At 43.0% G+C, this 57,671-nt stretch carries 61 protein-coding genes, 4 tRNA genes and 1 pseudogene (2 of these 66 running past the window's edge); 42 read left to right on the top strand and 24 right to left on the bottom strand.

The window, feature by feature from the left end:
- The 5 genes from noc to MHI30_RS21655 form a co-directional block, all read left to right on the top strand.
- Positions 1-746, top strand: partial view of a nucleoid occlusion protein gene (noc, locus tag MHI30_RS21675; RefSeq protein ID WP_075751810.1) — the 3' portion only. Its footprint begins 106 nt before the window's first position; 746 of the gene's 852 nt are visible here — the last part of the coding sequence; its start codon lies beyond the left edge, outside the window; its stop codon occupies positions 744-746.
- 55 nt (positions 747-801) lie between these two features.
- Entirely contained in the window at positions 802-1,659 is an 858-nt protein-coding gene (locus MHI30_RS21670) for an RNA polymerase sigma-70 factor (protein WP_075751809.1), read from the top strand.
- A 66-nt stretch (positions 1,660-1,725) separates the two neighbouring features.
- On the top strand, positions 1,726-2,169 hold the full coding sequence (locus MHI30_RS21665; protein WP_075751808.1) for a carboxymuconolactone decarboxylase family protein: 444 nt from the start codon (positions 1,726-1,728) through the stop codon (positions 2,167-2,169).
- Between the two features lie 242 nt (positions 2,170-2,411).
- Positions 2,412-3,173: a sporulation initiation inhibitor protein Soj gene (gene soj / locus MHI30_RS21660; RefSeq protein WP_020453647.1), complete on the top strand. Its 762-nt coding sequence runs from the start codon at positions 2,412-2,414 to the stop codon at positions 3,171-3,173.
- On the top strand, positions 3,166-4,014 hold the full coding sequence (locus MHI30_RS21655) for a ParB/RepB/Spo0J family partition protein (protein ID WP_075751807.1): 849 nt from the start codon (positions 3,166-3,168) through the stop codon (positions 4,012-4,014). Before soj ends, MHI30_RS21655 begins: the two co-directional genes overlap by 8 nt.
- 36 nt (positions 4,015-4,050) lie before the next feature.
- Here the strand turns inward: MHI30_RS21655 and yyaC are convergent, their stop codons facing one another.
- The gene (yyaC, locus tag MHI30_RS21650; protein ID WP_075751806.1) at positions 4,051-4,668 is read right to left on the bottom strand and encodes a spore protease YyaC; all 618 of its coding nucleotides are present in this window, start codon (positions 4,666-4,668) and stop codon (positions 4,051-4,053) included.
- Positions 4,669-4,970: 302 nt separating this feature from the next.
- Between yyaC and MHI30_RS21645 the strand changes: the two genes are divergently transcribed.
- From MHI30_RS21645 to rpsR, 6 genes are all read left to right on the top strand, one after another.
- Positions 4,971-5,984, top strand: a complete 1,014-nt coding sequence (locus tag MHI30_RS21645; RefSeq protein ID WP_075751805.1) for a GerAB/ArcD/ProY family transporter — start codon at positions 4,971-4,973, stop codon at positions 5,982-5,984.
- An 87-nt stretch (positions 5,985-6,071) separates the two neighbouring features.
- On the top strand, positions 6,072-6,278 hold the full coding sequence (locus MHI30_RS21640; protein ID WP_011201785.1) for a DUF951 domain-containing protein: 207 nt from the start codon (positions 6,072-6,074) through the stop codon (positions 6,276-6,278).
- 178 nt (positions 6,279-6,456) lie between these two features.
- The gene (gene ychF, locus MHI30_RS21635; protein WP_075751803.1) at positions 6,457-7,557 is read left to right on the top strand and encodes a redox-regulated ATPase YchF; all 1,101 of its coding nucleotides are present in this window, start codon (positions 6,457-6,459) and stop codon (positions 7,555-7,557) included.
- Between the two features lie 113 nt (positions 7,558-7,670).
- Positions 7,671-7,958 (top strand): 30S ribosomal protein S6, encoded by a 288-nt coding sequence (rpsF, locus tag MHI30_RS21630; RefSeq protein WP_003178026.1) that lies wholly within the window; start codon positions 7,671-7,673, stop codon positions 7,956-7,958.
- A gap of 46 nt (positions 7,959-8,004) precedes the next feature.
- Positions 8,005-8,517, top strand: coding sequence for a single-stranded DNA-binding protein SsbA (ssbA, locus tag MHI30_RS21625; RefSeq protein WP_003178024.1), 513 nt, complete (start codon positions 8,005-8,007; stop codon positions 8,515-8,517).
- Positions 8,518-8,568: 51 nt separating this feature from the next.
- Complete coding sequence (rpsR, locus tag MHI30_RS21620; protein ID WP_003178022.1) at positions 8,569-8,808, top strand: 30S ribosomal protein S18; 240 nt, start codon at positions 8,569-8,571, stop codon at positions 8,806-8,808.
- Positions 8,809-8,885: 77 nt separating this feature from the next.
- On the opposite strand, the gene MHI30_RS21615 is transcribed toward rpsR, so the two are convergent.
- Complete coding sequence (locus MHI30_RS21615; RefSeq protein ID WP_145651832.1) at positions 8,886-10,187, bottom strand: MFS transporter; 1,302 nt, start codon at positions 10,185-10,187, stop codon at positions 8,886-8,888.
- A 213-nt stretch (positions 10,188-10,400) separates the two neighbouring features.
- Here MHI30_RS21615 and MHI30_RS21610 point away from each other — a divergent pair, with 213 nt between their 5' ends.
- Both MHI30_RS21610 and MHI30_RS21605 read left to right on the top strand, forming a co-directional pair.
- Positions 10,401-11,867, top strand: a complete 1,467-nt coding sequence (locus tag MHI30_RS21610; protein WP_075751802.1) for a SulP family inorganic anion transporter — start codon at positions 10,401-10,403, stop codon at positions 11,865-11,867.
- Positions 11,868-11,885: 18 nt separating this feature from the next.
- Positions 11,886-12,305 carry a universal stress protein gene (locus MHI30_RS21605; RefSeq protein WP_075751801.1) on the top strand — a complete coding sequence of 140 codons (420 nt, stop codon included), beginning with the start codon at positions 11,886-11,888 and terminating at the stop codon, positions 12,303-12,305.
- A gap of 42 nt (positions 12,306-12,347) precedes the next feature.
- On the opposite strand, the gene MHI30_RS21600 is transcribed toward MHI30_RS21605, so the two are convergent.
- Positions 12,348-12,824, bottom strand: a complete 477-nt coding sequence (locus tag MHI30_RS21600) for a spore coat protein (RefSeq protein ID WP_075751800.1) — start codon at positions 12,822-12,824, stop codon at positions 12,348-12,350.
- Between the two features lie 159 nt (positions 12,825-12,983).
- Between MHI30_RS21600 and MHI30_RS21595 the strand changes: the two genes are divergently transcribed.
- From MHI30_RS21595 to rplI, 4 genes are all read left to right on the top strand, one after another.
- Positions 12,984-13,124, top strand: coding sequence for a hypothetical protein (locus tag MHI30_RS21595; protein ID WP_020453636.1), 141 nt, complete (start codon positions 12,984-12,986; stop codon positions 13,122-13,124).
- 216 nt (positions 13,125-13,340) lie between these two features.
- The gene (locus tag MHI30_RS21590) at positions 13,341-14,270 is read left to right on the top strand and encodes a YybS family protein (RefSeq protein WP_009330028.1); all 930 of its coding nucleotides are present in this window, start codon (positions 13,341-13,343) and stop codon (positions 14,268-14,270) included.
- A gap of 35 nt (positions 14,271-14,305) precedes the next feature.
- Positions 14,306-16,288 (top strand): DHH family phosphoesterase, encoded by a 1,983-nt coding sequence (locus tag MHI30_RS21585; protein WP_009330027.1) that lies wholly within the window; start codon positions 14,306-14,308, stop codon positions 16,286-16,288.
- A complete protein-coding gene (rplI, locus tag MHI30_RS21580) occupies positions 16,285-16,734 on the top strand; it encodes a 50S ribosomal protein L9 (protein ID WP_075751799.1) in 450 nt (149 codons plus the stop codon). Before MHI30_RS21585 ends, rplI begins: the two co-directional genes overlap by 4 nt.
- A 42-nt stretch (positions 16,735-16,776) precedes the next feature.
- On the opposite strand, the gene nagE is transcribed toward rplI, so the two are convergent.
- From nagE to MHI30_RS21545, 7 genes are all read right to left on the bottom strand, one after another.
- Complete coding sequence (nagE, locus tag MHI30_RS21575) at positions 16,777-18,150, bottom strand: N-acetylglucosamine-specific PTS transporter subunit IIBC (RefSeq protein ID WP_075751798.1); 1,374 nt, start codon at positions 18,148-18,150, stop codon at positions 16,777-16,779.
- Between the two features lie 2 nt (positions 18,151-18,152).
- Positions 18,153-19,049, bottom strand: coding sequence for an N-acetylmuramic acid 6-phosphate etherase (murQ, locus tag MHI30_RS21570; RefSeq protein ID WP_075751797.1), 897 nt, complete (start codon positions 19,047-19,049; stop codon positions 18,153-18,155).
- Complete coding sequence (locus MHI30_RS21565) at positions 19,046-19,777, bottom strand: GntR family transcriptional regulator (RefSeq protein ID WP_075751796.1); 732 nt, start codon at positions 19,775-19,777, stop codon at positions 19,046-19,048. Before MHI30_RS21565 ends, murQ begins: the two co-directional genes overlap by 4 nt.
- Positions 19,774-20,520: a glucosamine-6-phosphate deaminase gene (gene nagB, locus MHI30_RS21560; RefSeq protein WP_075751795.1), complete on the bottom strand. Its 747-nt coding sequence runs from the start codon at positions 20,518-20,520 to the stop codon at positions 19,774-19,776. The genes MHI30_RS21565 and nagB overlap by 4 nt, the downstream gene beginning before the upstream one ends.
- Positions 20,517-21,767, bottom strand: coding sequence for an N-acetylglucosamine-6-phosphate deacetylase (gene nagA, locus MHI30_RS21555; protein ID WP_081379877.1), 1,251 nt, complete (start codon positions 21,765-21,767; stop codon positions 20,517-20,519). Before nagA ends, nagB begins: the two co-directional genes overlap by 4 nt.
- 132 nt (positions 21,768-21,899) lie before the next feature.
- Positions 21,900-23,105 carry an MFS transporter gene (locus MHI30_RS21550; RefSeq protein WP_075751794.1) on the bottom strand — a complete coding sequence of 402 codons (1,206 nt, stop codon included), beginning with the start codon at positions 23,103-23,105 and terminating at the stop codon, positions 21,900-21,902.
- A 57-nt stretch (positions 23,106-23,162) separates the two neighbouring features.
- Positions 23,163-23,315, bottom strand: coding sequence for a YycC family protein (locus MHI30_RS21545; RefSeq protein WP_020453626.1), 153 nt, complete (start codon positions 23,313-23,315; stop codon positions 23,163-23,165).
- A gap of 142 nt (positions 23,316-23,457) precedes the next feature.
- Here MHI30_RS21545 and MHI30_RS21540 point away from each other — a divergent pair, with 142 nt between their 5' ends.
- Entirely contained in the window at positions 23,458-23,676 is a 219-nt protein-coding gene (locus MHI30_RS21540; protein WP_075751851.1) for a hypothetical protein, read from the top strand.
- Between the two features lie 35 nt (positions 23,677-23,711).
- Here MHI30_RS21540 and MHI30_RS21535 read toward each other — a convergent pair whose 3' ends face one another.
- The gene (locus tag MHI30_RS21535; protein ID WP_075751793.1) at positions 23,712-23,909 is read right to left on the bottom strand and encodes a DUF2188 domain-containing protein; all 198 of its coding nucleotides are present in this window, start codon (positions 23,907-23,909) and stop codon (positions 23,712-23,714) included.
- Between the two features lie 183 nt (positions 23,910-24,092).
- Here MHI30_RS21535 and dnaB point away from each other — a divergent pair, with 183 nt between their 5' ends.
- Positions 24,093-25,457, top strand: coding sequence for a replicative DNA helicase (dnaB, locus tag MHI30_RS21530; protein WP_020453623.1), 1,365 nt, complete (start codon positions 24,093-24,095; stop codon positions 25,455-25,457).
- 17 nt (positions 25,458-25,474) lie between these two features.
- Here dnaB and MHI30_RS21525 read toward each other — a convergent pair whose 3' ends face one another.
- Positions 25,475-25,741: a holin gene (locus MHI30_RS21525; RefSeq protein WP_003177977.1), complete on the bottom strand. Its 267-nt coding sequence runs from the start codon at positions 25,739-25,741 to the stop codon at positions 25,475-25,477.
- A 263-nt stretch (positions 25,742-26,004) separates the two neighbouring features.
- On the opposite strand from MHI30_RS21525, the gene MHI30_RS21520 reads away from it, so the two are divergent.
- The 20 genes from MHI30_RS21520 to MHI30_RS21425 all read left to right on the top strand — a co-directional run bounded on the left by MHI30_RS21520 (position 26,005) and on the right by MHI30_RS21425 (position 44,351).
- A complete protein-coding gene (locus MHI30_RS21520) occupies positions 26,005-27,297 on the top strand; it encodes an adenylosuccinate synthase (protein WP_075751792.1) in 1,293 nt (430 codons plus the stop codon).
- 63 nt (positions 27,298-27,360) lie between these two features.
- The gene (locus tag MHI30_RS21515) at positions 27,361-27,774 is read left to right on the top strand and encodes an NUDIX hydrolase (protein WP_075751791.1); all 414 of its coding nucleotides are present in this window, start codon (positions 27,361-27,363) and stop codon (positions 27,772-27,774) included.
- A 226-nt stretch (positions 27,775-28,000) separates the two neighbouring features.
- Positions 28,001-28,076: transfer RNA gene (locus MHI30_RS21510), tRNA-Lys, on the top strand.
- 7 nt (positions 28,077-28,083) lie between these two features.
- Positions 28,084-28,155, top strand: a tRNA-Glu gene (locus MHI30_RS21505).
- Positions 28,156-28,243: 88 nt separating this feature from the next.
- Positions 28,244-28,320, top strand: a tRNA-Asp gene (locus MHI30_RS21500).
- Positions 28,321-28,341: 21 nt separating this feature from the next.
- Positions 28,342-28,414 (top strand) — tRNA-Phe (locus MHI30_RS21495).
- A 415-nt stretch (positions 28,415-28,829) separates the two neighbouring features.
- Positions 28,830-29,537: a cell wall metabolism DNA-binding response regulator WalR gene (gene walR, locus MHI30_RS21490; RefSeq protein WP_003177967.1), complete on the top strand. Its 708-nt coding sequence runs from the start codon at positions 28,830-28,832 to the stop codon at positions 29,535-29,537.
- Positions 29,538-29,544: 7 nt separating this feature from the next.
- Positions 29,545-31,389: a cell wall metabolism sensor histidine kinase WalK gene (gene walK, locus MHI30_RS21485; protein ID WP_020453619.1), complete on the top strand. Its 1,845-nt coding sequence runs from the start codon at positions 29,545-29,547 to the stop codon at positions 31,387-31,389.
- Entirely contained in the window at positions 31,379-32,743 is a 1,365-nt protein-coding gene (gene yycH / locus MHI30_RS21480; RefSeq protein WP_075751790.1) for a two-component system activity regulator YycH, read from the top strand. The genes walK and yycH overlap by 11 nt, the downstream gene beginning before the upstream one ends.
- The gene (gene yycI, locus MHI30_RS21475) at positions 32,730-33,578 is read left to right on the top strand and encodes a two-component system regulatory protein YycI (protein WP_075751789.1); all 849 of its coding nucleotides are present in this window, start codon (positions 32,730-32,732) and stop codon (positions 33,576-33,578) included. The genes yycH and yycI overlap by 14 nt, the downstream gene beginning before the upstream one ends.
- A gap of 14 nt (positions 33,579-33,592) precedes the next feature.
- The gene (locus MHI30_RS21470) at positions 33,593-34,387 is read left to right on the top strand and encodes an MBL fold metallo-hydrolase (RefSeq protein WP_003177960.1); all 795 of its coding nucleotides are present in this window, start codon (positions 33,593-33,595) and stop codon (positions 34,385-34,387) included.
- 82 nt (positions 34,388-34,469) lie between these two features.
- Positions 34,470-35,681 (top strand): trypsin-like peptidase domain-containing protein, encoded by a 1,212-nt coding sequence (locus tag MHI30_RS21465; protein ID WP_075751788.1) that lies wholly within the window; start codon positions 34,470-34,472, stop codon positions 35,679-35,681.
- A gap of 288 nt (positions 35,682-35,969) precedes the next feature.
- Positions 35,970-36,821, top strand: coding sequence for an S-adenosyl-l-methionine hydroxide adenosyltransferase family protein (locus tag MHI30_RS21460; protein WP_075751787.1), 852 nt, complete (start codon positions 35,970-35,972; stop codon positions 36,819-36,821).
- A 252-nt stretch (positions 36,822-37,073) separates the two neighbouring features.
- Entirely contained in the window at positions 37,074-37,544 is a 471-nt protein-coding gene (locus MHI30_RS21455) for a hypothetical protein (protein WP_075751786.1), read from the top strand.
- A gap of 30 nt (positions 37,545-37,574) precedes the next feature.
- Complete coding sequence (locus tag MHI30_RS21450; RefSeq protein ID WP_075751850.1) at positions 37,575-38,093, top strand: GNAT family N-acetyltransferase; 519 nt, start codon at positions 37,575-37,577, stop codon at positions 38,091-38,093.
- Positions 38,094-38,522: 429 nt separating this feature from the next.
- Entirely contained in the window at positions 38,523-39,005 is a 483-nt protein-coding gene (locus tag MHI30_RS21445) for a DUF4234 domain-containing protein (protein WP_075751785.1), read from the top strand.
- A 198-nt stretch (positions 39,006-39,203) separates the two neighbouring features.
- Positions 39,204-39,362 carry a CxxH/CxxC protein gene (locus tag MHI30_RS21440; RefSeq protein ID WP_003177948.1) on the top strand — a complete coding sequence of 53 codons (159 nt, stop codon included), beginning with the start codon at positions 39,204-39,206 and terminating at the stop codon, positions 39,360-39,362.
- 80 nt (positions 39,363-39,442) lie between these two features.
- Positions 39,443-39,922 (top strand): 23S rRNA (pseudouridine(1915)-N(3))-methyltransferase RlmH, encoded by a 480-nt coding sequence (gene rlmH, locus MHI30_RS21435; protein ID WP_003177946.1) that lies wholly within the window; start codon positions 39,443-39,445, stop codon positions 39,920-39,922.
- Between the two features lie 271 nt (positions 39,923-40,193).
- Positions 40,194-41,486, top strand: a complete 1,293-nt coding sequence (locus tag MHI30_RS21430) for a hypothetical protein (RefSeq protein WP_075751784.1) — start codon at positions 40,194-40,196, stop codon at positions 41,484-41,486.
- A gap of 162 nt (positions 41,487-41,648) precedes the next feature.
- Positions 41,649-44,351, top strand: a complete 2,703-nt coding sequence (locus MHI30_RS21425) for an AAA family ATPase (RefSeq protein WP_075751783.1) — start codon at positions 41,649-41,651, stop codon at positions 44,349-44,351.
- Positions 44,352-44,561: 210 nt separating this feature from the next.
- Here the strand turns inward: MHI30_RS21425 and MHI30_RS21420 are convergent, their stop codons facing one another.
- The 6 genes from MHI30_RS21420 to MHI30_RS21395 form a co-directional block, all read right to left on the bottom strand.
- Entirely contained in the window at positions 44,562-45,164 is a 603-nt protein-coding gene (locus tag MHI30_RS21420) for a response regulator transcription factor (RefSeq protein WP_075751782.1), read from the bottom strand.
- Positions 45,161-46,300, bottom strand: coding sequence for a sensor histidine kinase (locus MHI30_RS21415; RefSeq protein ID WP_075751781.1), 1,140 nt, complete (start codon positions 46,298-46,300; stop codon positions 45,161-45,163). The genes MHI30_RS21420 and MHI30_RS21415 overlap by 4 nt, the downstream gene beginning before the upstream one ends.
- Before the next feature lie 6 nt (positions 46,301-46,306).
- Positions 46,307-47,044, bottom strand: a complete 738-nt coding sequence (locus tag MHI30_RS21410) for an ABC transporter permease (RefSeq protein ID WP_075751780.1) — start codon at positions 47,042-47,044, stop codon at positions 46,307-46,309.
- Positions 47,041-47,943, bottom strand: a complete 903-nt coding sequence (locus MHI30_RS21405) for an ABC transporter ATP-binding protein (protein ID WP_075751779.1) — start codon at positions 47,941-47,943, stop codon at positions 47,041-47,043. Before MHI30_RS21405 ends, MHI30_RS21410 begins: the two co-directional genes overlap by 4 nt.
- 263 nt (positions 47,944-48,206) lie before the next feature.
- Complete coding sequence (locus MHI30_RS21400) at positions 48,207-48,518, bottom strand: nucleotide pyrophosphohydrolase (protein ID WP_075751778.1); 312 nt, start codon at positions 48,516-48,518, stop codon at positions 48,207-48,209.
- Complete coding sequence (locus tag MHI30_RS21395) at positions 48,515-50,158, bottom strand: DUF2075 domain-containing protein (protein ID WP_075751777.1); 1,644 nt, start codon at positions 50,156-50,158, stop codon at positions 48,515-48,517. The genes MHI30_RS21400 and MHI30_RS21395 overlap by 4 nt, the downstream gene beginning before the upstream one ends.
- 388 nt (positions 50,159-50,546) lie before the next feature.
- Between MHI30_RS21395 and MHI30_RS21390 the strand changes: the two genes are divergently transcribed.
- Entirely contained in the window at positions 50,547-51,560 is a 1,014-nt protein-coding gene (locus tag MHI30_RS21390) for a hypothetical protein (protein WP_075751776.1), read from the top strand.
- A 560-nt stretch (positions 51,561-52,120) separates the two neighbouring features.
- On the opposite strand, the gene MHI30_RS21385 is transcribed toward MHI30_RS21390, so the two are convergent.
- The 4 genes from MHI30_RS21385 to MHI30_RS21370 form a co-directional block, all read right to left on the bottom strand.
- Positions 52,121-53,125: an iron ABC transporter permease gene (locus MHI30_RS21385; protein ID WP_075751775.1), complete on the bottom strand. Its 1,005-nt coding sequence runs from the start codon at positions 53,123-53,125 to the stop codon at positions 52,121-52,123.
- Positions 53,122-54,132 carry an iron ABC transporter permease gene (locus MHI30_RS21380; RefSeq protein WP_075751849.1) on the bottom strand — a complete coding sequence of 337 codons (1,011 nt, stop codon included), beginning with the start codon at positions 54,130-54,132 and terminating at the stop codon, positions 53,122-53,124. Before MHI30_RS21380 ends, MHI30_RS21385 begins: the two co-directional genes overlap by 4 nt.
- An 84-nt stretch (positions 54,133-54,216) precedes the next feature.
- Positions 54,217-55,137, bottom strand: a complete 921-nt coding sequence (locus MHI30_RS21375; RefSeq protein WP_075751848.1) for an iron-hydroxamate ABC transporter substrate-binding protein — start codon at positions 55,135-55,137, stop codon at positions 54,217-54,219.
- A gap of 15 nt (positions 55,138-55,152) precedes the next feature.
- Positions 55,153-55,542, bottom strand: coding sequence for a hypothetical protein (locus tag MHI30_RS21370; protein ID WP_075751774.1), 390 nt, complete (start codon positions 55,540-55,542; stop codon positions 55,153-55,155).
- 377 nt (positions 55,543-55,919) lie between these two features.
- On the opposite strand from MHI30_RS21370, the pseudogene MHI30_RS21365 reads away from it, so the two are divergent.
- Positions 55,920-56,162, top strand: a pseudogene (locus MHI30_RS21365) (flavodoxin family protein); the annotation flags it as partial.
- Positions 56,163-56,178: 16 nt separating this feature from the next.
- On the opposite strand, the gene MHI30_RS21360 reads toward MHI30_RS21365, so the two are convergent.
- Together MHI30_RS21360 and MHI30_RS21355 are read right to left on the bottom strand one after the other, a co-directional pair.
- Positions 56,179-56,793: a DUF2306 domain-containing protein gene (locus MHI30_RS21360; RefSeq protein WP_075751773.1), complete on the bottom strand. Its 615-nt coding sequence runs from the start codon at positions 56,791-56,793 to the stop codon at positions 56,179-56,181.
- A gap of 54 nt (positions 56,794-56,847) precedes the next feature.
- The gene (locus tag MHI30_RS21355) at positions 56,848-57,486 is read right to left on the bottom strand and encodes a DJ-1/PfpI family protein (protein WP_075751772.1); all 639 of its coding nucleotides are present in this window, start codon (positions 57,484-57,486) and stop codon (positions 56,848-56,850) included.
- A 184-nt stretch (positions 57,487-57,670) separates the two neighbouring features.
- Here MHI30_RS21355 and MHI30_RS21350 point away from each other — a divergent pair, with 184 nt between their 5' ends.
- Position 57,671, top strand: a 1-nt sliver of a protein-coding gene (locus MHI30_RS21350; RefSeq protein ID WP_142238579.1) for a response regulator transcription factor. Its footprint extends 686 nt past the window's final position; a 1-nt sliver of its 687-nt coding sequence is all that appears in the window; its start codon straddles the right edge of the window (only 1 of its three bases is visible, at position 57,671); the stop codon falls past the right edge of the window.

Below are 57,671 nucleotides of genomic sequence, written 5' to 3'. Positions count from 1 at the left end.
GCGATATAATTCCTAACCGTTTTCAGCCGCGCACCATTTTCTCAGAAGAAAAAATTAAAGAATTAGCTGCAACCATTCATACACACGGCATTATCCAGCCGATTGTCGTCAGAAAAACAGAGCGGGAAGGCCAATATGAACTCATAGCCGGAGAGCGGCGCTGGCGGGCGGTTCAAACGCTCGATTGGGAGAAGGTTCCCGCTATTATTAAGGATTTTTCAGATACGGAGGCCGCTTCCGTCGCTCTTATCGAAAACCTTCAGAGGGAAGAATTATCTTCGATTGAAGAGGCGCATGCTTATGCAAGGCTTTTAGAGCTTCACGATTTGACGCAGGAAGCCCTTGCACAAAGGCTTGGAAAGGGCCAGTCAACAATCGCCAATAAGCTCAGACTGTTGAAGCTTCCGGAAGAGGTGCAGGAAGCGATCTTGAAAAAAGAAATTTCAGAGCGCCACGCAAGAGCGCTCATACCGTTGAAACAGCCCGACCTTCAGGTCAAGCTGTTACATGAAGTCATTGAAAAGAATTTAAATGTAAAGCAAACCGAAGACCGTGTCGTCAAAATGCTTGAGCAGGATAAACGCAAGCCGAAACCGAAGAGAAAAGCGTACAGCAGGGACGCGAGAATTGCGATGAATACGATTCGCCAGTCCTTATCAATGGTGGAAGACAGCGGCGTCAAACTGAATACGGAAGAAGAGGAATTTGAAGAATATATTCAGTTTACGATCCGGATACCGAAATAAAAGCTCCCTCTAGAGCTTTTATTTTTTTAGGCAAAATATTAATAGGGGAGCATCTATGGAATATTATCGACAATATCATTCTTTGCTTTTTTCAATTGCTTACCGTATGCTCGGGTCTTTGCAAGATGCAGAGGACATCGTCCAGGAATTGTTCGCAGACCTCCAGGAAAAAGATATCAGTCAAATTGACCATATTCAAGCATATTTGAAGAAATCTATCACCAACCGCTGCATAAATGAACTCCAGTCTGCCCGCAAGAAACGGGAGGTGTATATCGGGGAATGGCTTCCGGAACCACAGGTAGCGCTTTCAGCTCAAAGTCCGGCGGAATACGTTGAAGAAAAAGAAAAGGTTTCCTATGCATTTCTGGTAGTTATGAGCCGGTTAAATCCTGTGGAAAGAGCCGTTTTGATGTTTAGGGAAGTATTTGGATATCACTATAAGGAAATATCGTCCATAATCGGGAAGTCGGAAGCGAACTGCCGTAAAATCCACAGCCGGCTGAGACAGAAGCTAAATGGGGATATTTCGGTATTATCACAGCCGGTCGAAGAACAGCAACTGGCCCGGCTGTTTATCGAATCAGCGAGAACCGGTGATTTTGAGGAGTTTTCCAAGAAATTGATTGAAGATGCCGTCTTGTATACAGATGGCGGCGGAAAAGTACGCAGCGCTTTGAGACCGATCTATGGAAAGAGCCGCATTTATGCTTTTTTTACGGGAGTTGTTTCAAAGGGAAGCTTTTCCGGCCGCTTTATGCCTGTCGATATCAACGGCCAAAAGGGCGTTTTGATCATGAAAAACAACCGCCCGGCTTACGCCGTTTGCTTTGCTTGGAACCCGGAAGGCGATTCCGTCAAAAATGTGTTTATCGTATCAAATCCCGATAAACTGAAGCATATTAAAATATAACGTTTTCTGTCACAAACGCCGTTCCTCACTTGTTATATAAGTGAAACACTTAAAGGAGGAATAGACATGGAAACGAGATTTCTAATGGAAAAAGTAAACCCTGAGGGCTACAGAGGAATGCTGGAGCTTGAAAAAGCGCAGGCTTCTTCAGGCATTGACCCCATTTTAAAGGAACTGATCAAAATCCGGGCTTCACAGCTGAACGGATGTGCTTTCTGCTTAAATATGCATACAAAGGATGCAAGGCAGAACGGTGAGACGGAACAGCGGATATATGCGCTTAATGCGTGGCGGGAAGCGCCTTTTTTCACGGAAAAAGAGCGGGCAGTATTGGCGCTGACTGAAGCCGTTACGCGAATCGGCGAGCACGGGCTGCCGGATGAAGTATACAACGAAGTCAGGACCCATTTTACAGAAGCTGAAACAGCCGAACTGATCATGTCAGCCGTCACAATAAATGCCTGGAACAGAATTGCCATCGCCACCCGGAAAATGCCCGCAGCAGATTGATTGAAATCCCCCTAAGACAGGGGGATTTTTTTATATTAATATAATAATGAAACTATCTTTCATTTCACTTGAACATCTCTTCTCTTTTTTCTGAGATAAAAAAATGGTTTCTTTATGTCGAAAAATAGAAAAAACGGATCTCTTTGAAAAAACAAAAATTCAAAAAAAGCAAACGGCCGATTCTTTTTTTGTTAAAATAGAGAAATGAGAGAAACTTGTTCAATGTGAAAGTAGGTGACATTGTGGGGAAAATTATTGCGATCACAAACCAAAAAGGTGGCGTTGGTAAAACGACAACCTCTGTTAACCTGGGAGCTTGTTTAGCTTACATCGGGAAAAGGGTTTTGTTAGTCGACATAGACCCGCAAGGAAACGCAACAAGCGGTATCGGCGTTGAAAAGGCTGATGTTGATCAATGTGTGTACGATATATTAGTAGATGATGCAGATGTGAAAGATGTCATCAAAACAACATCCGTAGAAAATTTGGATGTCATTCCTGCAACGATTCAGCTTGCGGGGGCGGAAATTGAACTCGTTCCGACCATTTCCCGCGAAGTCCGGCTGAAAAGAGCTTTGGAATCAGTCAAACAAAACTATGATTTTATGATTATTGACTGTCCACCGTCATTAGGGCTGCTTACAATCAATGCGCTTACGGCTTCCGATTCCGTCGTGATTCCGGTCCAGTGCGAATATTATGCGCTGGAAGGGCTGAGCCAGCTGCTCAACTCGGTCCGGCTCGTGCAAAAACATTTAAATACGGATCTGATGATCGACGGTGTATTGCTGACAATGCTTGATGCAAGAACGAATTTAGGCATACAGGTCATCGAAGAAGTGAAAAAGTACTTCCGCGATAAAGTATACCAAACCGTTATCCCACGGAATGTCCGGCTCAGTGAAGCGCCGAGCCATGGAAAGCCGATCATTTTATATGATCCTCGTTCCAGAGGAGCGGAAGTCTATTTAGAATTAGCAAAGGAAGTGGCTGCGAATGCCTAAAGGTCTCGGAAAAGGGATTAATGCATTGTTTTCAAATGTTGATTTATCCGAAGAAACGGTTGAGGAAATCAAGCTGCAAGACTTGCGGCCCAACCCTTATCAGCCAAGAAAAACGTTTGATGACCAATCGTTAAAAGATTTGAAGGAGTCCATTTTGCAACACGGTGTTTTGCAGCCCATCATCGTCAGAAAGTCAATTAAAGGCTATGACATTGTAGCCGGAGAACGCCGCTACCGGGCTGCTGAAAAAGCCGGATTGGATACCATTCCTGCGATTGTGCGCGAGCTGTCGGAATCCCTGATGATGGAGATTGCCCTATTGGAAAATCTTCAACGAGAAGACCTGTCTCCGCTTGAAGAAGCAAAAGCCTATGAATCTTTGCTCAAACATCTCGATATGACCCAGGAACAGCTGGCAAAAAGGCTTGGAAAAAGCAGGCCTCACATCGCCAACCACTTGCGGCTGCTGACACTACCTGAAGACGTTCAAAAGTTAATCGACAACGGCACGTTATCGATGGGCCATGGCCGAACATTGCTTGGATTGAAAAACAAGAAAAAGCTTGAGCCGCTTATTCAAAAGGTCGTGTCCGAACAGCTGAACGTCCGCCAGCTTGAAAAGTTAATTCAACAGTTGAATGCTGATGTTCCACGTGAAACAAAGAAGCCGAAACAAGTAAAAGATGCAGTGATCAAAGAACGAGAGTCGTATTTGCGAAACTATTTTGGAACACCGGTGACCATTAAAAAGCAAAAGAAAAAAGGCAGAATTGAAATCGAATTTTACTCAAATGAAGACTTGGAGCGTATTCTCGAATTGCTGGCTCAAGAAGACGCATAAGCTTAAAAACCATCTGATCATGTGCAGATGGTTTTTTTATGACATCCTTCCGGTCATTCTTTGAATTGGTGACACATGGCGCCGCTGCCACCCGGCTTTCTCCAGATGCGACAACCCGTCAGCAAGCACATCTGCCATGCTCATGACAAGGTTGAGCCTTGTATTTTGCAGGACAAAATACTCCATAAAGCCGCTGACATTGACAATTCCGTTAATATGCACGTGGCCGACTTCAGGCAAGCTTTTCTGAACGCCTGCTCCCGGCTTCAAAGGTCCTTTGCCGATTTGAAAAGATCCCACGCTTTTGGTTCGTCCAAGACAGGCATCGATCGCGATCATAAATGGATTTTGATGCTGATGATGAATATGATCAATCTTTTCATTTAAGTTTACGGCGTGAACCGGGTCGGCAAGCGTTCCATAGACATGAAAACGTGTCAGCTGTTTTGCGGAGAGTTTCATTCCTACGAGGGGACCGAGCGAATCTCCGGTGGAGCGGTCTGTACCGATGCAAACGATCACGATGGGCCGGTCTTCGGCTTCCTTTAAATAGACGGAAAGAACTTTCTCTATTTGTTTCACAGCTAGCGGATCCGAATGAGAAATATATTCATTTATTGGTTCTTGAGAAAAAATTCCGCCTTTTCGATTCATAGGCTTCACATCCTTGTCATCATGGTAACAGCAGTGCCTTGGTGTGTTTTTCGAGTATGAATGGTTGTTTACAGTATATCCAGCTGTCTCTTTTTTTATGCTTTGGATGAAACGATTTGGTCAGCCGAAAAAATACTTTACTAAAAGAAGATATGATAATTCACTTTATTATATTGATATAATTTATTCGTTTGAATGAAAAAAGTCGAAAGGGGTTTCATGAATTTTTATAGAGGACCGGCAATATAGTGTCATGAGCGGAGAAACAAGCTTAAAAACTATATTGCTGGGGTGAGCAAATCGTGTGGAGAGCCGGGATGAAGTGGATGCTTCTTATTTTAGGAAGCTTAATAGGTGCGGGATATGCGTCCGGCCAGGAAATATGGCAGTTTTTTGGTGATGAAAGCGGACTGGCTATCCTGTTGTTTACGATCATGTTCAGCCTGTCAACCTATATTGTGATGAAGATCAGCTACGAACAAAAATCAGAGCATTTTCTGCCTGTGCTCGAAACATTAATCGGTCCGCTGCTGGCTAAAGTATACGATGTGCTGATCATCCTGTATTTGTTTACGACGACGATTGTGATGATTGCAGGAGGCGGGGTAACGCTGCAAATCTTCCATATCCCGTTTTGGACGGGCGTCATCTTATTTTGTTTATGCACAGGGTTGTTGTTTTTCTGGGGGCTTAATGGCATATTGTCCGTTAACAGCTACTTAATCCCGATTTTGGTGGCTGGGCTGCTGTATGCGCTGATTTCTTTTCAAACCGCTCATCATCAGCCGTGGCTGCTCAATTTGACTCATCAATACAACTGGCCTGCCGGCATCGCATTCACTTCGCTGAACATATTATCTGTTGTCGCTGTATTGTCTGCGGTCGGCAAAGAGATGAAGGGAGTCGGAGAAGCGAAGATTGCCAGCATATTAAGCGGCCTGGTGTTTGGCGCTATTTCATACATGTACAATGAGACCCTTGTAGAGCTTGCCGGTGAACTGGCCCATTATGAAATTCCTTTATTCGCGGTTTTGGAGGGCGCGCCTTTTCCGATTTTTATTTTTATGACGGCTGTTCTTTGCGTCGCGATCTACACAACGACGATCTCGAGCATTCTCGGGCTGTCCAGCCGTTTTCTGTCACTTGTGAACTGGCCGAGATGGGTAATCGTCTTCCTGCTCCTGTTGATCATGGTGCCTTTTACATCAATCGGCTTTTCAAATTTAATCGCTTTTTTATATCCAATTTACGGGTTATTAAATTTGTATTTGTTGGTAAATATTTTACTTTACCCGATTTTGAGTAAATGGAAATAAATATATTTATGGTTATGAAGAATTGCTCTTTCGCTGTGGTTTTTTGTACAATAAGATCACAACAAGGAAGCAAAGAGGTGAACGATGTTGGCCGATAAAGAATTTGGCCTGAATGACGTGGTCGAAATGAAAAAGCCGCATCCCTGCGGGACGAACCGCTGGAAGATCATTCGGATGGGAATGGATATCCGGATCAAGTGCGAGGGCTGTTCACACAGTGTCATGATCCCGCGTAAAGAGTTTCAAAGAAAGCTGAAAAAGATATTAGTTAAGCATGAGGAGTCCGAATCTTAATCTTTGCGGACCCCCTCATGCTTTTTTTCGATCTCAACGAAAAATGAATTTTCACCTAGTTTGTATGATTGAAAAGCAAGTTTTGTCAGCTTGTCTTTTACTGTAATCATCCTTATAATTGTTGCAGGTTTAACATTTACGACTACACATGGATGTTCATTATAGAGGAGATGAAACAATGGCTTTAACAGCTGGGATTGTTGGTTTGCCTAACGTTGGGAAATCAACCTTATTTAATGCAATTACTCAGGCCGGGGCAGAATCGGCCAACTACCCGTTTTGTACGATTGATCCAAACGTCGGAATCGTAGAGGTTCCTGATGAGCGTCTGCAAAAGCTGACAGAACTCGTCAATCCGAAGAAGACGGTCCCTACCGCATTTGAATTCACCGATATCGCCGGCATTGTAAAAGGAGCATCAAAAGGAGAAGGGCTCGGAAACAAGTTCCTGTCCCACATCCGCCAAGTAGACGCGATCTGCCATGTTGTCCGCTGTTTTGCCGACGACAATATCACGCACGTGTCCGGGAAAGTAGATCCGATTTCGGATATCGAGACGATCAACCTTGAGCTGATACTGGCTGACCTTGAAACCGTTGAGAAGCGGATCGGCCGGGTCGGAAAGATGGCCAAGCAAAAAGACAAAGAAGCCGTGTTTGAATTTGAGATTTTGACAAAGTTAAAAGAGGCCTTTGAACAGGAAAAGCCGGCCCGTTCTGTCGAGTTCTCGGAAGAGCAGCAAAAGGTGTTGAAGCAGCTTCATCTGCTGACGACAAAACCTGTCTTATATGTAGCGAATGTCAGCGAGGATGAAGTGGCTGATCCTTCAGGAAACGAGTACGTTCAGAAGGTCCGGGAATTTGCTGCTGCTGAAAACGCGGAAGTCATCGTCGTCTGCGCCAAAATTGAGTCCGAAATCGCAGAGCTTGAAGGCGAAGAGAAGGCGATGTTCCTTGAAGAACTCGGCATCGAAGAATCCGGTCTGGATCAGCTGATTAAAGCGTCCTATTCCCTCCTTGGACTAGCCACTTATTTTACAGCGGGAGAACAGGAAGTCAGAGCCTGGACATTTAAAAAAGGTATGAAAGCCCCTGAATGTGCGGGCATCATCCATACGGACTTTGAACGCGGATTTATCCGTGCGGAAACGGTTGCTTACGACGATCTGCTGGAGGCGGGAAGCATGGCCGCAGCAAAAGAGGCCGGAAAAGTCCGCCTTGAAGGGAAAGAATACATTGTGAAAGACGGCGATGTCATTCATTTCCGTTTCAATGTATAACGCAGTTGAAATAGGACAAGAGCTTTGATATAATATAAAATTGTGAGTAATAGGATTATTGCTCCTTGCCCAATATAATGGGCCGCTTAGTCCAAAAGGAGGTGCAAATACAAATGAGAAAGTACGAAATCATGTACATCATCCGCCCAGACGTTGATGAAGAGTCTAAAAAGGCTGTTGTTGAGCGTTTTAACAACATTTTAACAACTAACGGTGCGGAGATCACTGAAACAAAAGATTGGGGAAAACGCCGTCTTGCGTATGAAATCAACGATTTCCGTGACGGATTCTACCAAATCTTAAACGTTCAAGCTGGAGCTGAAGCAGTTCAAGAATTTGACCGTTTAGCTAAAATCAGTGATGACATCATTCGCCACATCGTGGTTAAAGAAGAAGAATAAACAGAATTGAATTATATACTCTAAAGCAAAAGGATGGTCTCTCAATATGCTTAACCGAGTTGTTTTAGTCGGCAGACTGACAAAGGACCCAGAGCTTCGTTATACTCCCAGCGGTGCAGCTGTTGCCACCTTTACGCTTGCTGTCAATCGTACGTTTACGAATCAGCAGGGTGAACGTGAAGCTGATTTCATCAACTGTGTTGTCTGGAGAAGACAAGCCGAAAATGTTGCGAATTTCCTTAAAAAGGGAAGTCTTGCGGGTGTAGATGGACGTTTGCAAACGCGCAGCTATGAAAATCAGCAAGGACAGCGTGTATACGTCACGGAAGTTCAAGCTGAAAGTGTTCAATTTCTGGAGCCTAAAGGCGGCGGTTCTGGTTCAGGCGGTTACAGCGGAGGCCAGGGAGGCCAACACTTTGGCGGCGGACAGAATGAACCGGCTCCATTCGGCGGCAGTCAAAACAATCAGAATCGCAATCAAGGCAACAGCTTCAATGACGATCCATTCGCAAACGATGGAAAGCCGATTGACATCTCTGATGACGACTTGCCATTTTAATGGATGACGGACGAATAAAACAAAACCAGAATAGAAAGGAGGGAAATAACGATGGCAGGAGGACGCAGAGGCGGTCGTGCGAAACGCCGTAAAGTGTGTTATTTCACTTCTAACGGCATTACGCACATCGACTACAAAGATGTAGATCTTCTTAGAAAATTTATCTCTGAGCGCGGTAAAATCTTACCACGCCGTGTAACAGGAACAAGCGCGAAATACCAACGTAAATTGACTGTTGCAATCAAACGCGCTCGTCAAATGGCTTTACTTCCATACGTAGCAGGCGAGTAAGCCGATAAAAGGAACAAGACCCAATACGGTCTTGTTCTTTTTTTATTCATCAAAAGCCGGGTCGCTTCCTGCAGCATTCAGGTTTCCTGCTTGCCAATCTGTATCCGTTTAATGTCTCCGAGGACGGCAAGGTAGAACACGAGCCCAAGCAGTAATACAAACCCGGCTACTAAAAAGCTGAGCGTAAATGAACCGGTCACATCAACCAGATAACCCGTTAAAGAAACCGCGATAATCCCTCCGAATAAGTTATTTGCCAAATTGACCATTGAGCTGAGCAGAGAGATGGAACCAGCCGGTGCAATATCAGCTGATATCGACCAGCCGACAGGCGCAGTCGCAGATATTCCAGCTAAGCCGACGGAAATGCAGATGATCGCGATCGTGATGTTGTGCGTGAAGACAGCTCCCAAAAAGGCAAATCCAAGGCTCATGCCGATTGCGATAATGGTCTGGTACACTTTTGTATTCGAATGCCCCTTTTGAATTAAAAAATCGACGAGCCATCCGCCCACTACGATTCCGGAAACCGTCGATATCAACCAGGGAACCGCTGTAAACAGCCCTGAGGACATAATATCCATTCCGTATGTTTCTTTAAAGAAAGTCGGGAGCCAGGTTAAGAGCAGGTTGAATGTATAGCCATAACCCGTGAATCCGATCATCAGCCCCCATGCTTTGCGGTTTGCCAGCATTGCTTTTAAAGCAATGAGCGTCCGTTCCGAGATGTCTTCCTCTGATACGGCATTATGTTTTTGAATGTAATGGAGCTCTTCTTTTGAGATTCGTTTGTGCCGATCGGGTTGTTCATAATACATCCAGAAAAATACAGTGAACAGTACATTGATGATTCCGATCGTTAAAAAAGCGGCTCGCCAGTCAAATGTCGTGACTAAAAAGGCAACGAGAGGCGCGCCGATGACATTTGCGAACTTGGCTGCCGAGTCAAACAGGGAATTGGCAAGACCGCGCTCATTTTGCGGAAACCATAAGGCCGTGGCTTTGGAAGCGGCAGGAAATGCTGAAGCACTCGTCAGCCCGATTAAAAATCTGACAATATAAAGAAGCAATTTCCCCTGTAAAAAAGCCAATATAATGGTTAGAAAACTCCATACGGTCATTCCGACCCTTGTTACCCAGGCAACGCCGTACTTGTCCAAAAGACTCCCGACCGGAATCTGCATCAGCGTGTATGAGTAGGTATAGATGGAAAAGACGATGCCTAATTGGGTTGCCGTCAATTGAAAGGAATCCTGTATCGCAGGAGCCGCGACTGAAATGGCAACACGGTCAAAGTAATTTAAAATGATCATGCTGCTTAATAAAGAAGAAATATACCATCTTGTATGCCCCGGCCGTTTTTCCAGCTCTTGCGCCATATTGAAACCTCCTCTAATGATTAGATTGGACTCTTTTCAAAATTACATTCTTAATTTCTTCGTGTTCATTTCCACGGGATTGCGGGCAGTAAACGGCCGCGGAAAAAAACCATATAGACATTTTGATACAGGTTTGCTAAAGTGAAACATGTTAAAAACAGATGGCTTCTATGAGAGTTAGAAGCAAATGATTACGAACGAGGTGTTGAATCTTTGAATGTTAAACAATTAAATAGCGAATGGTTTTCTAATGTACGGGGGGATATCCTTTCGGGTATCGTCGTAGCGCTTGCTCTCATTCCTGAAGCCATAGCGTTTTCCATCATTGCGGGTGTAGACCCGATGGTCGGTTTGTACGCATCTTTTTGTATTGCCGTCGTCATTTCCTTTACGGGCGGCCGTCCGGCGATGATATCAGCTGCGACCGGGGCGATGGCTCTTTTGATGGGATCTTTGGTCAGGGATCACGGGCTTGATTATTTATTTGCTGCTACGATTTTAACGGGAATCATCCAATTGATATTTGGGGTGCTGAAGATTGCGCGCTTTATGAAATTTATTCCGCGGTCGGTTATGGTAGGTTTCGTAAATGCGCTCGCCATTTTAATCTTTATGGCGCAGGTTCCTCATTTTGTTGGAGTTTCGAATATGACGTATGTTGTGGTCGGGATTACGTTGTTGATTATCTATGTTCTTCCCCGCTTTACAAAAGCCGTTCCATCTGCACTTGTTGCCATTATTGCGATGACTGTATTTGCTATTTTTGGCCATTTTGATCTTCGCACTGTCGGTGATTTGGGAGAGATAAAGCAATCATTGCCTGCTTTTATGATTCCCGATATTCCTTTCAATTTTGAGACGTTGGCCATTATTTTTCCAACAGCCTTTGCGCTTTCCATCGTCGGCTTGCTTGAGTCATTATTAACCTCTTCTATTGTTGATGATATGACGGATACGGAAAGCGATAAAAACAGGGAAAGCCGCGGACAGGGCATCGCCAACATTGTCGCCGGATTTTTCGGAGGCATGGCGGGATGCGCGATGATCGGCCAGTCTGTGATCAATGTGAAATCAGGAGGAAGAGGCCGCTTGTCCACTTTTGTTGCCGGCGTTTTCTTAATATTTTTGATCATGGTGCTGGGCGACTGGGTCGTACAGATTCCGATGGCGGCCTTGGCCGGTGTGATGATTATGGTATCGATCGGTACGTTTGACTGGTCTTCGTTCAGCATGTTAAGAAAGGTGCCGCTGACGGATTCCATTGTCATGCTTGTGACCGTTATCACCGTTGTGGCGACCCACGATTTATCAAAAGGGGTTTTCGCCGGCGTTATTTTGAGCGCGGTCTTCTTTGTGGCGAAAATTTCCAAATTGAAAATTGAAGAAAAGTCAGAAGAACATGCGGTCAAGTACATCATCAAAGGACAAGTTTTCTTTGCATCTGTTCAAGATTTCGTAAAGTCTTTTAAAACGGATGAGCAAACGAAAAAGGTCATTCTTGATTTTTCAGAGGCCCATATATGGGATGATTCCGCTGTGGCGGCTATCGATAAAGTCGTTTTGAAAATGAAAGATCAGGGAATAGACGTTGACTTGATTGGTTTAAATGAGTCCAGCTGGAAGCTGGTCGAAAAACTGGCAACTTATGATCAGCCTCATCGTTCAGTGTCAAATCACTAAGAAAACGGGTGTTGTAGGGTGTATAGAAATATACTGCTGGCTGCAGATGGCTCAAAGCATTCTGAAAGAGCGGCCGATCATGCGATTCATTTGGCTTCCATGTCAAAGCAGGCGGTCGTCGACGTTATTTATGTATTGGATTATGCGAAAGCAAAACACGAAGTTCTGCATAGCGAAAACCGTGCAGAACTCGAACGTGAACGGCGCAGCAGGCTGCTGTCGATAGAAAATAAATTAAAACAATCGGCCGTTCCCTATCAAATGACGATGCAGCACGGGGATCCGGGCCCGACGATCGTATCGTACGCCAACCATCATGATGTTGATATCGTGATTATCGGAAGCAGGGGGCTGAACACTTTGCAGGAAATGGTGCTGGGAAGTGTCAGCCATAAAGTGGCGAAAAGAGTGAAGTGTCCAGTTTTAATTGTAAAATAGCCTAAAACAGAGCCAGTAAGGATCCTATCCTTGCTGGCTTTTTTATCTCATCGATATCGCTTTTTGCGCGTGCATGGCGTCGCCTTTTAGCAGGTCAACGAGATTATAGGCGGGATATAAGCCTTTCTGGTACATAAAATAAAAAATTTGTTCATGCAATTTAATAGCCGCATTGATTTGTTTAACAAACACTCTCCTGAGCTCGGGCGTCGCCGTTTCCGTGATCGCAATCGCATAGTTTCGAACGGTTGTTTTCGCCAATACCAACAGATCACCCGCATCAAAATACAGGTCGGCCCGTTCTTCATCCCGCTGAAATGCCGGAGCTTTTGGCAAAAAGGGAAGAAGCTCCCGTAAATTTTGCTCCAATGCCTTCGCTGAAACACTGTAAAGCTGTCTTAACTGAGGATCGCTGATTTTTTTCATGCTTTTCTTGATCTTGACCAATCCGACAGACTGGGCCGCGATCAGTTCATGCAACTCCATCGTTTCATGCCAAGCCAATGTTTTTGTTGTCATGCATATTCTCCTTTATTGCTTTTTCTTAGTCAGCATATGCCCATTGCCGTCTAAAGGTTAATAGAAGAATCAGAGGGACGTTTTAGACCGTTTTGGAAAGGGGAAATCAAATAATACGGGATTTTTGCATCTAAGTGACAACAATGAGAGGTGATCAATGTGTTGGATGTGTTGAAGGACTTTTTTCTATTCTTGAGCGGCGGGCTTCGCGTGACGCTTCTGATCGCAATTTTGATTATATTGTTGTTGATCAGAAAAGCGAGAAAGAAAAATAAAGAGAAGTCGGGGTTTCTCGACTGACAGTGTTTCACATGGAACATTCACTCGCTTTCTCAAGCCTTATGATCGTTTTACTTGCGATTTGACCTTATGTTAGAATAAAGAAACAATGAGAGAAGGCCGAGACCTGCTCATCTCATCGTCTTTATTTGAAAATGAAATTTTCGGCGTTAGAAAAGAGCAGTCGTCTATGCTGCTCTTTTTGATTCATGACATTTAAACATACGAGGTGAACAAGTGAAACAAACAAGAGCTTTAGTAGAAGGCGCTATCATGGTCAGTATTTTTGCCGTTTTGCTGATGATCAGCCTCTATATTCCTTTCATCGGAACCATTCTTTTATTGACACTGCCGCTGCCTGCCATGGTTCAAACAATCAGGCACGGTCTAAAGCCTGGGATTTCGGTGGGGTTGGTCAGTTTACCCGTTTCATTGATTGCCGGTTCCTTAGGCGGACTGATGTTTGCTATTCCAGTAAGTGCCGCGGGCGTGATCATGGGCTTTTACTACAGAAGAAAAGAGCCGGCCCAAGCGATTGCTGCAGCAGCCGTTACATATATGGTTTCGTTCGTCCTGCTGCTTATCATCAGCGTTCAGTTTCTTGGATTAAACTTAATAGAGACGGCCAATCAAGCATATAATGAAACATTCAAAACCTTTGAATCGAGTATCAAACAGTTTGGAAATGATAAAGAAGTGGCTAAGCAGATTGAATTGTTAAATGAGCAATTCAAACAGGCGCAATATTTATATCCAACGGCCATTGTGATATTTTCCGGAATCACTGCGTTTTTGAATCATCTGCTCGCAAAGCCGGTGCTTCGGCGCATCATACAAATACCGTCTCTGAAACCGTTCAGGGATATGAGACTTCCGCAAAGCATTATTTGGATCTATTTGTTGACGATTCTTCTGTCGCTGGCTCCCGTTGAAGAGGGCAGTGTATATTACTCTGTTCTGTTAAATGCGAGTCTCATCATGGGCTTTGTCTTGGTCATCCAAGGGTTTTCATTTGTGTTTTACTTTTGCCATGCCAAGAAACTGCCAACTGTCCTGCCGGTTCTTTTTTTAATTATCGGGTTGTTTTCGCCCCTGCTGTACCTTGTTCGCATCTTAGGTATAATTGATATAGGCTTTAACTTGAGAGAAAGAGTGAAAAAATCGTAGCCGCGATGTTCTCCAATGGTGAGGAGTTGATTTGAGTGCCAAGTTTTTATGAAAAACCGTTATTTCGATATCCCATATATTCTTTAATCGTCGTCACAATCATTTCTGTCCTCATCAACATTTATTTTAATTGGGTGGCAGGGGCGGCCGGCGTTCTGATTCTGGGTGTCATTTTGTACTTTTTGAAGCGGGCCGACTCCCAAATCAGAAAAGAGCTGGACGATTATATATCGACGCTGTCTTATCGTCTGAAAAAAGTCGGAGAAGAGGCGCTGCTTGAAATGCCGATCGGGATCATGCTGTTTAACGATCAGTACTATATCGAGTGGGCCAATCCTTTTATGGCGTCATGCTTTAATGAAAATACGCTCGTCGGCCGGTCGCTTTATGATACTTGTGAATCTGTCGTCCCTTTGATTAAGCAGGAAGTGGACACAGAAACGATTACGCTGAATGAGCGGAAATTTAATGTGGTCATCAAACGGGAAGAAAAGCTGCTTTATTTCTTTGATGTCACAGAGCAGACGCAGATTGAAAAACAATACGAAAATGAAAGAACGGTTCTTGCCTACATCTTTCTCGATAATTACGACGATGTGACGCAAGGGCTTGATGACCAGACCAGAAGCTCGATAAACAGTGAAGTAACATCGCTTTTGAACCAGTGGGCCCAAGAGTACGGCATTTTCTTAAAACGGGTTTCCTCTGAGCGGTTCATCGGCGTATTAAACGAACATATTTTAAGCGAGCTAGAAGCATCAAAGTTTTCGATTCTTGATGAAGTTCGGGAGAAGACATCCGTTCATACCATTTCCTTGACGTTAAGCATCGGAATCGGTGCATCTGTTGCCTCGTTGAAAGAGCTCGGCGATTTGGCGCAATCCAGCCTTGACTTGGCGCTGGGACGCGGAGGAGATCAGGTGGCAATCAAGCAGCCGAACGGGAAAGTGAAGTTTTACGGCGGTAAGACGAATCCGATGGAAAAACGGACGCGCGTCAGAGCCCGGGTCATTTCACACGCGCTCAAGGAGATTGTCTCTGAAAGCAGCAATGTGATTATCATGGGTCATAAGTTTCCCGATATGGATTCGATCGGATCAGCCATCGGGATTTTGAAGGTCGCACAAGCAAATGGCAAAGACGGTTTTGTCGTGATCGACTCCAATCAGATCGGTTCAAGCGTTCAAAGACTGATCGGGGAAATTAAAAAATACGAAGAACTGTGGTCCAGGTTTATTACGCCGGAAGAGGCGCTTGAGATCGCGAAAGACGACACGCTGCTCGTGATCGTTGATACACATAAGCCTTCCTTTGTCATTGAAGAAAGGCTGGTCAATAAAATTGAAAATATCGTCGTTATCGATCATCATAGAAGAGGGGAAGAGTTTATTAAAGACCCGCTGCTCGTCTATATGGAGCCGTACGCTTCATCTACAGCGGAGCTTGTGACAGAGCTGCTTGAGTACCAGCCGAAGCGCTTAAAAATTAACATGATCGAAGCAACAGCCCTTTTGGCCGGGATTATTGTCGATACGAAGAGCTTCTCGCTGCGCACCGGCTCCCGTACGTTCGATGCGGCGTCATATTTGCGCGCAAAAGGCGCTGACACCGTATTGGTGCAAAAGTTTTTAAAAGAAACAGCCGATCATTATATTAAAAGGGCGAAGCTCATTCAGCATACCGTTTTCTATCAAAACGGCATCGCCATCGCATCGCTGCCGGACGATGAGGCGGACGAATATTTTGACCAGGTTATCATTGCACAAGCCGCGGATTCTCTTCTGTCCATGAGCGATGTCGAAGCGTCATTTGCTGTGGCGAGAAGAGACGAGAATACGGTATGCATCAGTGCGAGGTCGCTCGGCGAAGTGAATGTTCAAATCATCATGGAAGCGCTCGAGGGCGGCGGTCATTTAACCAATGCCGCGACACAGCTGACCGATATCACGGTTGAAGAAACGCTCCGCCGACTAAAAGAAGCGATTGACGAGTATTTCGAAGGAGGCATTCAGAAATGAAGGTAATTTTCTTACAGGATGTTAAAGGCAAAGGGAAAAAAGGCGAAGTGAAAAATGTAGCGGATGGATACGCGCACAACTTTTTGATCAAAAAAGGGCTGGCTGTTGAAGCGACATCATCCAATATCAGCGCGCTTGAAGGCCAGAAGAAAAAAGAGAAGAAAGAAGCCGCTGAAGAACTGAAACATGCGAAAGAGCTGAAAAAACAACTTGAGGACATCACGGTGGAACTTTCAGCCAAGTTCGGAGAAGGCGGCCGTCTATTCGGCTCCGTGACAAGCAAACAAATCGCGGATGCGCTGCAAAAAAGCCATCAGTTAAAAATCGACAAACGTAAAATCGAGTTAAACGATGCGATTCGCTCATTGGGATATACAAATGTTCCCGTGAAACTCCATCCAGAAGTACAAGCAACACTGAAAGTTCACGTGAAAGAGCAATCATAAAATAACAAAGCCCCTTCATGCAGTGCAGAAGGGGCTTATCTTTTATTCTGTGCGTTTTCTCATTTCATTGGCCAAGAATTCAACGTCTGTACCGATGATCACCTGTACATCGTGCTGATTGAGCTTCACGAATCCTTTTGCTCCCATGGCTTTCATCGCGCTTTCATCCAGTTTGGAAGCATCGCGGACCTTGAGGCGAAGGCGGGTTACACAATTGTTCAGCGTCTCGATGTTTTCTTTTCCGCCAAGCGCTTCGATGTATTTGTCCGCAAGGGTATCGTATTTGGACGGTCCTGTGTCAGGGCTGACAGGTGTGTTTTCCTGGTCATCGTCCTCCTCTCGGCCAGGCGTTTTCAAATTGAGCTTCGTAATCAGGAAATAAAAGATGACGAAATAAATAATGCCGTATACAAGACCGAGCGGCAGCAAAAGCAGCGGCTTTGTGGCGATTCCAAAGTTTAAAAGGTAGTCGATCGTCCCGGCTGAAAAGGTAAAGCCGTGGTGGATGCCGAGCATATTGGTCACGGTCATGGCGCTTGCGGTTAACAAGGCGTGAATACCGAAGAGAAGCGGCGATAAAAACATGAATGTGAACTCAATCGGCTCCGTGATACCGGTTAAAAATGATGTGAACGCCAATCCGATCAGCAATCCGGCCGTTGCTTTGCGGCGATGCTTTTTCGCGGCGGCGATCATTGCCAGACATGCCGCAGGGAGACCGAACATCATGATCGGGAAGAACCCTGTCATAAAGGCGCCGGCGCTTGGATCTCCGGCAAAGAACCGGTTCATGTCACCCGTTTTGCCCGCAAATTCTCCAAAGACCATCCAAACCATATTGTTTAAAATGTGATGAAGGCCGAGCGGCAGGAGCAGCCTGTTCAAAAGACCGAATATGCCGACTCCCAATGCCCCTGCATGAATGATCCAGCCGCCAATGGCGTCAATGGCCTGCTGTGCGTAAATCCAGACGAAGCCGAAAACCCCTGCAAGAATGATGGAACAGAAGGCTGTCATAATCGGAACGCTGCGTTTTCCGCCGAAGAACCCGAGCCAGTCAGGCAGTTTTGCATCTTTAAAGCGGTTATACATGACGGCTGCGACTACACCTGAAATAATCCCGCCGAGAACGCCCATGTTCAGGTCCTTATTGATGGCTGCTAAGCCGCCTGTCAGAACAAAATAACCGATGGCTCCGGACAATGCGGCGGCCCCGTGGCCATCCTTTGACAATCCGATTGCAACGCCTATCGCAAAGATGATCGGCAGTTGGTCAAGAATCGATTGTCCTGAAGCGGCGATAAACGGAATGTTTAACAGGTCTTCTCTTCCCAGCGCGAGCAGGAGGCCCGCAGCAGGAAGAACGGCAATCGGAAGCATGAGCGCGCGGCCGATATTTTGAAGAAATCCCAACATAGTTAAAACCCCTTTCGATGATATTGAATCGCTTTTTTCAAATGTCCATTTTCATGGGATAAACAGCGGCGGGCATCTTCAAGCGTTCCGCTTGTCAACACCATAAAGATCGCTGCCTTGATGTCATTGCCGCTTTCTTTTAAAGCTTGCAGGGCCTCATTCTGTGATAACCCGGTGGTATTCATCAGAATGGTGACAGCTCGCCCGGCCAATTTTTGATTGAGCAGTCTCATATTCACCATCTCGTTTTGATAGACGCGGCCAAGCCTCGCCATTGCAGCTGTTGACAACATGTTCAAGATCATTTTTTGAGCGGTCCCTGCTTTCAGCCGCGTTGAACCGCGAATAATTTCCGGTCCTGTTTGCACCTCAATCGCGATATCGCTTAACTTGCCTGCTTCTGTATCCTCGTTGCAGCTGATCGAAACAGACGCGGCTCCGAGCTGTCTGGCATAGGATAATGCGCCGAGGACATAAGGTGTCGAGCCGCTCGCTGTGACGCCGATTAAGACGTCATCTTTCGAGAATGATTGCGCTTTCAGATCCGCGACGATTTTTTCACGGTCATCTTCATTTTCTTCAAGAGGCGTCCACATCGCGTCATATCCGCCGGCGATAAGACCGGTCCAACGGCTTTCGTCAATAGAGAAGGTCGGCGGCAGTTCTGCGGCATCAAGGACTGCGATTCTGCCGCTTGTGCCGGCGCCAGCTGTAAACACTCTTCCGCCTTGCTTAAAACGGCTGACAATCGTATCCGCCGCCTCGGCGATCAGGGGAAGGCAGGGCGTAATGGCGCGAGGAACTGTATGGTCTTCCTCATTCATCAAGGTGACGATATCTAAAGCATTCATTTCATCAAGTGCTTTGCTTTTGTCGTTCGTATCTTCTGTCTTCCTCATTGTTCTTTCCTCTTCATATCGATGACGAATTTATAGCGGTCGCCTCTGTAAACGGATTTGACCACTTCAAACGGTCTGCCGTCGTCCAAATAGCTTAAACGTTCGATGAGCAGGACAGGTGCGCCTTCCTCGATGTCGAGAGGCTCGCTCTCTGCCGGAGAGGCAATCGCCGGCTCGAGTGTTTGTGCGGCGCGGTCAATCGTAAGGGAGAGCGTATTTTCGACATAGTCGTACAAAGATGCGCTCATAATGTCCTCTGTCAGGCCGTTGATGAGGTCGGCGGGCAAATAGGAGATTTCATAAGCCATCGGGATGTCGTCTGCGAGACGGATCCGTTTGACTTCATAGACGGAAGCCCCTTCACGAATCTCCAGTTTGCGCGCTGTGCTCTGGTCACACGGAATGACGCCGAAGCCGAGCATTTTTGTGCCGGGTCTCATGCCTCTTGATTTCATGTCCTCGGAAAAGCTTGTCAATCCTTTGAGAGGCTGCTCAATTTTAGGCTCGGCAATAAATGTTCCTTTTCCCCGCTGCCGGACGAGAATGCCTTCATTGACGAGGTTGTTGACCGCCTGCCGGACGGTCATCCTGCTTACCTCATATTTTTCTGCGAACTCTCTTTCAGAAGGAATGAGGTCGCCGGGCTTCAAATCTTTTGTTTCGGCAAGCTTTTTAATCTCGGTTTCAATCTGATAGTAAATCGGAATGTGGGAATCTTTTTTGATCAAAAGGCCATACCCCTTTCTTTCACGATTGATAAAGCATCGCTGTCCGCTATGATGACGACGTTCTGGTGTGTTTTTAAGACAGAAGCGGGCGTGTCTTCATTTGGTTCTTCACTGAGAAGCTTCGCCAGGATGCCCGCTTTTTTCTCTCCTGAAACGAGCAGCAGGATCTGCTTGCTTTTCATGATCGTGGAAATGCCCATCGTTATGGCTTGCGATGGGACGGCGTCATAGGAATCAAAATAACGGGCATTGGCTTCTTTCGTTGATTGTGTCAGTTCGACTGTATGCGTTTTCGATGAAAATGGGGTGCCCGGTTCGTTAAACCCGATGTGGCCGTTCAAGCCGAGGCCGAGCACTTGGAGATCAATGCCTCCAAGCCGTTCGATCAGCGCTTCATAGCGGCTGCATTCGGCATCGAGGTCACAAGCCATCCCGTCCGGAAGATGGGTATGGCTGAGCGGAATGTCAATGTGATCGAAAAGCTGTTTTTTCATATAGAATGTATAGCTGTTTTCATGATCCGGGGAAACGCCGACATACTCGTCTAAGTTAACGGTATAGACGTGCTTGTAAGTCGTTTTGTTATGCGTATGATCTTCCCTTAAAACCTGATATGTGCCGAGAGGCGTTCCTCCGGTTGCAAGGCCGAGAACAGGCACAGATAAGCGGTTTACTTTCTCGATGATGAGTCGGGCGGCCGTTTGGCTCATGTCCTGATAATTTTTAGCTTCAATGATTTTCATGGTGAAACCTCCCTTTTGCTGAAAGCAATCACGCCTTTGCAAAGCGTCATCACAACTTCATTCTTTTCATTTAAAATGATCAAATCGGCATCTTTCCCGCTCCGTATGCTGCCTTTTCGGTCAAACACATGAAGCTGCTTGGCGGGATTGACCGCTGTCATGTAGACGATATCTTCGAGTGAACATCCTGTAAAATCCATCATGTTCAGAGCAGCCTGGTTCATCTTCAAGATGCTGCCGGCAAGCGTACCATCCTGTAAGACGGCTTTTTCGCCTTTCACGAACACCTCCTGTCCGCCCAATGTATAGGTTCCATTTTTTAAGCATTTTGCGCGCATGGCATCCGTAATTAAAATGATGCCTTCTTTCTGTTTTTGCTGAAATGCCAGCTTGACGACGGCAGGGTGAACATGAATGCCGTCGGCAATCACTTCGGCCTTCAGTTCATCATGCAGAAGGGCGCTTCCGGCCGTCCCCGGCTCGCGATGGTGCAGCCCCCGCATGCCGTTGAACAAATGGGTGACATGGGAGATGCCGGCCTTAATCCCGTCTGCCATTTCTTTGAGTCCGGCGTCGGAGTGGCCGGCGGATGCCGTGACACCTGTTTCTTTTAAAAAGGAAATTAGTTCCAAAGACCCTTCCAGCTCTGGCGCAAGTGTGACTAATTTAATGTTATTCCCCGAGATGCGCTGCCATTCTTTAAATAACGAAAGATCCGGCGGGATAATATCATCCGGCGGCTGGGCGCCGCACCGCTTTTCTGAAATAAAAGGGCCTTCTAAGTGAACGCCTAATACTTCGGCGGTTCCGGGCTGGCCGCCGGCTTCCTTATAGCGGTGAACGTTTGCCAGCGCATGCTCGATCGTGGCTTTATCCTGGGTCATCGTCGTCGCCAGGAAGCTTGTCGTTCCTTCTTTCGGCAGGGCTTCGGCCATTGTTTGCAAAGCCTCGGCTGTTCCGTCCATGACATCTGCGCCGTTCGCTCCGTGAATATGAACATCAATCATGCCCGGCAGCACTTTGAAGTTCTCCGGAAATGTCAGCTGTTCTGCCGTTGCGGCGGAAACGGGAATATCAGTCATTGGTCCGTAAGCCTCGATTTTTCCCCCGTTCGTTAGAAGAAATCCGTCTTCTATCATTCCATTTTCACTGTAAATATGAAGATGTTTAAACATATAGCGTTGAGATGGGTTGGTTTTCACAGTCAAAAGTCCTTTCTTGAAAACGTTATCATCAGTATAGAACATTACAACTCTAGTTGTCTAGACCATTAAGTGAATTATTTTTGTCAAGTTTGATCATACAGCATCACGCTTCATTTGGCCGCTGTGTTGTCAGGTTATATTCCAAAAAAAAAGCCGGCTTATCTGCCGGCTTCGTTATGCTGCTTTAGCATAAATATATTGATTTCTTCCCGCACCGAGTCCTGCACCGATCAAAGCGACCAGCGCGCCGATGAACAGTAAAATCGGTCCGTTCCATGAGTGCATGTGATCGTAAAGAAAACCGACAAAGCTTGGACCAATTGCTGCCAGCAAATATCCGGCTGATTGCGACATTCCTGATAATGCCGCTGCTTGATCGGCATTTTCGCTTCTCAGCCCGATTAAAGTCAAGGCTAAACTGATGCTGGACCCTTGTCCGATTCCGATTAAAATGACCCACAGCGTCAGCATCGCTGTATTACCTCCGTACAATAGCCCTGACATCCCCGCCAAGTATAGGATGCCGAGGGCCAGCACGATGCTTTTTTGGTTTCGGAAGCGCCCGGCGAGAACCGGAGTCAAAAATGTCGACGGGAGGCTGGCAAACTGCATCAGCGACAGCATCCAGCCGGCAAGCGACATGCTCATCCCATGCGAGCGGAGAATTTCGGGCAGCCAGGCGATCGTGCAGTAAAACAAGAACGACTGTATGCCCATAAAGAATGTGACCTGCCAGGCGATTTTCGAGCGCCAGACCGTTTGGCCGCCCGTCTTTAAGCTGACCGTGCGGTTTCCCGTATCATGATAGCGGAGCTGGGGAACCCATATCAAAATCGCAACAAACGCGAGACCGGCCCAGACCATAAGCGATGCGCTCCATCCCCACGCTAAACCGTGCGACAGCGGAATGCTGATCCCTGAAGCGAGCGCCGCAAAAATCGACATGGCTGTCGTATAGAAACTAGTCATAATTCCCGCTTTGTCAGGAAATTTATGTTTGATCAGGCTGGGCAAGAGCACATTGGAGATGGCGATGCCGACTCCGATCAATGCGGTCCCCGCAAATAGTGTGAAAGCTTCTCCGTAAGAGCGCAGCAAAATCCCGATCAATAAGATGACCAAACCGACCCAGAGGGTTCTCTCATTGCCCAGCTTCTGTCCGAGCTTAGGGGCGATTGGGGACAGGACGGCGAAAGATAACAGCGGCAGCGTCGTCAAGAAGCCGGCCATGCCGTTCGTCAAACCCATATCCGAGCGGATCGAACTGATCAATGGCCCGACAGATGTAATAGCCGGTCTTAAATTAAAAGCGATAAATATGATTCCTGCAATCAATAAGATATTGTTCAAACGGGCGCGTCGAGCGTCAATGTAATGCATGCTGTATTCTCCTTTGCTTTCAGGTGGAAAAGTGACATGAAAAAGAAACCCGGAACATCATCCAAGGTTACTTTTTTGATCTTGCTTCTGAATTTCGGCAATTTTCGCAAGCAGGATATGCTGCGGCATATGCATGATTTGTTCAAGAGGAAGATTTAAGCTTTCCGAAAGTTTTTGCGCCGTTTCGGCAGATATTTGTAAAGGTTTCATAAAGTCCTCCATTTTATATTGTACCCCAGCGTACAGAGTACGCAACAGTGAATATTGACTCCGATTTATATTGTAACATCATATGACAAGTGAGTTGGAAGAAAAAGAAAAAAGCGATATAAATAAAGAGGAGGTGATCGTCTTGAATTCGACATTATCTGCGCTGAAAAAGAAATTGTATGAACAGCAGATCAGAGCGAAAGGGCTTTACACATTTGAAGAATACAAAGATATGCGCAATGTGCTGCAAACGCTGCGGATGAAATTTGCCGCCTATGAAGAATGGGATTTGTACCAACATGCGACCGATTTGATGGTCAGCATGCTTTTGAAAAACAATTGGAACAGCCGGCTGGATTAATAGTGGAATCAAAAAAAACACCTCGGCCGAGGTGTTTAATAAGACCGTTCGTCTTCTTTGTTGTCCTGCCGGTCATAGATGACAAGCTTCGCAGGACGATTCTCTTTCGCCATCTCTTCTCCTTTTTCCACGGCCTCTGTCCTTGTGTCATAAAGCTCAACAGGCGCCGTATCTTCCAGTTTCAAAAACCATCCGTCTGTCTCGGCATTCGGTGTCACCGTATAGACCTTCATGAAAAACAACCTCCCCAAACATGTTTACTGATTTATTTTCCCTGATAGATCAGGAGAGCAAACATCCTACTGCCGTTCTCCCTTTCTATGAAAATATTTCTACAAAAAGCGAGTCTACTTTTTTTCTGTAAAAATGGTAAAATAGACGTTGGATTATTTTTAAATGGGAGGACGGTGCTTAACATGACAGATCTTCTGAATGACAGGCTGCCGCCGCAAAATATCGAAGCCGAACAGGCCGTGTTAGGTGCTGTTTTTTTAGAACCATCAGCTTTAACATTGGCGTCAGAAGTCTTGATTCCAGATGATTTTTACAGAATGTCGCACCAAAAAATATATAACGCCATGCTTGTTCTTGGAGACCGCGGCGAGCCTGTAGACCTGGTGACGGTGACATCAGAGCTTGCGAACACGGACCTTTTGGAAGAGGTTGGCGGTATTTCTTATTTGACGGATATTGCAAATTCTGTGCCGACTGCGGCTAATATAGAGTATTATGCAAAAATCGTGGAAGAAAAATCGATTCTCCGCCGCTTGATCCGTACGGCAACGACGATTGCCCAAGACGGATATACAAGGGAGGATGAAGTCGAAGACCTCTTAAGCGAAGCAGAAAAAACGATTATGGAAGTCGCCCAGCGCAAAAACTCCGGGGCCTTTCAAAACATTAAAGATGTGCTCGTTCAAACTTACGATAATATTGAACAGCTCCACAACAGAAAAGGAGACATCACCGGGATCCCGACAGGTTTTACCGAGCTTGACCGAATGACGGCGGGCTTTCAAAGAAACGATTTGATCATCGTAGCCGCCCGTCCGTCAGTCGGTAAAACCGCTTTTGCCTTAAACATCGCCCAAAACGTGGCGACTAAAACCGATGAAAGCGTCGCGATCTTCAGCCTTGAGATGGGCGCCGAACAGCTGGTCATGCGGATGCTCTGTGCGGAAGGCAACATCAACGCCCAGAATCTCCGGACCGGAAACCTGACGGAAGAGGATTGGGGCAAGCTGACAATGGCGATGGGAAGCTTATCAAACAGCGGAATTTTCATCGATGATACACCGGGGATCCGCGTCAGCGAAATCCGTTCCAAGTGCAGACGGTTAAAGCAGGAGAACGGCCTCGGCATGATTTTGATCGACTACCTGCAGCTTATCCAAGGAAGCGGCAGATCAAGTGACAACCGTCAGCAGGAAGTGTCGGAAATATCCCGTGCGCTGAAAGCGCTGGCGAGGGAGCTTGAAGTTCCGGTCATCGCCCTTTCACAGCTTTCCCGGGGCGTCGAGCAGCGCCAGGACAAGCGTCCGATGATGTCGGACATCCGGGAATCGGGAAGTATCGAGCAGGACGCCGATATCGTTGCGTTCCTGTACCGCGATGATTACTATGACAAAGAATCTGAGAATAAAAACATCATTGAAATCATTATTGCAAAACAAAGGAACGGCCCGGTTGGGACCGTCTCACTCGCTTTTGTAAAAGAATATAATAAGTTCGTCAACCTGGAACGCCGGTTTGATGACGCGGGTGTTGCGCCTGGTGCTTAAATCCCTGAGACATGCTCTCAGGGATTTTTCTTTTTTCTTGCATTGCGATTTTTACCGATTTCAAATAAACCCGTCGCTGTTAATCCGGCCAGTCCTCCTGACCATAAACGGAGCACGAGTTCAAGGTCTGTAAAAGGATATGCTGCGGCCCCGATCAGCAAACCTATCAAGAGTGAAACGAGCGGAATCAAGTTTTTCGGCACCTTGACCGTCTTCTTCACCAATTCGACCAGCGCCAAAATGATCGGCGATAAAACGGATGCAAAAATTAATACCGTCTCCATCGGCATCTCCCTCCTTACTTTATTGAATATTTGCGTTGCCGGTTATTTATGTGTCTTTGTCCAAAAAAACGGTTTTTTAAGATTTAACTTACAGACTGTCTATTAAAAAGAAAATATATGAAATTTGCTTTATAATAACGAACAAAAATGTTTGGTATTAAAATTAATGTTCGGATTTCCGATTGACTTTGCGGGATGACACTGATAAACTGAATGTGTTTGATATTGATATCGTTTGAAAAGGTTAACGGAGGTGCACGGATATGTCTTCAGTAGTTGTTGTAGGTACGCAGTGGGGTGACGAAGGAAAAGGCAAAATCACCGATTTCCTTTCCGAAAACGCAGAGGTAATCGCACGGTACCAAGGCGGAAATAACGCAGGACATACAATTAAATTCAACGGGGTAACGTACAAACTGCATTTGATTCCATCCGGTATTTTTTATAAGGATAAAACGTGTGTGATCGGCAACGGAATGGTTGTTGATCCGAAAGCATTGGTGACGGAGCTGGCTTATCTTCATGAGCGGAACGTCAGCACGGACAATTTGAGAATCTCCAACAGGGCCCATGTCATTCTGCCGTATCATTTAAAGCTTGATGCGGTCGAAGAAGAGCGGAAAGGGGCCAATAAAATCGGCACGACGAAAAAGGGAATCGGCCCGGCTTATATGGACAAAGCCGCTCGCGTCGGAATCCGCATCGCCGATCTGCTTAATAGGGACGTCTTTGAAGAAAAGCTCGCCCGCAATTTAGAAGAAAAAAACCGTCTGCTGGAAAAAATGTACGATGCGGAAGGATTTAAAATAGAAGACATTTTAGACGAATACTATGAGTACGGCCAGCAGATCAAACAATATGTCTGCGACACGTCCGTCGTCTTAAACGACGCGCTTGATGACGGCCGCCGCGTCTTATTCGAAGGGGCGCAAGGGGTTATGCTTGATATCGACCAAGGGACATATCCGTTTGTCACGTCTTCAAACCCTGTTGCCGGCGGCGTGACGATCGGCTCAGGTGTGGGACCGACAAAAATCCAGCATGTCGTTGGTGTATCAAAAGCTTACACAACGCGTGTCGGAGACGGGCCGTTCCCGACAGAGCTGAACAATGAGATCGGAGACCAAATCCGTGAGGTCGGCCGCGAATACGGAACAACTACAGGGCGCCCGCGCCGCGTCGGCTGGTTTGACAGCGTGGTTGTCCGCCATGCCCGCCGCGTCAGCGGAATTACCGACCTTTCATTAAATTCAATTGACGTATTGACCGGTATTGAAACATTGAAAATCTGTGTCGCTTACAAATACCGCGGCGAGATCCTCGAAGAGTTCCCGGCAAGCTTAAAAGCGCTCGCTGAATGTGAGCCTGTCTATGAAGAAATGCCGGGCTGGACAGAAGATATCACAGGAGCGAAAAGCTTGAGCGATCTGCCTGAAAATGCCCGCCATTACCTAGAGCGAGTTTCTCAGCTGACAGGCATTCCGCTTTCTATTTTCTCAGTCGGTCCTGACCGCTCACAAACAAATGTGGTGAGAAGCGTTTATCGTCCGAACTAAATTCCAGAAGAGCCTCTGCAGTTCGCAGGGGCTTTGTTTTTCAATGACAAGGAGGGAAAACGGGTGGAACGTGTCGATGTTGTATATTCATTCGCGGAAGAGAACGGAAACATCCTGATGGTGAAAAATAAGAAAAATCAATCGTGGACGCTGCCGGGCGGAAAGGTGGAAGCTGGAGAATCGCTTACAGAAGCCGCGGCGAGAGAAATGAAGGAAGAAACAGGCTACGGGATTCAGCCTCTTGATATATTAGCTATAAATGAAGCGATAATCGGCGGCGAGCATGTATATTTCATCGTCTTTAGAGCCCGGATCACCGATCGTCCGGATGCCATCACGTTTGACGAGAACATTCTTGAAGCCAAGTGGATGCCGCTTCATGAAGCTGACCGGCTGCTGTCTGTATTCCATCCGAACGGAATCATGCACTGGCTGAACCGCGAAGGGGCGGAGTATCATCACGAAGGGAAAAAATAATAGAAAAAAATAAAAAAATATATTGCCACTTCTGTTCGTTCTATGATAATATAAATCTCGTTGTTGCGAAAACAACGAAACGAGCCATTAGCTCAGTTGGTAGAGCACGTCCGAATACACTTCGGAGAATTCGCTTCAGCGTACACATCGAGAGACATCTCGAAAAAGCTTCCTGAGATGTGGACGTCGTTATTTTAGATTAAATCTAAGGGTGTAATTTAATCTTGAGCCATTAGCTCAGTTGGTAGAGCATCTGACTTTTAATCAGAGGGTCGAAGGTTCGAGTCCTTCATGGCTCACCATTTCCCTGGCCCGTTGGTCAAGCGGTTAAGACACCGCCCTTTCACGGCGGTAACACGGGTTCGAATCCCGTACGGGTCATTGATTTACTTTAGCGTAATTGCTAAATCCCCGCTTGCTCCGGAGGAGACCACGATTCTTCTCCGAAGCAGGTACTGTAAATATGCAAGGTCCGGTAGTTCAGTTGGTTAGAATGCCTGCCTGTCACGCAGGAGGTCGCGGGTTCGAGTCCCGTCCGGACCGCCATTTTAAAAAAGTTACATACCCGGCTCGGTAGCTCAGTTGGTAGAGCAACGGACTGAAAATCCGTGTGTCGGCGGTTCGATTCCGTCCCGAGCCACTCTAAAAAGCGCGTCTGTTTTTAAGCAGATGCGTTTTCTTTTAGCTGAAATCAAGGAAATAAAATGCTGAAGGAATAAAAAGGAGAAAAAAAGGGAGGCCGGTAACCCGGCCGAAGAAGAAGACGTTACTATATAGACGGTCTTGCAGGGAAAGATGTTTCATTTTTCAGTAAAAAAAGTCACAAAAATTTAATTGTTGTGATAAAAGCGGAAAAATAGCAGGTGGATTTAATTTCCAAACGTTTTCCTTTGAACTATTTTTTTAACTTTTGCTTCATAAACGTTATAATGTATAAGAAATCTATTTTCTAGAAAGTGTTTTTTAATCACGACATGCAGTGTACTTGATATAAAACTTAGGCAGCCATCCGCTGGCTGTATTGTATCCAAACTCTGAACCAGGAGGAACGAATAATGGAAAAAAAGATACTAGTTGTAGATGATGAAAAGCCGATTGCTGATATTTTAGAGTTTAATCTGAAAAAAGAGGGCTATGAAGTCCATTGCGCATACGACGGCAATGAAGCGCTTCAGATGGTTGAGGATCTTAACCCTGATATGATTCTGCTCGACATCATGCTTCCGAACAAGGACGGTGTAGAAGTGTGCCGTGAAGTCCGTAAAAAATATGATATGCCCATCATTATGCTGACAGCAAAGGATTCGGAAATCGATAAAGTCATCGGCCTTGAACTGGGCGCTGACGACTATGTGACAAAACCGTTCAGCACCCGCGAACTGCTGGCGCGTGTCAAAGCGAACTTGAGGAGACAGAACACAGCGGCTCCTGCCGAAGAAGAATCGTCTTCAAACGAAATTCAAATCGGATCGCTCGTCATTTTTCCGGATGCCTATGTCGTTTCAAAACGCGACGAGACAATCGAACTGACGCATCGGGAATTCGAACTGCTGCATTACCTTGCCAAACATATCGGACAGGTCATGACGCGTGAGCATCTCCTGCAAACCGTGTGGGGATACGACTACTTTGGAGATGTCCGGACAGTTGACGTTACGGTCAGACGCCTTCGTGAAAAAATCGAGGATAATCCGAGTCACCCAAGCTGGATCGTCACAAGGCGCGGTGTCGGCTACTATTTGAGAAATCCGGAACAGGACTAATACCGAAATGAATAAAGTCAGTTTTTTCCGCTCGATTCATTTTAAGTTTACCTTAATATACGTTCTGCTGATTATCGTAGCCATGCAGATCATCGGCGTCTACTTTGTCAATGAGATGGAGAAGTCACTTCTTAAATCGTATAATGACTCTCTTGACCAGCGGGTGAACAACCTCTCGTATTATCTGGAACAGGAAATGACGAAGGATAGAAGCACGTCTTCCTCGACTACCTTGAAAGAAGACGCAGAGCGGATTCTAAATGATTTCAGCAAGGAAGGCGAAATTCTCGAAGTCAGTCTGATTGATAAAAGCTATGAAGTCATCGCGACCTCCAATCCTTATAACCGGGAGGTGGCGGGGAAAAAGACAACAGAGGGCATTATTAAAAGGACACTGCTTGTCGGTATTCCGTACGAAAATAAATTTTTCGACCCGGAGCGTGACAGCAAAGTACGGATTTCAGTCACGCCGATAAAAAAATCGAATCAAGAGACGATCGGGGCCATTTATGTCGTGGCATCGATGGATAATGTCTACAACCAAATCCGGACGATCAACACCATTTTAGCGTCTGGAACTTTTATTGCGCTTGGAATCACTGCATTCCTCGGGATTTTTGTCGCGCGAACGATTACACATCCGCTGTCAGATATGAGAAAGCAGGCCATTGAACTGGCGAAAGGAAATTTCTCAAGAAAAGTCAGGAAGTACGGAAACGATGAAATCGGCCAGCTGGCTACAACGTTTAATTATTTAACGAGAGAGCTGAAAGAAGCTCAGTCCATGACAGAAGGCGAACGAAAAAAACTATCTTCTGTTATTGCCTATATGACAGACGGGGTTATTGCGACAAACCGAAATGGCGCGATTATTTTGCTTAATACGCCGGCACTGGAGCTTTTAAATGTTTCACGTGAAACGGCTCTCGAAATGCCGATTACCTCACTGCTCGGCCTTGAAGACGAATACACGTTCGAAGATTTGGTTGAACAGCAGGATTCGCTGCTTCTTGAAATTGAACAGGAAGAACGGACGTCTGTGCTTCGCGTCAATTTCTCGGTCATCCAAAAAGAACACGGAAAGATTGACGGGTTGATTGCGGTTATTTACGATGTCACAGAACAAGAGCAGATCGATCAAGAACGGAGAGAGTTTGTGGCAAATGTCTCCCACGAACTCAGAACGCCGCTCACAACGATGCGCAGCTATTTAGAAGCGCTTGCGGAAGGCGCGTGGCAGGATCCAAACATTGCGCCGCGCTTCTTGAATGTGACACAGAATGAAACAGAGCGTATGATCAGGCTTGTCAACGACTTGCTGCAGCTTTCGAAGTTTGACAGCAAGGATTATCAATTCAATAAAGAATGGATTCATTTTATCCGTTTCTTCTCATTGATTATTGAGCGCTTTGAAATGACGAAAGAGCAGCATGTTGAATTTATCAGCAATCTGCCGGATAGAGAATTGTATGTTGAAATCGACCCGGACAAGATTACGCAAGTGCTGGATAATATCATTTCAAATGCATTGAAATATTCCCCTGAAGGAGGCCATATCACGTTCTCTGTTGATGTAAATGAAGAAGAAGAGCTTCTTTATATCAGTGTCAAAGACGAAGGTGTCGGCATTCCGAGAAAAGACATGGAAAAGATCTTCGAGCGTTTCTATCGTGTAGATAAAGCCAGAACAAGAAGACTCGGCGGTACGGGGCTCGGTCTTGCGATCGCAAAAGAAATGGTACAAGCCCATGGCGGCGACATCTGGGCCGACAGTATCGAAGGAAAAGGAACAACGATCACATTTACCCTGCCGTATAAAGAAGAACAAGAGGATGATTGGGATGAAGCGTGAAACAATTAAAACGATAATACTGTCCCTTTTGGTTTTGATCAGTCTTCTTTTTACTTTTAATATTTGGGGATTTCAGGGGAATTACGAAAAAGTGGAAGATTCACAGGCTCAGGTCAGCGACAAACAGCCGATTACAAATCAGACAAAATTGTTAAATGAAGCCGTCAAACCGCAGCAAATGTTCATTCATGAGAATGGACAGCATTATTTGCTGAATGATACGACGCTCTATTCTCAGCTTTGGGATGACATGAGCCGATGGGAAGTCAAATCGTTAAAGGATATTTCGGACAAATTTGACAGGCAGCAGTTCAAAAACTGGCTGTACGCTAAAAATAAAGAATCCAAATTGGATCTCGTCTTTAGCGACAATATTCCAATCGATGTGCTGCAGCCGCTTTTCAAATGGTCCGCCAATTCTTATGAATACAACTCTTTTGACAGAATCGTTCTTCCTTTCAATGAAGGACGGGGCATGAAAAAAATCTACTTTGTATCCTTCAGTAAAGAGACGGTTGTTGAAGCGGTGATTGAATCGGCTAATTACCGCAACATCCTTGCAGACATTGAAAAAGAAAAATCGCAGATGCCTCTTTATGAGGATTTTGCAATCAATTCGCGCAGAGATGTCTTGCTTCCGGTTAATAGGCTGAAGCTGTCTGAAAAAGAGTATTTTACAGAAACGATCAGCCCGACCCGTTTTAAAAAGGCTTTATTTGATGATCCGCAAACCGTCCGGCAGGAAACCAACTTAAACCGACCGGTATATACGGACGGAACAAGCCTTTTGGAGGTCTACTCGAACAACAGGCAGATTAAGTTCCAGCACCGCAACTTGGAACCGAGTTCTGCTTATCAAAATGGAGAGCTGATCAATAAAAGCTTTAAATATTTAAACGACACGGGAAGCTGGACGGATGATTATCAATTTTTCGGCTTGAATGAAAATCAGCAGATTAACTTTAATCTGTTTATGGATCAGCTTCCGGTCGTTAACAGCCAAAACCAGCCTTTCGGAACGACAGCGATTGAACTTCGCTGGGCAAACAACGACATATTGGATTATAAACACCCAACATATGTCTTGGGCGCAAACGCTAATCCGGTCAGCAAAAAGGATAAAGAAATCATGAGCGGAGAAGAATTGATTCAGTTCCTGCAAGACAATGAAGAGTATGACTTTGATAAGATTGAGCAAATTTTTCCTGCCTATGAAATGGTCTCAGTATCAGAGGAACAAGACCCTCTTGTAAAACTTGTACCGACTTGGTGCATCAAAATAAACGGTACGATAAAGCCGGTATCAAAGAAAGATTCAGCGGTGAAGGAGGGCATTGAAAATGGAGTGGAATAGAACAAAAACAATCTTCATTATCGTCTTCCTCATCCTTGATATCTTTTTGGCCTTTCAATACTTTGATAAGCGCAGCAACAATCAGTTTCCGATTTTAGAAAAATCAACGCTGCAGGAAGATATGAAAGCAGATCATATTTCATACGGCAACTTGTCTAAAGAGACGTCAAAAGGCTCCTCAATCTCTGCACAAAAGCGAGTCTTTAAGCAGAGCGAGATTAAATCGTTAAAAGGGCAAAAGCCGAAGGCGTTAATGAATACTGCAAAAAATAACGCTTTGACGGAAATAGAAATGGAATTTGAAACACCCATTCCACTTCCGAAAGCGGATATGAAGACAAAAGCAAGGGAAATCGTGAACGAAGAGATTATCGACGGCAGCAAGTACAAGCTTTGGAAAGTCGATAAGTCCGGAAAACAGATCGTTTTCTTCCAAACCTATAATGGAAATTACATTTTTCAGGATCGGCAAAACGATGATAACACAGAGATGGGCGAAGTCGTTCTGTACCTGAATAATAAAAACGAAGTTGTTTCATATAAGCAGTCGATGCTGCAGGATATAAAAGAAGTCAAAACGGAAAGTCTGATCTCTGCAGTCGGAGCGGTTGAAGCTTTGTACTATCCGGATTATTTAAAGAAGTACAGCAAAATTAAATCAGCCGAGCTTGGCTATTTCACGCAGTATCCGCTGGCAAGCGCGCAAATTTTCGTGCCCGTTTGGCGGATCGAAGTGGAGCGCAAAACGGACGATAAAACCATTCACGAAGAATTTATCGTGGATGCGCGGGATGGAGCGCTTCTTCAATCACAAGAGAAAAAGGAAAAATCATAATGGAGTGAGAAACCATGAGCCTGCAATTTAGCGTACTTGCGAGCGGGAGTACCGGTAATGCTTTATATTTGGAAACCGATGACCACGCTTTTTTAGTTGACGCAGGACTTAGCGGGAAGGCGATGGAAGGGCTGATGGCGCAAATTGATCGAAAGCTTGATCAGCTTGACGGCATTTTTGTTACGCATGAGCACAGTGATCATATAAAAGGACTTGGTGTGCTGGCGAGAAAATATGAGCTGCCCGTTTACGCCAATGAAAAAACGTGGAAGGCGATGGAAGGGCATATCGGCAAAATGGATAACGGCCAAAAATTCGTATTTCCAATGGAAACCGTCAAATCGTTCGGCTCCCTCGATGTCGAATCGTTTGGCGTATCCCACGACGCCGCAGAGCCGATGTTTTATGTTTTTCATTACAATGGCCGAAAGCTCGCTTTGATTACGGATACGGGCTATGTCAGCGACAGAATGAAAGGCATTATCCGCTCGGCAAACGCTTTTGTTTTTGAAAGCAATCATGATGTCGGCATGTTGCAGATGGGCCGCTATCCGTGGAACATCAAGCGCCGGATTTTAAGCGATGTCGGACACGTATCCAATGAGGACGCGGCACTCGCAATGACCGATGTAATCGGTGATGAGACATCGAGAATTTATTTGGCTCATTTAAGCCAGGACAACAACATGAAAGAGCTGGCGAGAATGTCCGTCCAGCAAACGCTGGCTGCCAAAGGATTTGCGGCGGGAGAAACGTTTGACTTATATGATACCGATCCTAAGAAACCGACACCTCTTGTAGCGGTGTAAATTTTACTGATTGAATGATTAATCTGCGGGCAGATGATCCACACTATATACATATATCGTTCCTTGAAAGGATTTGAATATAGTGGAGTTTAATCATGATGAGGAAAAATTCGTTCGGGAAAAGCCGGTGAGAAGTTGGAGAAGCTTTTTGTTTTCTAGCCTGGTCGGCGCCGTTATCGGCGCTCTTTTAACAGTGTTTGCCCTGCCGTATCTCTCGCAGCAGGGATGGCTGCCGTACAATCTGCAAGTCATTGAAGCGCGCGGAGGTCAAGGAGCTCAGCAGGGCGGTGCGGTCCGCAATGTATCCGTCAACGTGAACAATGAAGTCACACAAGTGGTCTCTAAGGTTTCTGATTCTGTTGTCGGCGTTATCAACATCCAAAAAACCGGTGTATGGGATGGAGACAGCGAAGCGGGAACAGGCTCGGGCGTTATTTATAAAAAGGACGGCAACACATCCCACATTGTGACCAACCACCATGTCATTGAAGGGGCATCCCAAATCGAAGTCAGTCTGAATGACGGAACGCGGATTCCGGCAAAACTGATCGGCAGTGATAAACTGATGGATCTGGCCGTCCTGCAAGTCAGCAGCAATAAAATAAAAGCGGCTGCTGAATTCGGAGATTCTGATAAAGTGAAGACAGGCGAGCCTGTCATCGCGATTGGAAACCCGCTCGGCCTGCAGTTTTCAGGATCTGTTACACAAGGAATCATCTCAGGAACCGAACGCGCTGTTCCGGTCGATTCAAACGGAGACGGACAGCCGGACTGGAATGCCGAAGTATTGCAGACGGATGCTGCCATTAACCCGGGCAACAGCGGAGGCGGACTGTTTAATATTGATGGAAAAGTCATCGGCATTAATTCGATGAAAATCGCTGAATCAGCCGTCGAAGGCATCGGCCTGAGCATCCCTGCCAACCTTGCCATTCCGGTTATCGAAGATTTGGAAACGTACGGAGAAGTAAGACGACCGTATTTCGGAATTGAGATGAAATCACTTGGCGACATTGCAAGCTACCACTGGCAAGAAACGCTTAAACTGCCGAAAGACGTAACATCAGGGGTCGTTGTGATGGGCGTTCAGCCGGTGTCTCCTGCAGGCAGAGCCGGTTTGAAAGAGCTTGATGTCATCGTCGAATTCAACGGTGACCGCGTTTACGATATCGTTGATCTGCGTAAAAAGCTTTACACTAAAAACGTCGGCGATAAGGTGAAAATCAAATACCTGCGGGGCGGAAAAGAAAGAACAACAGAAGTAAAGCTGTCCCGATCCAAATTGGGAAGCTGATAAAGACAGTCTGGCCGGTACGGCCGGGCTGTTTTTTTATTATGCCAAGTCTGGGGAATGATCGTCAAAAGGCAAAAATGGGATAGTTAAAGAGGAAAATAAGACTTTCTGGATGAATAATCGGTTTTTTAGGGTGTGAATTCCAAATTATTGCATTAATAAAAATGAGAGTTTCTAAAAAATGGACAAAACATCATATTGTGTTTCAATTTCGCGTACGATATGATGATTTAAACATTTTGAAAATGGCCGATTCACTGCGAAAATCAGGGCGGAAAGGGAGATAGGATGAGTCAGCATGCACTTGTATTACAATCTGATTTTGGCCTTGATGACGGGGCGGTAAATGCGATGTACGGCGTGGCTTATTCAGTTGACAGTTCACTCCGGATTTTTGATTTGACGCACAACATTCCCGTTTTTCACATTTGGGAGGCTTCCTATCGGCTGCTGCAGTCCGTTTCTTATTGGCCTGAAGGTACTGTCTTCGTGTCGGTCGTCGATCCAGGGGTCGGCTCGGAACGCCGCAGCGTCGCAGTCAGAACCTCTTCCGATCAATATATCATCACACCGGACAACGGAACTCTCACCCATATGAGCCGGCAGAATGGGATTGCCGAAGCGCGCTATCTTGATGAAGCGCAGAACAGGCTTCCGAGATCAGGCGAATCACATACATTCCATGGACGCGACATTTACGCTTACACCGGGGCAAGACTGGCAGCCGGGATTCTCAGCTTCGACCGGATTGGTCCGGAAGTTTCAACAGATTCCATTGTCAAACTGCCGGTCATGGAAGCTTATATCGAAAATGATTGGATAACCGGAACGATCGACATTTTAGATATCCGGTTTGGAAACCTTTGGACAAATATCAGCCGTAAACTTTTCAAGTCACTTGATGTTCAATACGGAGATCCTGTGGAAGTCGTCATCAAACACGAGGACACCAAAGTCTATCAGCAGACGATGGCATTTGGACGGTCGTTTGCTGATATGCCGGTCGGCAAGCCGGTTGTTTATATCAATTCATTAGACCGCTTGGGTATTGCCCTCAATCAAGGATCGTTTGCCAAAACACACCATATCGGCACCGGCATCAACTGGCAGATTTCTCTTCAAAAAAGTATACAGCGGTAAACAAAAGAGCCTGAATTCCAATCAGGCTCTTTGTTTTTTGTTTCATTCTTATGACATAAAAACGGTTGTCACACATTTTTCAGCTAATCGAGAAGGCGGCAATCCTCTTTAAAAAATAGTACATTTGTCATATTGGTACCTAAGTCATATTGTCTAAAACAAGAGAAAAGAATATATTGAGGGGGTGTGCCGCTGCTATGAAAAAATTCATTCAATTCATTTGTTTGGAAAACGAGTGTCCGGAGGAATGATATGAACGACAATGTGCAGACTGCGTTGAAAACGCTGTCTAATGTAAAGAGCAGAAGTATCTTGTCCGTTTTTGTGCTATGTCTGATCACACTGGGGGTTTACATACCATACTGGTTTCTATCCAGGAAAAAAAGCTTCGATTTGCTGCCTTATCATGATATTCCCTACACCACGTTAAAAGCTATCATATTTTATCATTTATTTTCGATTCCAATTAGAATATCAGCAAAAATCGCTTTTCCTGACATGCATTACAGCCTTTATATGCTGCTCGACCGTGTGATTTTGATTCTGTCCGCAGGTGTTTTGATTTACTGCGCGCTGGTGGTGACCGCTTCATTAAACAAGCTCTCAGGCAAAGAACCTGCAAATGGATCCATTTTTGCGTTCCTTTTGAATGTCATTTACATTCAGCACAGAATCAATAAACTTTCCGAGCCGAAAAGCGAATGGCTGAGCAAAGCATCATGATCAATAAACAAGGAAGTGAAGCATAATTTGATGTTGAAATCAAAAATTAAAATTGACTTAAACAAACCGAGAAAAAAACCGGCAATCCGTTTAATGCCAATGACAGAAGAAGACTTTAAGACATACCAGACCTATTCCATCCAGCATTACGCCATGGAGAAAGTAAAAGCGGGCACATGGACAGTGGCGGAAGCGATGGAGAAAGCAGAAAAGCAATTTGCAGCCCTTTTGCCAAACGGCATTGAAACGAACAACCATCATCTATGGTCAATCATGGACGACAGCGGGGATGCCGCAGGCTGGCTTTGGCTCTACGCTGACCCGCACCATCCTCAAAAGGAAGCATTTATTTACGATTTCGGGCTTTATGAAGCGTATCGCGGGCAGGGAATCGGCCAGCAGGCTTTAGCCGTCTTAGAAGAAGAGGCAAAGCAATTAGGAGTCCAAAAGCTGTCCCTGCATGTATTCGCCCATAATAAAAAGGCGAAGCGGCTTTATGAAAAAATGAATTTTGAGACTACGGATTTGCATATGAGCAAGAGGCTGTAAGATCAAAGCTGTGAAGCTTTGATCTTTTTTCATGTCCAATGTTCCACATGAAACACAGTATGTCATTATTCCTAGTTGAGAGAGGCGGGAAATAACGAAAAAAAGACAAAATGATTCGAATGAACCCCTTTATGTTACGCAATGACAGATTGCATATTACAAAAGTAGAAATATGACGAATAATGTCCTATTGATTGTCGAATTTCTGCAGGTGAACACGAAATAAGGATTAGGCAAAATGATACAGTTTTTTTATTTAGGTCAAAAAAAAGAATCAATTTACCTAAGAAAATCCCAATTTGACACTTCAATGGATTTTGATTTATTGCATTCAATATAGTACATTTTGATATGGAAAGTGGAAAAGTATAGATGACAAGGATAAAAAGACCTGGAAGAACAGTTTTAAGGAAAGAAGAGTGTTTCAGCATGAGTAAGAAATTAGAAGATTTTCCGAAAATAAAAGCCATATATGCGGTGTTATTAACAATCATAACGTCAGGTATATACATCCCGTATTGGTTTCTTTCAAGAAGAAAGAATTTAGAACGATGCCAAATTAAGCTCCCGTATGTCGCGATTAAAGTAACACTGCTGTTAAGTGTCTTTTCAATTTTGGAGCCTTTTTGGACTTTTTATGCAATCACATTTCAAAGTGAAGATATGCTGCCATACAGCAACAGCATTTTGCTTCTCCCGCTGCGCCCCGGACACAGCTTTCTCCCGCAGCTCTCATTTCTCCTTTTTTGGACGATAAATCTAGTTAGTGCATTTAAGGTTAGAAAATCGTTTATGAGGTTCTCTAAAAAGCCGGTTAACGGGTTTTGGACTTTCATTCTTAACGTTTCATATTTGCAGCATATCACGAATCAGCATTCTTTAGTTGTTCAGGAAAAAAGAGAAGCAGTATAAAAAAAGATTAGAGCATCAGCGAGGTTAGCTGGTGTTTTTTATTTAGGGAAAACAGAGTTATCCAGAGGAATATAAAAAGCCTGTGGATAACCTCGCGAAGTCGTGCTAAAACCTACTAACATGTGCATAAATAGGGTATATTGAATAAGGAGCTTTTTTATAAAAGAGCCCAATGATACAGATATTGGAGGGACTTTTATGAAGTCTTGCGAAGAGCATATTGAAACCGTCATTGACATGTATGTGGATGAAGAAGAATTGGCCCCTGAAATCAGAAAAATCGAACATACACACAGTTTATCCACAACCTGTGAATTGTGCGATAAGCCTGCAGTATATATAGTGGGGAACGAATGATCGGACACTAAATACACAACCTTTATCCACAATTGTGGATAATGCATCTGAATAACTTGTTCTTAAAGTGGGGATGACCTGTGAATATATCAATCGTAGCAATCGGAAAACTAAAAGAAAAATATTTAAAACAAGGAATCGACGAATACATAAAACGGCTTTCGGCATACGCAAAAGTCGACATCATCGAACTGCCGGACGAAAAAGCCCCGGAAAACCTAAGCGACCAGGACATGAAAATCGTCAAAGACAAAGAAGGCGAACGAATTCTCTCAAAAATCAGCCCCGACGCCCACGTCATCGCTTTGGCAATCGAAGGAAAAATGAAAAGTTCGGAAGAATTAGCCGATAATATGGATAGACTCGCCACATATGGAAAGAGCAAGGTAACCTTCGTTATCGGCGGCTCACTCGGCTTGAGCGACGCCGTCTTGAAGCGCGCGGATGAGAAGCTGTCGTTTTCGCGGATGACATTCCCGCATCAGCTCATGAGGCTGATTTTGCTGGAGCAGGTTTATCGGGCGTTTCGGATTAATCGGGGGGAGCCTTATCATAAATAGAGGCAAAAAAGTTAAAGATTAAGGTAAAATTTTATTGTAGGAGACGGTTACTATAAACAAGTTTTTCATACCCATTTCATGTGGATGAGTGTAAACGTTTGTGAATAATTAGTTCTGAAAAGTCGAACTCTAACTATATTTTATCTATATAGGAACTTATCAATTTGTTTAAATAATATTGAAGCTATGTCAATTTGCTAGATATATGAACTTTTAAAGGACATGCAAATCTTGTCGAAAAGTTATCAAGATAGGAGAGTGGTTTGAGGTCGTGAACCGAATTAGTGATATAACAAAGCGTGAAATTCTTGATTTTTTTCGGGACGGAATTGATATAGATGAAGTATTTGAAACGAAAAAAGTTACTTACCCTTATTTTGGACGAATGAATGAGCTTGATTTTCTCAAGAGATTATATGATTTGAAAAGTATGCCGAGTTTAGATTTTAGGTTTTCGAATGCCGAAGGTGAAATATGGCAACATACAGTAAACAACGATGATTACCCGCATTGTTGGGTATTTGAGGACGAACGATTCCAATTAACTTATGGAAACGATGAAATATACTTAAGATTTATTTGTGAGGTATTTAATCCAGCAGTCAGGTTTGAGAAAGGATATTGGAAGGAGTTTCTTACGGAGATAAACAAATTGTTACAAAATGATGGGTACGAACTCTATCCTGCAAAAAAAATATCTAACCGTGACATCTATAGTTGGAAAGTTTATCAACCAGAAAATGAGATTTTCATTCCTTTCTCTCAGAGGAATGAAAAAGCGATAAAACAGAAAAAAATAGCCTTTACAATTAATCGAAAAGCCAGAAATCAGATTTATCAAATACTAGAAAGTTATAATTATAGCTATAGGAAAACAACTGAAACAGGATGGCAATACGATGTCTTGGTAAGTGAAGAGGTTTTTAATGATATAAGGAAATTTTACTCCCCTAAGTGCTTTAATAACCAAAAACAATATGTTGAAACTGATAGCCTAAAAGAATTTATATACTACACATCGCCTTATTGTGTGTTAGATGCGATAGAATTTTTCGAGAAATATTGTAAAAATAACTATGTAGCAAAAATTAATGCAATATTAAAATTGAATGATATTTCTTTGAAATTAAATAATGGAAAAATTGAAAGTATTTCAGACAGTCATTTTAAAAAAAATACATTAATTTCAATTGGCGAGACAGGACTCAAAGAACTGCTTCAAGAAGCAAATACATATTATGAAAAAGGGAATTTAAAAATTGCTGTTGAAAAACTCTGGGATGCGTTTGAAAGGTTAAAAACATATTATGCTCCAACATTAGATAAGAAGAAATCAGTAAATAGAATTATTGATGATATGAGCCGTAACAAGGAACCCTTTAAAAAAATGTTTGAAAAAGAATTTTACGAACTAACAACGATTGGAAATAACTTTAGAATTCGTCATCATGAAACTACAAAAATTGATATTGAGGATGATGAGCATTATGATTACTTTTATAAACGGTGCCTTTCATTAATCACGGTTGCAAGTCAATATTTATATAATGGAAGAATAATTTAAATATATATAAGAATCTTTTCGAATAGATCATTCAATAGACGTGATATTAACCTGATTTTTACCTAAAAAACCAATTTTACATATTACCATTAGAAAGTATATACCTTTTTCCAGTTAGACATTTCATCAGGTAGAAAGTTTATAAATGGGGGTGAATGTTTTTTGAATAGAATTGACACTGAGATTTCAGATATTGATAAAGTCATTTGCAGAAATATTGATAGGTTTGAATCCTATGATAGAGGATTATTGTCACAAAATATTCTATCACAGCTTAGAAATTTTGTTGAACATATTTCATTAAAAGCATATGCTAATGGCCAAGATATTGAAAATAACTATCAAAACATTGAGAAAGCAAATGCCTATGTTAAATCCAGAGGCAATTTAAAGTTTTTAAGTAAATTTCATAAACTTTTACAGATAACTGTATCCCATTATACGCTTAGTGAGGAAAACTCAGAAAGACTAATGTTGAAGTATTATGAGTATTTGCTTAAAATAAAAACCCTCCTAAAGAGCGAGTATAATCTTGATGTCCTAAATAACATAGATAAATACCCTATTAATATGGATTCAAATCTTAAGGAGTATTATAAAAAAATCTCGAAGAAAATAAATCAACCATCTTTGACTGGAAATAGAAATACATATAAAGATCGTTACTATATTCAAAGAATAAAGCCATTTTTTGTAGATTACAATGTGTATTATGAAGTGACATTTACTGTTGCAAATGACAAAGCAAGCAAGTTTGATAGAATTATTGCGTTCACAAGACTAGAGCTTTCGCATAACTATGCTTTAAAACTCTCAATAAAAAATGACACTGTTAATATTTTGGGAAAAAAAATGCCGATCCTAATTATTGATGGATGGGAAGTATCAATCCGTCCTTGTGAACTAAATAATTTTGCGAATATATTTGGGCTTGATTCTAAAATACAAAGTGGAAATACTGAGTATCGGGAGTTAATGAGATATCTAACTGAAACCGGACTAAATTTAGTTGAGGTCATTGATTTTTCAGAAAGTAATTATTTGAGTATTAAGAGCCAAATAACTCAAAAAGCAAGGGTATTACACTTTTTTTATATAATTGATAAATGTCGTGAATTGACAAAAAGTAATAGTCCAGGAAGTAATATTATTAGATATTTACTTTACAGACTAAATAATAAAGTTATAAAACGGCAATACGAGTCTGGGGGTTGCGAAGCATTATCAAATCTAAATTTGGATTATGGGTGTATACCATTTGATCAAATGCCGTTTAATACATCGTTAAGAAATCATAATCCTAAATTTTTGGATTTACTCGACTGTATCGAAACAACTAATCGAGATCATGAGGTTTTTGCAAGACTTATTAAAAACAATACAGAAATAAAGGGGCAATTATATACTCCCAAAAACGATATTATAAGTTTTGAAGGTATTGAAGGTTTGATGAGGGCTTATAACAGTAAGCTATATTATAAACATCAACATCGAAGGTTAGAGAATTATAAAGATTATATTTATATAAAAGGTTATGAAGAAGATACGCTAAGTATTATACAAAAACTAGAAGAATTAGCTTCATCTGGAATTGATAATTACTCAAACTCAGTTCATTTTTGGTTGCAGTCTTCCCCCTATGATATTGATTGCGATGAGAAGAAATCTGCTCTAAAACAAATGTTTGAGAATTCCAAAGTAGCTTTAATATACGGTTCTGCTGGAACCGGAAAATCCACTATGATAAATCATATTTCAAACTTTTTTAATGACAAGAAGAAGCTCTTTTTAGCAAATACTAATCCGGCAGTAGATAACTTAAAAAGAAGGGTTAATGCTGCTAATTGTACCTTTAAAACCATAGCGAAATTTAAAGCACAGAGGAATTGCGATATAGAATTCGATTTATTGGTTATTGACGAGTGCAGTACAGTTAGTAATTCAGATATGCTTAAAGTTATAACTAAAGCTTCTTTCAAATTATTAGTTTTAGTCGGAGACGTTTTTCAAATCGATTCAATAGTTTTTGGAAATTGGTTTGACGTTGCTCGTTCATTTGTTCCCGAAACATCGGTATTCGAGTTAACAAAACCTTATAGAAGCAGTAACCCTAAGCTGCTTACTTTGTGGAGTAAGGTTAGACGTATGGATGAGGACCTACTAGAACACATTACCAAAAATAATTATTCAATTAGTTTGAACGAGTCGATTTTTGAGCATTCTGAAAGGGATGAAATAATTCTATGTTTAAATTATGATGGGCTTTATGGAATAAACAATATAAATAGATTTTTACAAAGTAGCAATGAAAAAAACGCTGTTCAATGGGGTATTCAAACTTATAAGGTCAACGATCCAGTTTTGTTTAATGAATCAGAAAGGTTTGCTCCCTTAATTTATAACAACTTAAAAGGGAAAATAGTTGGCATAGAAACGTTTATAGATAAAATACAATTCGATATTGAACTAGATAAAGTGATAAATCAGTTAGATTTGGAGGGATATGATTTTAATCTGATAGGTAATTCGGATAAAGGTAATTCAATTATTCGCTTTTTTGTCAACAAGTATAGAAGCACCGATGAAGATGATGATTTATCATCTGAGGCTGTAGTTCCTTTCCAGGTTGCCTATGCTGTTTCAATCCATAAAGCACAGGGGTTGGAATATAAATCTGTTAAAATCATTATTACAGATGAGATTGAAGAAATGATTACTCACAATATATTTTATACAGCAATAACTCGGGCGAAGGAGAAATTAAAAATATACTGGTCGCCAGAAACGGAGAAGAAAGTTTTAAGTAAATTGGGAATAAAAAACAGCAGAAGGGATGTTTCTCTATTATCATCAAGATATAGTTAGCTAATCAGATACTTTGACTTTAAAGATTCTTTAAACTCACATAAGGGATCTATGTTCGGAAACATTATTATGGACTTTATAATATATCCTAAAACAAGAGTGTGGACGTTAGATGATATTGTTCAATAAATGGTTATCCTGAAAGTTCTAAAACCAATTAAGCTTCAAAAATGTACATCTTACAATGAACTGATAATCATCCGACCACACTCAAATCCACCCCTCCCCCTCAGCAACCTTCGCCGCCTCCGTCCGGTTCTTCGCATCCAGCTTATGCATAATCTCAGAAATATAATTCCGGACGGTGCCTGCTGACAAAAATAACTCGGCGGCAATTTCTTTCGTCGTCATTCCTAAAGCCGCCAATCGCAGGATTTCCTGCTCGCGTTCGGTGAGCGGGTTTACCTTGCGGATGGCATCGAAGGTGAGTTCCGGGCTGAAGATTCGCTTGCCTTCCTTACATTTTCGGATGGCGTCTGCGAGGTCGTCGATTTCTCCGTCTTTGAGCAGGTAGCCGTGGACATTGCTTTTGACGGCGCGTTCGAAGTAGCCGGGGCGGGCGAATGTTGTTAATATGATAACCTTACTTTTTGAGCCCCGTTTCGTCAGCTCTTCAGCCACCTCTAAGCCGCTTTTGACGGGCATTTCGATATCCATGAGGCAGACGTCCGGTTCTAGCTTGAGAATGGCGGTGAGCGCTTCTTCGCCGTTTGTCGCCTGGCCGATTACTTTCATGTCTTCTTCAAGATCAAGCAAGGATCCCAGCGCGCTTAACAGCATTCTTTGGTCTTCGGCAATAAATAAACGAATCATTGGATTGCTTCCTTTCGTTCAGCTTTCTTTACAATTGGAACGGTAATATTTAAAACTGTGCCGTTATGGGTTGAAACGTCGAGTGCGCCGTCGATTAATGCAAGTCTTTCCTTCATTCCACGCAGGCCGTTTCCAAATGGTGTTTGCTGATCCATTCCCATTCCGTCGTCCTTGATGGTGATGCTTATTTTTTCATCTGTTTGAGAGATGGAAATGGTGCAATGGGTGGCGCGGCTGTGTTTGACGATATTTGTGGCGGCTTCGCGTATACACATGCTGACGATGTTTTGTGTGACAGGAGAAATATTTGAAAAATCGGAACCTCCCATGTATTCGAATGTGATGTCTGCAGCCCGCAGGATTTGCTGGATATGGATAAGCTCTTCTGCGATCGTTGCCGTTTTCATATCAGACACGAGTTCTCGGACTTGTTTTAAGGCTGCTCTTGATGTGGTTTCCATTTCTCTTGCTTCTTTTCGCGCCCGTTCCGGGTCGCTGGCGATGGTACGCTGGACAAGCTGGCTTTTTAATGTGAGCAGTGAGAGAGTATGGCCAAGTGTATCGTGCAGATCACGGGCAATTCGTACACGCTCCTCGCGCTTAACCAGTTCCTTAATTTGCTGATTTGCCTCATCAAGCTCTTGTTCCAGTTCCATGCGGCGGTTCATGGAGCGGATGCCGTATGGTGAAATGAGCATAATCACGAGAAAGGGCAGAAAATAAAAGAGCCGATTTAGCAGGGATGGATCCTTCAGCAGATGATAGATAAAAGGGGCGACCAATACAACAACGAGGCTGGCAAGGCCGCGCCGAAATATCTTTTTTTCCCGGTAATAACCGATAAAGTTCGCTGAAAAAAAGCCTAAAAAGACTAAATTGATATCATAAAATACAGTGTAGATCAAAATGATTGAAAGCTGGATGGCCAGCCAATAAGTAAATAATTTTTTGTGCGGCGAAATAAAAAAAAGCTGGCGATATGTCACCAAGAAAAGCAGCACGAGTCCAAAACCGATCAGCTGTTTGATCCCCGAGGTCTGATTCGTCAAATAAGAAATGGGCAGCAGTAAATAGATTAAAAAGATATAGGGAAAAAAGCCGTACCGTTTCGGAAACATGCTGAAGTTTTTTTTCATTCTTACTCACACCGCTTCTTGTTTTCTTCTTATATATTTAGATAGTAGCATAATAACGACTAAATAGCCTAATAGAGCGAGAATATTTTTCCAGTTTGGCATTTGACCTTGAGCGATTTCCCAGGCACCGCTGCCATAATGATAAGACGGCAGCCAATAGCCGATATTCTGCATCATTTTTGGCATAATTTCAAGCGGCATCCACATCCCTCCGCATACAGCGAGGCCCATATACAACACATTGCTGATTCCGGCTGCTGTATCCACTTTTTTCATCATCCCGATCAGTGTCCCGATCGCAAGAAACGGGAGCGAGCCAAGCAGGGCCCACAATCCGCACAGGAACCATTCCAATGGGGATAAAGAAACGCCGTTAATCAAGGCGCCGGCTAAGAAGATAACTGTAATCGAAAGAATATGAATGACGCTTTGCCCCGCCATTTGAGCGATAAAATAAATGTGGTCGGGAAGAGGCGTTACGCGAATGAACGTCGACCAGCCTTGGGTGCGTTCTTGAACCATGCGGATGCCGAGCGTCATGATCGAAGAGCCCATGACGCTGAATGTTGTCATCGACATTAAATAATGCGCATTCCAAGCCGCAGGGTCCGGAGCATTCGTATTGACGACATTTGTAAAAATATAATAAAAAGCAATCGGCATAGCCAATGACCAAAAGACAAAATAGCGGTTTCGAAGCATTCTTTTGATTTCCATTCTGCACTGCATCTGAAATACATTCATTTTACATCGTCTCCTTTGCCTGTCAGCTGGCGAAACGCCTTTTCAAGATTTCCGCGTTCAATGTGAATATCATAAGCGCCGATCTTTTCTGCGAAAATGAGTTCCAATATTTTGTCCGTATTGGCCGTGTCGATGTAAACCCGGTTGTTTTTACGAAAAATCTGTTCGATTTCCGGGTGCTGATACAGCCTCTCGAGCGACTGTTCCGGATCGACTATAAATGAAACCGAATGCTTCGATATTCTTGATTTTATTTGGAGCGGCGTCCCGTCAGCTACTATGCTGCCGTCTTTAAACAGCAAGATTCGTTGCGCGGCATCATCTGCTTCCTGTAAGTAGTGTGTAGAAAAAATGATTGTTTTTCCTTGCTCTGCGAGCGTTTGAACCGTTTGCCAAAAGCGGTTTCTTGAAGTGATATCCATTCCGACCGTGGGTTCGTCAAAAATCATCAGTTCTGGATCACCGGCAAGCGCCAAGGCAAAGCCGAGACGCCGCTTTTGCCCGCCTGACAATTTTTCCGCCTGTGTTTTTAAATCCTTGTCTGTCAAACCTGTCAGCGCTCTAAGCTTCTGAAAGGATAGAGGATTTGGATAGTAGCTCCTAACGAGTTCGATGATTTCACCTGCACGCAAACCAGGCATCACACTGACTTCCTGCAGCATCGTGCCGATTTTTTCGCGCACCCGTTTTTCATGCGGCATGGAACCGAATAATGTGATGTTGCCTGCCGTTGGTCTTAACAGCCCCAATATCATTGAAATCGTCGTCGTTTTCCCGGCCCCGTTTGGCCCGAGAATCGCTACAATTTCTCCTTTTTTAATTGAAAAATCTATCTGATCAACCGCCGTTTTTTGGCGGAATGTCTTTGTCACATTCGTCAAGCTCACAACATTGCTCATGGTTTACAGACCACCTCCTGATTTACTCATTTCATTGTATAAGCTGAGGGAGGCGGATTTTAGTAAGTGATGTCATGAAAATCGGGTGACAAATGTCATTTTTTTTAACAATGTGCAGAAAGAACCGAAGGGTGTAAAAGCAAATGAAGTGGGGGGATTACGGTAAGTAAACGAGCAGAGCGCCATCATCATCAACGAATCATGGAGATAGAGAGAGCGGTCTTCAATTGTGAAAGAAGCTCTCTCTACTTAAAAGGAGAGTCTTAGCCATTATGATTAACCGGATACTTCCTCCCATTCTTCACAATCTTCTCTTCCACAATCTCTTTCACGTCCAGTCCAAGATCATTACATAACATGAATGAGTAGATTAAAACATCTGCGATTTCTTCACGGATGTTTTCTTTATTTGCTTTGAGTGCTTCTTCACTGCTGATCCATTGGAAGTCTTCGAGCAGCTCTGCTGCTTCGATTGAGATTGAGATGGCGAGGTCTTTTGGGTTATGGTATTGTCTCCAGTTTCGTTCATCTCTGAATTTGTTGATTGCGTTGATTAGGTTTTGGATATCGTTCATGATGATTTTCCCCTTTCTAACTCGAGTAGTCTCTTTCTTAATTTAGGATCTGTCGCATAAATATAGAGGCCGTAAATACCCCGTTTCATCAGGACATTTATTGAATTTAAGATGATTTGTTCTTTAATTTGTTCATTCTTTTCTGGCGACAAATCTGTACGAGAAATGTATGCCCCTGTATCTTTGTATTTGGAAGTATCAATTACCAGTTCGTCGTTGTCTTCATCATAGCTTACGGAAGGGCCGAGCACGACGCCGACGTAATTTAAATCAAACCCTTGAACGGTATAAATGGAGCCGACTTCTTTAATAGAATTCGGATTTTCAGCCCATGTCACTTTATCCTGGGTGCTGTTCCAGGGCATGTTAATCCCTTCTTCATCAACGATGTAAGTCTTTTTATCTTTTTTATGTAAATAATCAAAGGTCGAGACAATCCTAGAGAGCCCGTCTTTGTTATTTTTATTTTCAATGGCTTTCTTAAACGCAGCAGCATCTTCGAATATTTTTAGCTCGAAGGCGGAGTCTTCAGTTGGCAAAGAAAGAATTTTCTTTGCAACAAAGCTGTCAATCCACTTCATCGTTTCTGGATTGGCGTTCATTCTCATTTGGTCTGTAAGTTTCACAGTTTTCGCATCATACTGATTGATGATTTCTTCGAGCAATCTGTCGTTCCAATAACTTTTAATCTTTAAGACTTGTTTTGGATCAAAGATCACAACAGTGATTTTACTTCGCTTAATGATCTCATCCAGCTGGTTTTGGTAGCGGAAATTGTTATAGGAATCTTCCTTTGTCAGAAGCAGATGAGCTTCGTCTACTAATACGATATCCGCTGTTGCTCCCGTCTTTGTTTTCTCGTTAATAAAAGGTGTTGGCTTCATGAGACTCTTTTTCTTCAAATTCGGTAAGCTGTTGGCGATACTTTTATAAGTCTTCAGCATTTCGCTATGATTTACCAGCAAGTAATTATCTGTTTCTTTCAAAAAAGGGTCTTCGCTCTTCGCCAAATCTTGAATTGTATTAAACAGAGAGCTTAACAGGACACTTTTCCCTGTGCCGGCGTCTCCTTCAATAACAATGACATGATTTCCTTCTTTTTGTATACGTTCTTTACAGAAATTAAGGATCTTATTTTTAATATCAAGCTGCTGAGGGGAGAGCTCCTTATAAGGAGATAACTTATAAATGTCTTTATTCCTAAGGTTTTCAAGAGAATCGCTGACAATTTTCTCTTTTCTCAGCTTCTCCCAAATGACTTGAAAGATATTTTCATTATAAAAGGGTTTCTGATAGTAATTGTGCATTTCCCTAGACCTTGTCTGGCTCACGTTTTGAAGCTGATAGCGGTTATCTGCGATAAAATAGTTAATTAAATTTGATTCAATATTGTATGTCGCAGACTGGTGAAATTTCTCATGGCCAATTAATATAAAACGATTCAATCTCTTTCTCTTTTCGTCATCTATATGATTCTTCAAACGCCGTGCAGCTTGAACCGTTTGCCCAATATATGCAGTCGGTTTCTTTTTCTCATTATAAAGGATGTACACAATCGGATAGTTATTTAAATGCAGTGTTTTTACAACATTCACATGATCTGAAGTCAATTCTCTCTTTTCAAACACAAGTTCATTCATTGTCTCAGCCTCTGTATCTCTATTTAAAAATAATAGTATCATATTTATAATACTTCTATTATAAGGTAATGCATTTTAACAAGGAAGATGATTGTAAGTCTTTATTAAAACCGATAGATAAATGGGGGTGAAACGTATCATAAGTAAACGAGGTTGTGTGGCAATAGCTTGAACCACACTCAAAACCCACCCCTTTCCCCTCCATAATATTGTCATCATGAACGATAATGAGGTATTAGACCAAAAGAGTTGAAGTCAATCTATGGAGAACGCTTACGTTTACCCAGCAATAGGGGAAGGCTGACGTATTTTTAACAAAATAGGTCATTTATTGACTCAAAAATCCTTCGGTGATACAATATGGAAATCTTTCAAAGGAGGGAAACGAATGTTTGGAAAATCCAAATTTTTAATTGCAGCGTTTGCCTTAGCTATAAGCAGTTTTGCCGCTACTACTGCATATGCACAAACAGGCTACTTTAATACGTATACCGATTATGTATCTTTATCAAAATCGGGTTATAACACTGCAATGCAGGGTATGTGTGTTGATCGTAATAACAACGTTATTTATGCAGCAAAAATAAACAACTCAACTCATAAAACTCAATTATTCTCTATCAAAATGAATGGTACAAAAAGTAAAAGAACTGTAACTCTCCTTAAAAATTCGAGTACCAATTCCACCAGCTATGATTTAGGTCACGCAAATGACTTAGCGGTAAAAGCTTCCGCAGGTGATAAACATGTCAGCATTTATGTTGCCCCAATGTCTGATGGGTCCAAGTATGTCAATAAAATCGTTAAACTGAGTGTTGATACAGCAAAGAAAACTTATAAAGTGGACAAAACTTATGTGCTGAACTATAAAGGTTCGAATTTGTCTATAAGCGGAATTACATATTCTGTTGGTGCAGATAAATTTATTGTAAGATCAGGGAAGAAATTTTTTATTGGGAAGTTTAATGATAAGACTGGCAAATTTGATTATGAAGCTACTTTTAAATTAAACTATTCAAAAGCTGTTGTTAAAAATACGACAATGGATGTTTCTAATTATATTCAGCAAGGGATTTCCTTTTATCAGGGAACGTTATATGTACCACTGACAAAACCAGATGCGAAAGGTAATGCTTCGAATGTCAGCATTATATTAACATATCCTTTGAATATAGACAGTTTGATTAAAGAGCAAAAAACAAGGCCAACTGCTGACTTTTCCAAAGAATTGTTTACTCGCAAAGATTTATCTTTCAGAATTACCAGCGGTGCATATAAACTATTCGAAATAGAATCTGTTGATTTTGACAGCGGCACGCTGTACTTTAACACGAATCGCGGAAATACTGGAACACAAAATGATATGATCGCAACATTTAATGGTTATAATTATTATAAGTAAATGACATAGTTTTTGGTGCAAGGGAGCGGTTCTCTTGCACCTTTTTATGTACATGTAATGAAGATACGAGTGTTGAGTGAAAGAAATTCAAAATAAGCCGATTTGGCTTGGCCGTTATATAAAAGGTATCATGTCAAATTGAAAAGCGAAGGAAGGTGATTTTTTCTTTGATTTCCGGTGCATGAAGCTGACTTTGGGGGCATCGTTAAACAAATCAAGTTGTTGAAACCTAGGGCGTTAGCAGTTTTTTTGAAACCAGTATTAAGCCTAGATAGGAGGCGCTGTATTGGATTCTAAAACGTTGAATAGGATCAGAACGGCATTGGATCAAAGAATTAAACATGACCGCGAGCTGCCGAAAAGAAGTGTTACTTAAACAATTCATCATGATCTGGAGAATGAGGTAGGGGGAGGAGCCTGATCTCATAAGTATCTGAAAAGAGAAAACGCCTCCCTTTCATACCACCTCCGCAAAATGGACTACCAAAGGGTTTGATTTAATGGGTCCATTTTGAAATGAATTTTTGGAGACTCATTGGAACAGCCTCGTTTTTAGATTTTTACTTTTTCAATAACAAATAAATAAAATAAGGTGCCCCGATTAATGAGACCATGATTCCAGCCGGTATAGTGGTTTCAATGATGTTACGTCCAATTGTGTCGGCGAATAATAATAACCAACCGCCAAGTAGAATAGCAACAGGGATAAATAGTTGATTTCTGGGTCCTACTAAAGTTTTTGCGATATGCGGGGCCATTAATCCGATAAAGGAAATACCTCCTGTGACAGAAACGGCAGCAGCTGCTAATGCGACAGCTGTTAAAAGCAAAACGATCCGCTCCCTTTCAATGGAAACCCCAACTCCAATGGTTACAGGCTCGCTTAATCCTAATAGATTTAGTCGACTTGCTTTGTACAAAGTAAACGGAATCAAGATGACTAACCAAGGCAGAAGAGCTCCAATAAATGGCCAATCCGTACCCCAAATATTACCCGCCAGCCATTTGGCGATGAAATCAACTTTTGTCCGTTCAGCAGAAGAAATAATGACAATCATAGCTCCGGAAAGTGCAGTTGAGAATCCGACTCCGATGAGGACTAAGCCTATAGGCTGCATACCACTATTTTTGTTATAGGCTAACAGATAAATGAAAAAGCTCGTTATAATCGCTCCTATAAAGCCAACAATTGGAATCATATAAACAAATGATCCAGCTTCAGTCGGGAAAAATAAAAAGAAAACGGCAATGGCAACCCCAGCACCGGAATTAATCCCAATAATGCCTGGATCAGCTAAATCATTTTTTGTGATTCCTTGCAAAATAGCACCTGATATAGCAAGTGCCATCCCAGCTAATAAAGTAATCAATATTCGAGGCAATCGAATAGAATATAATATAAATTCCTCTTTAAAGGTTCCTTGACCTAATAGAGTGTGGATGAGTCTGTCAAAAGATAAACTAGCAGACCCTATTCCCATCCCAATAATAGCTGTAGCTATGATGAGTATGAGAGAAATCGATAAAATCATTCGCTGTTTTTTAATTAATGCTGAATGTATCATGAGAGTGTTTTTCCTCCCTTTCGGACAATGATCAGGAAGAACGGTAAACCAAGCATAGCGACAATGGCTATAACAGGTGTTTCATATGGTGCGTTTAAGGTACGGCCAAGTGTATCAGCAAATAGCATAAAAGTAGCTCCGCAAGTTGCAGACATTGGTAAAATAAAACGATAATCGGTTCCAACAATTGCCCGAACAATATGAGGAATCATAAGACCGATAAAGGTCATATTGCCAACCAGAGCAACAGATGCTCCCGCAAGAATGATCACGATAATAAATAGAAGGATTTTAATTCTGATGATATTTTGACCTAAGCCAACTGCAACTTCTTCATTTAAGCTGAGAATGGTAAGTTGTCTCGAGAGGAAAAAGGAAACAACAATTCCAATGATAATAAAAGGTACAATAATTCGCAGTTGGTTCCAAGTTGTTCCAACCATCCCTCCTGCTGTCCACATCGAGATATCTTTAGAAATTTTAAAATAAAGGCCAAGCCCTTCAGCAATGGCGTATAAAAAGGCGGAAACAGCAGAACCCGCTAACACAATACGGAAAGGAGAGAATCCGCCTTTTTTCATCGAACCGATTCCAAAAACCAACAAGGCACCGAGTGCGGCTCCAATAAAACAGGCAACCATCGTCAAAAAGTAATTGGCTGATGGAATGAAAGCGATCGTAACAGCCAATGCTGCATAAGCCCCGGCAGATAATCCTAGTAAACCTGGATCAGCAAGTGGGTTTCTTGTTATACCTTGCATGATTGCACCAGAGACAGCAAGAGCTGCGCCAACAAAAATGGCAGCTATTTCACGAGGTAACCGAATATCACGGATAATCGAAATATGATCGCCGGTTGCAGAAGACGAAAGAGCCAACCATACATCTTCAACTGAAACGTCTGCAGCTCCAAATACCATTGCCATAAAAAACATACCAATAAACACTAGAATTCCTAAGATGAGTTTGAAGGCAAATGAGGTAAAAGATTGAGTTTTTCTTATCATAAAGCTCATCATTTTCCTTTCTTAGAATGGGAAAGGGGCTGCCCTTTGGCCAACCCCTTTCAATAGACCTCTGCTTTTCTAGTCTTAGTTTCCTAGAAACGCTTTTTTAAAGAATGCTAGTTGCTTTTCAAGTGTGATTGGGTCAGTGAATGATGCGCCTTCACCTTGCATTTCAATGACATGTCCATTTTTGACAGCTGGAATGTTCTTGTATGTGTCTGTTTCTTGGAAAGATGTATTCGCATCAGAGTACTTACTTAAAATGACATAATCTCCCGCATATTTTGGAAGCACTTCAGCTGATAACGTATAATACCCTGCCTTTAATGCGTCTTCCTTTACTTTTTCAGGCATATTTAGTTTCATCGTTTGATATAAGATTTCTGTACCGCGCGCCCAGTTATTACCGTAAACATAAAGGTCTTTCCCATATGCTTCAATAACAGATACAGTTGAATCTTTGCCGATTTTTGTGCGAATATCTTCTCCGATTTCTTCTGCACGTTGTTTAAAGTCGTCAACCCATGCTCGGGCTTCTTTTTCTTTGTTTAGTAGCTTGCCAATTTCCACGTGCTGAGTTAAATAATCTACTTTACCCCATGTATAAGTAACAGTAGGAGCGATCTCATTTAATTTGTCTAAATTTTTTACCGTTGATAATGCGATGATTAAATCTGGCTCTAATTCAATAATTTTTTCCAGGTCATCTTCTGAAACTTCTTGAACATCTTTTAACTTTTCTTTAAAGGTTGGATTGTTTTTAGACCAAGTGTCTACACCGACAACGTTGACTCCTAAATCTAACACATTTCCGGTATACCCTGAAAGCATAACAACTCTTTGCGGATCGGCTGGAACTTCGATTGGTCCTGTTTCCGCTTGGTATGTAATCGTTTTAGATTCTTTTTTTGCTGAGCCGCTATCCTTTGTTGCTGACTCTTCATTGCCGCATGCACTAATCATAAGCGTCAGCAGTAGCATAAACGGGATTAATAGTTTCTTCATGCTCATTTTCACCTCTTAATAAATTGTAAGTAACACACTTCGGTTTATTTGTTCTCGAGCCAATTTGAAAGACTTCCCGCAGTACTCATCCTTCACAAGCCCGGCCTCGCCGTCTTTAATGCAATGATATAATCCGAAAAAACGAGCAGCTCGATGTAAATCATGAAGTACCATCATCAAAAAAATCATGTCCGTCTCCCGTACAAGCGCCATAGCAATTCCATTGGCGCTGACCTCAGGATATGGTTGTTCCTTTTTATCTGGAATCGTTACACAGAGATTTTTTACAATTAAACGTCCTCCAGAGCCAGTATTTAATTCTTCAGTAAATAGCTGTATGAACCGCAGAATGAAAATAAATAAACGATAATGATTATCAATATCAACAATAAATATATATTTCATTTTTCAATATGTCAATGTAAAAATTGTGTCCTTATCATAGTACCCTCATGAAAGTGAAAACTTTTAGAAAGAAAAAATTAATTATGATGAAAACAAGTTTAATAACTTATCATTGATAATCAATTACGAATGATGTTTGGGAGTGAACGGTGATGAATCAACAGGATGATATTCAACCTTTTATAGCGGGTTAAGAGAGATGAAGCTAATTGAATATTGGCCGAAACTTGGCGGGGAAATCCTTGTTTATCTGTAGAAAATAATTTGGGATGTTAATGGATTGACCGTTGATCCAACAGCGGGGTATTGAATGAAAAAATAGAATTGATACCCATTTTTTCTAAGTGCGACGTCAGGTCAAAATCATTATACAAGGAGGGCTTTTGAAAGGAAAGTCGGTCGTCTGTATTTCGACTATGAAAGGCCCTGAGAAGTACCCTTTGTTTCTGTTGAATAACAGTCACAAAGTGTTGATGAAAAGAGCGGTGTTTCACTTTATAGGAATCAAGAAAGTGAAAATATTTGAACTTGGCAATATGGAGAGTCTAAAGCAAAATCTTTCTATGAATCTATCAATCAGCCGTTTCATCGCTATGCAAGGCTTAATCAAAAATGATTAAGCCTTTGAAGAAAGCTTTATGAAAATACCTGCTTTTTAATGATAAATTCCGCAATCAGCAGGTTGATGATCCAGCAAAGCCAAACGGCTATTGTGTAGGAATGTCCATATGAGACATTCATTAGGTTATGAGTAATCGCAACTATTATATAAATCGTCATATTCGCAAATGAAAGAAAGAAGCTTCTCATCATCCATTGGCTGTGCAGTATGACTTTTTTTCTTTTAATAGACAGATAAGCAAGGATAGTCGTTCCAAGCCATAATGTATTTAAAATCAGAAATCCGATTGTACTGGGCCATCCTCCGGTTGCAAAAAAAGAGACATAAACGCCGGGAATAAAGTTTAATATGATAGACAGGATATATAAACGGCCGTTCCAGCGGTGGAAAGTCCTCGATCTGGTTCGAATCGCTTTGATCATGCCAAGCGGGCCGGTCACAAGAGAAATGATGGCCAGCGAAATATGGAGACGGATCATCCATAACCAAAGGGATTCATTTGTGAGAATTTGATCTTTTCTGGAAATGAATTTTTCTAAATTTGGATCCGCCATAAAGTTTTTTGAGAATGTATGAAACACCCACATGAAAGAGATCAACACAATGAATCCCTTAATCGTCCTTTTCATTCAACATATGCTCCTTAAAGATTTGAGTCATCCAATTGCTGCTTTCCGGTTCAATCAGCCTTTCGGGGAAAGGCCTGTATTTTTCCAAACTGTGCCCCTCCGTTCATACTCAAACAGCTGTTCCAAAGCGATTGCGATACGAGGGCCGCCTAATTCCCGTTCAACTAAGTAAAGGGCGACATCGAGTCCAGACGTCACACCGCCGCCGGTCACAAGGTCACCATCATCTACAACACGGGCATCGATTGGAATCGCGTTCGTCGTCCGCAAAAAATCCATTCCCATATGATGGGTTACGGCATGACGGCCGTCTAATAAACCGACGATCGCTAAAATAACCGAACCGCCGCAGACCGTGGAAACCAGGATATCAGGTTTCTTCACAGCTTCTTTTAGAATATCGCCTAATTCTGTTTCAGCGGCTCCTATTAATTTCCTTTGAATCGCTTCTTGTCCATCAGCATCAGCAGCTCCTGGTATGAGTATGATGCCTTTGCGGGATAGATCAGGTTTGCCGTTTGCTTGAAGTTTTAGATCATTTAATCCGCTTCTTATCATTTTTTCACCTTCTGCCGACACAAGCTCCACTGTTACTTCCTTATGGGAAAAACTTGCAGCAGCAGTTAGTACTTCATATGGAGCAGTGACGTCTAATAAATCAAATCCGTCAAACAACACAATTTGAATATGCATAACGATGACCTCCAATTTAGATTTCTTGTCATCAAGAAGCATATCAATGAGGTGTCACAAAAAAAGCGCTAAAAATATCACAAAACAATCAAGAAACCATCACAACCGTGTCACGCCGGCTTGCTGCTTGTTGAAACATATGATATTGATAAATAGATGGTCATTACGGAAAGGTGTGTCATGCG

The sequence above is a fragment of the Bacillus sp. FSL L8-0528 genome, from assembly GCF_038593085.1.
GTDB lineage: Bacteria > Bacillota > Bacilli > Bacillales > Bacillaceae > Bacillus > Bacillus paralicheniformis.
This window is presented reverse-complemented; position numbering and strand designations above follow the sequence as displayed.

Coding starts and splice junctions, on each gene's coding strand:
- walK (WP_020453619.1), top strand. CDS start 29,545: ATGAATAAAGTCAGTTTTTTCCGCTCGATTCATTTTAAGTTTACCTTA.
- ssbA (WP_003178024.1), top strand. CDS start 8,005: ATGCTTAACCGAGTTGTTTTAGTCGGCAGACTGACAAAGGACCCAGAG.
- dnaB (WP_020453623.1), top strand. CDS start 24,093: ATGACAGATCTTCTGAATGACAGGCTGCCGCCGCAAAATATCGAAGCC.
- MHI30_RS21355 (WP_075751772.1), bottom strand. CDS start 57,486: ATGCATATTCAAATTGTGTTGTTTGACGGATTTGATTTATTAGACGTC.
- MHI30_RS21550 (WP_075751794.1), bottom strand. CDS start 23,105: ATGCATTACATTGACGCTCGACGCGCCCGTTTGAACAATATCTTATTG.
- MHI30_RS21450 (WP_075751850.1), top strand. CDS start 37,575: ATGTTGAAATCAAAAATTAAAATTGACTTAAACAAACCGAGAAAAAAA.
- MHI30_RS21460 (WP_075751787.1), top strand. CDS start 35,970: ATGAGTCAGCATGCACTTGTATTACAATCTGATTTTGGCCTTGATGAC.
- MHI30_RS21525 (WP_003177977.1), bottom strand. CDS start 25,741: ATGGAGACGGTATTAATTTTTGCATCCGTTTTATCGCCGATCATTTTG.
- MHI30_RS21370 (WP_075751774.1), bottom strand. CDS start 55,542: ATGAAATATATATTTATTGTTGATATTGATAATCATTATCGTTTATTT.
- MHI30_RS21455 (WP_075751786.1), top strand. CDS start 37,074: ATGAACGACAATGTGCAGACTGCGTTGAAAACGCTGTCTAATGTAAAG.
- MHI30_RS21375 (WP_075751848.1), bottom strand. CDS start 55,137: ATGAAGAAACTATTAATCCCGTTTATGCTACTGCTGACGCTTATGATT.
- MHI30_RS21535 (WP_075751793.1), bottom strand. CDS start 23,909: ATGAAGGTCTATACGGTGACACCGAATGCCGAGACAGACGGATGGTTT.
- MHI30_RS21615 (WP_145651832.1), bottom strand. CDS start 10,187: ATGGCGCAAGAGCTGGAAAAACGGCCGGGGCATACAAGATGGTATATT.
- yyaC (WP_075751806.1), bottom strand. CDS start 4,668: ATGAATCGAAAAGGCGGAATTTTTTCTCAAGAACCAATAAATGAATAT.
- yycI (WP_075751789.1), top strand. CDS start 32,730: ATGGAGTGGAATAGAACAAAAACAATCTTCATTATCGTCTTCCTCATC.
- MHI30_RS21440 (WP_003177948.1), top strand. CDS start 39,204: ATGAAGTCTTGCGAAGAGCATATTGAAACCGTCATTGACATGTATGTG.
- MHI30_RS21360 (WP_075751773.1), bottom strand. CDS start 56,793: ATGAAAAGGACGATTAAGGGATTCATTGTGTTGATCTCTTTCATGTGG.
- MHI30_RS21410 (WP_075751780.1), bottom strand. CDS start 47,044: ATGAATGTATTTCAGATGCAGTGCAGAATGGAAATCAAAAGAATGCTT.
- nagE (WP_075751798.1), bottom strand. CDS start 18,150: ATGTTGGGATTTCTTCAAAATATCGGCCGCGCGCTCATGCTTCCGATT.
- MHI30_RS21395 (WP_075751777.1), bottom strand. CDS start 50,158: ATGAATGAACTTGTGTTTGAAAAGAGAGAATTGACTTCAGATCATGTG.
- nagA (WP_081379877.1), bottom strand. CDS start 21,767: ATGTTCTATACTGATGATAACGTTTTCAAGAAAGGACTTTTGACTGTG.
- MHI30_RS21415 (WP_075751781.1), bottom strand. CDS start 46,300: ATGAAAAAAAACTTCAGCATGTTTCCGAAACGGTACGGCTTTTTTCCC.
- MHI30_RS21390 (WP_075751776.1), top strand. CDS start 50,547: ATGTTTGGAAAATCCAAATTTTTAATTGCAGCGTTTGCCTTAGCTATA.
- murQ (WP_075751797.1), bottom strand. CDS start 19,049: ATGAGGAAGACAGAAGATACGAACGACAAAAGCAAAGCACTTGATGAA.
- MHI30_RS21545 (WP_020453626.1), bottom strand. CDS start 23,315: ATGAAACCTTTACAAATATCTGCCGAAACGGCGCAAAAACTTTCGGAA.
- MHI30_RS21665 (WP_075751808.1), top strand. CDS start 1,726: ATGGAAACGAGATTTCTAATGGAAAAAGTAAACCCTGAGGGCTACAGA.
- rplI (WP_075751799.1), top strand. CDS start 16,285: ATGAAGGTAATTTTCTTACAGGATGTTAAAGGCAAAGGGAAAAAAGGC.
- MHI30_RS21420 (WP_075751782.1), bottom strand. CDS start 45,164: ATGATTCGTTTATTTATTGCCGAAGACCAAAGAATGCTGTTAAGCGCG.
- nagB (WP_075751795.1), bottom strand. CDS start 20,520: ATGAAAATCATTGAAGCTAAAAATTATCAGGACATGAGCCAAACGGCC.
- MHI30_RS21385 (WP_075751775.1), bottom strand. CDS start 53,125: ATGATACATTCAGCATTAATTAAAAAACAGCGAATGATTTTATCGATT.
- rpsF (WP_003178026.1), top strand. CDS start 7,671: ATGAGAAAGTACGAAATCATGTACATCATCCGCCCAGACGTTGATGAA.
- MHI30_RS21470 (WP_003177960.1), top strand. CDS start 33,593: ATGAGCCTGCAATTTAGCGTACTTGCGAGCGGGAGTACCGGTAATGCT.
- rpsR (WP_003178022.1), top strand. CDS start 8,569: ATGGCAGGAGGACGCAGAGGCGGTCGTGCGAAACGCCGTAAAGTGTGT.
- MHI30_RS21520 (WP_075751792.1), top strand. CDS start 26,005: ATGTCTTCAGTAGTTGTTGTAGGTACGCAGTGGGGTGACGAAGGAAAA.
- MHI30_RS21670 (WP_075751809.1), top strand. CDS start 802: ATGGAATATTATCGACAATATCATTCTTTGCTTTTTTCAATTGCTTAC.
- MHI30_RS21600 (WP_075751800.1), bottom strand. CDS start 12,824: ATGACAACAAAAACATTGGCTTGGCATGAAACGATGGAGTTGCATGAA.
- yycH (WP_075751790.1), top strand. CDS start 31,379: ATGAAGCGTGAAACAATTAAAACGATAATACTGTCCCTTTTGGTTTTG.
- MHI30_RS21380 (WP_075751849.1), bottom strand. CDS start 54,132: ATGATAAGAAAAACTCAATCTTTTACCTCATTTGCCTTCAAACTCATC.
- ychF (WP_075751803.1), top strand. CDS start 6,457: ATGGCTTTAACAGCTGGGATTGTTGGTTTGCCTAACGTTGGGAAATCA.
- MHI30_RS21655 (WP_075751807.1), top strand. CDS start 3,166: ATGCCTAAAGGTCTCGGAAAAGGGATTAATGCATTGTTTTCAAATGTT.
- walR (WP_003177967.1), top strand. CDS start 28,830: ATGGAAAAAAAGATACTAGTTGTAGATGATGAAAAGCCGATTGCTGAT.
- MHI30_RS21445 (WP_075751785.1), top strand. CDS start 38,523: ATGAGTAAGAAATTAGAAGATTTTCCGAAAATAAAAGCCATATATGCG.
- MHI30_RS21400 (WP_075751778.1), bottom strand. CDS start 48,518: ATGAACGATATCCAAAACCTAATCAACGCAATCAACAAATTCAGAGAT.
- MHI30_RS21405 (WP_075751779.1), bottom strand. CDS start 47,943: ATGAGCAATGTTGTGAGCTTGACGAATGTGACAAAGACATTCCGCCAA.